The following is a 55,794-nucleotide window of genomic DNA, read 5'->3' as shown; positions in this document are numbered from 1 at the left end:
CCTCGACCAGCCTCATCCAGGTCTTCCAGGCCGACGAGCTGGCCGACATGCCGCAGAACCGGCGGACGCTGTTCGACAGCTACGAGACCCAGCGCGGCGCGATCATCGCGGGCGGCCAGGAGATCGCCACGTCGGTGCCCAGCGACGACGTGTACGCCTGGCAGCGCCAGTACGTCGACTCCCCCATGTGGTCGCACGTGACCGGTTACCTCAACCCGGTGCTGGTGTCGGCGACCGGCATCGAGCAGGTGATGGGCCAGGAGCTCTCCGGCACCGCCGGCTCGGCCTTCTTCTCGCGCATCGACCAGATCGTCACGGGCCAGCCGCCCCGCGGCTCGAACGTCATGCTGAGCCTCGACCCCGTCGCGCAGCGCGCGGCGTACGAGGCGCTGGGCGGCCTGACCGGCGCGGTGCTGGCGCTCGAGCCGGACACCGGCCGCATCCTCGCGATGGTGTCGACGCCCGGCTACGACGCGAACCAGCTGGCGTCGCACGACCCGGAGGCAACCAACGCCGCCTACGACGCGCTCATGCGCGACGAGCTCCGGCCGCTCCAGAACCGCGCGATCGCCGGCGACCTCAACCCTCCCGGTTCCACGTTCAAACTCGTGGTCGCCGCCGCGGCGCTCGCGTCGGGCGACTACGACGAGGAGTCGGAGCTGCCGAACCCCGCGACGTACCGCCTGCCCCAGTCGTCGCACGTCGTCCACAACGCCAACGGCGGCACGTGCGGCGGCGGCGAGACCGTGACGATCGCCACCGCCCTGCGCCTCAGCTGCAACGTGCCGTTCGCCGAGCTCGCGATCGAGCTCGGCGACCAGGCCATCCAGGACATGGCGGAGCAGTTCGGCTTCAACCACGAGTTCGCGACGCCCCTCGCGGCCACGGTCTCCACCTACCCGACGAACGGCCTCGACGCCCCGCAGACCGGCCTGACCGGCTACGGCCAGGGTCAGGTCGTCGCGACGCCCCTGCAGATCGCGATGGTCTCGGCGGGGATCGCGAACGGCGGCACCGTGATGAACCCGTACATGGTGGACGAGATCGTGGGCAACGACCTGTCGGTCCAGCAGAGCTTCCAGCCGAGCGAGTTCGGCGAGGCCGTCGACGGCGAGGTGGCCGATCTGCTGACGTCGATGATGGTGGCGAATGTCCAGGATGGCGTCGCGTCGGGTGCAAGAATAGACGGCGTCGATGTGGCCGGGAAGACGGGCACCGCCGAGAACGATGGCGACGAGCCGTACACGCTCTGGTTCACCGGTTTCGCGCCGGCCGACGATCCTGAGATCGCCGTTGCCGTGGTGGTCGAGGACGGCGGCGGACAGGGACAGTCGGGCAGCGGGAACACGATCGCGGCTCCGATCGCGAAACAGGTCATGGAGGCGGTGCTGAGCAGATGAGGCCAACACAGGGCGTGTCCTTCGGCGGTCGCTACGAGCTGATCTCGCGGATCGCGATCGGCGGCATGGGCGAGGTGTGGGAGGCCACCGACCACGTCATCGGCCGCACGGTCGCGATCAAGATCCTCAAAGACGAGTACATGGGCGACCCGGGCTTCCTCGAGCGCTTCCGCGCCGAGGCCCGTCACGCCGCGCTCGTGAACCACGAGGGCATCGCCAGCGTGTTCGACTACGGCGAGGAGAACGGCTCCGCGTTCCTCGTCATGGAGCTCGTCCCCGGCGAGGCGCTGTCGACCATCCTGGAGCGCGAGAACAAGCTTCCCGCCGAGCGCACGCTCGACATCGTGGCCCAGACCGCGTCGGCCCTGCAGGCCGCGCACGCGGCGGGTCTCGTGCACCGCGACATCAAGCCCGGCAACCTGCTCATCACGCCCGACGGCCGCGTCAAGATCACCGACTTCGGCATCGCGCGCATCGCCGACCAGGTGCCGCTGACCGCCACGGGCCAGGTCATGGGCACGGTCCAGTACCTGTCGCCCGAGCAGGCGTCGGGTCACCCCGCGTCGCCCGCGACCGACATCTACTCGCTCGGCATCGTCGCCTACGAGGCGCTGGCCGGCCGCCGTCCGTTCACGGGCGAGTCGCAGGTCGCGATCGCGATGGCGCAGATCAACGAGCAGCCGCCGCCGCTCTCCGACGAGATCCCCGAGCCGGTGCGCAACCTCGTGCTCGCGATGATCGCGAAGAAGCCGGACGACCGGCCCGCCTCTGCGGCCGTGGTGGCGCGCGCGGCCAACGCGCTGCGCCGCGGCGACGTCGCGGCCGCGGCCGCCGCGGTCCCGGCGATCGCGACCGGCGCGGCCCTGGCCGCCGGTGCCGGCTCGGACGCCTTCACCCAGCTGCTCTCGCCCGGCACGGGCGCCGCGACCCAGCTGCTGCCGCGCACCACGCCCGTGCCGATCGACGGGGCGCCGCTCGAGGAGGAGAAGCGGGAGCGCAAGCGCAGCCCGTGGACGTGGCCGCTCGTCGCGCTCATCCTCATCCTGCTGCTGGTGCTCGGCGGCACGATCTGGGCGCTGTTGTTCCAGAACACGGCCGCCCCGGAGGAGACGCCGACCTCGACGCCGCCGCGCACGAGCGCCGCGCCGTCGAACACGCCCACCCCGAGCCAGACCGCCACGCGCGTCGACATCGACTCGCTCGGCCTCGAGGGCATGACGTGCGACGAGGCTGAAGCCGTCATCAGGGACCTCAAGGGCGAGTTCGGCTGGGAGTGCGTGGCGGGGACCCCCGCCGAGACCGCCGACACGGTCGGGACGATCTACCAGGTCAGCCCCAGCGGCTTCGTGTCCGAGGGCACGACCATCCGCGGCACGCACTACGCGGATCAGGCCGCCGTCGGCGCGCCGTCGTCCGCGCCGAACTTCACGTCGGGCGGCGTGGTCGCCGACCGGCTCGTCGCGGGGTCGATCGCGACGGTGAACTGGGCGAGCTTCTCGTGCCCGAGCGGCACGGGCGACCTGACGGGCTACACCGTGACGCTCACGAACGGCGCGTTCCAGTCGAACGGGCAGCCGACCGCCGAGTTCCCGGCCGGGACGACGCAGGCGGACTTCCACGTGTTCGAGACGCCCGGCCAGATCGTCACCGCGGTCTACACCGCGACCTGCACGAACGCGAGCGGCGAGGCCCGCTCTTCGGACGAGTCGCCTCAGGCCCAGGCGACGATCGACGCTCCGCCGCAGCAGACTCCGGCGCCGCACGACACGGCTACGCCGCCGCCGGCGGCGGGCTCGGAGACCGAGGGCTGAGCCGAGCGGGACGGGGTTCCCGCACAGCGAGAGGCAGAGACGGATCTGTGGGGGGATCACCCGTGACCGACGACCAGCGCACCGAAGAGGAGCGCCGCCAGGACGACCGCGCGGTGGACCACCGCGTGCTCGGCGGCCGCTACCGCGTCGGCGAGCTCATCGGCCGCGGCGGCATGGCCAGCGTGTACCGGGGGTACGACCAGACCCTCGGGCGCGAGGTCGCCATCAAGATCCTGAAGCGCGACCTCGCGGGCGACCACGGCTTCCGCACCCGCTTCCGCCTCGAGGCCCAGGCCGCGTCGCGCATGGCGAACCAGGCGATCGTCCGCGTCTTCGACGCCGGCGAGGACGTCGCGGCCGACGCGAACGGCGAGCAGCCCATCCCGTACATCGTCATGGAGCTCGTGCACGGCACGCTGCTGAAGGACATCATCGCGCGCGGGCCGGTGCCCGCTGCGGACGCCGTGCGCTACGTCGACGGCATCCTCGAGGCGCTCGAGTACTCGCACCGCGCCGGGGTCGTGCACCGCGACATCAAGCCGGGCAACGTCATGATCACCGACGCCGGCCAGGTGAAGGTGATGGACTTCGGCATCGCCCGCGCGGTGTCCGACACGTCGTCCACGGTCGCCGAGACGACGACGATCCTGGGCACGGCCGCGTACTTCTCTCCCGAGCAGGCCAAGGGCGAGCCCGTCGACGCGCGCGCCGACGTGTACTCGACCGGCGTGGTGCTCTACGAGCTGCTCACCGGCCGCCCGCCGTTCCGCGGTGACTCCCCCGTGGCGGTCGCGTACCAGCACGTGAGCGAGACGCCCGTGACGCCGTCGCAGGTCAACGAGACCGCGCCCAAGGCGTTCGACCCGGTCGTGCTGCGAGCGCTCGCGAAGGACCCGTACCAGCGCTTCCCGGACGCCGCCTCGTTCCGCCGCGCGCTCGACGCCGCCTCCGACGGCAAGGCGCCGTCGAAGCGCGAGCTCGGCGCCCTGACCAGCGAGCTGTACGGCCCGAACCCCCGCGAGGCCGCCGAGACCGCGCGCTCCCTGCGCCAGCTGTCGACCGACACGACCATGGCGCGGACGCAGTCCGGCCCTCCCGTCGCGTGGATCTGGGCCGGCGTCGCGCTGATCGCCGTGCTCGTCGTGTCCGTGCTGTTCTGGGTCGTCACCATGCGCCCGGTCACGGGCGTCCCGGCCAACACCCGCATCATCCCGGACGTCTCGGGCATGACTCTCGAGCGCGCCACCGCCGAGCTGGAGGCCGAGGAGCTCGCGTCGTCCGTCACGACCGAGCCGAGCGCCACGGTCGACGAGGGCATCGTGATCGGCACGGATCCGGAGGCCGGCACGTCCGTTTCCCCCGAGACGAGCATCGAGATCATCGTGTCCGAGGGCGTGGAGCGGGCGGCCGTGCCGAAGCTCGAGGGGCTCAAGGAGGAGGACGCGCGCACCGCCATCCAGCGCGCCGGCCTCGCGATGGGCTCGATCACGCCGCAGAACGACCCCGAGCTCGAGCAGGGCACCGTGATCTCCGCCCACGCGGACGGCGAGCCGGTCGCCGAGGGCGATGAGCTGCCCGCGGGCGCGACGATCGATCTGACGGTCGCCTCGGGTCGCGTGACGATCAACGACTACACCGAGACCGTGACCGTGGAGTTCGCCAAGGCGCAGCTCGAGGCGCTCGGCCTCACGGTCGAGATCGAGGAGGACGCGGGCTGCCCGGCATCCGACTCGCAGATCGTGAGCTACCAGTCGAGCGTGGGCGACGTGCCCGTGCACTCGACCATCACGCTCCGGCACTGCACGGGCGAGCCCGCCGGCGAGTGAACCTCGGCCCCGGGATCAGCCGGCGCCAACCGTGACCTCGTCGGGCACGAACGTCATCGCGATCCACGGGTACACGTACACGAAGAGCCCGTAGAGGACCGCGGCCGCGAGCGCCAGCAGGATGATCACGCGCACCCACCACGGGCCGGGAAGCAGGCGCCAGAGGGCGGCGTACATCAGATCAGCTCCTCGGTCAGGGCCGGGGGCGTCCCGCCGGCGCCGCGCGGCAGGAACGAGTCGAACACGCCGTACGCCACGATCCGCTCCGCGAGCGAGAACCGGGGCGAGCAGCTCGTCATGGTGATGTACCGCTCCCCCGCCGGCACCTCGGGTGCCTGCGGCACGTCGGCGAGCACGTCGTATTCGTGGGGCTGCACGTACTCGAGCGTGCGGAACCGGTAGGTGTACCAGCCCGCCTCCGTCTCGATCACGATCGGATCGCCGATCCTCAGGTTCTGCAGGTCGGCGAACGGCTTGCCGAAGGTGGTCCGGTGCGCGGCGAGCCCGAAGTTGCCGACGTCGCCGGGCATCTCCGTGTCGAGATAGTGGCCGACGCCGATCGTGTCGAGCGTCCCGGCGCGCGTGACGCCCCCGGCGATGGACACCCGGTAGTCGTCTCCCCATCGCGGCACGTACAGCGCGCCGAAGACCTCGCGGTCCGCCGGCTGCGGCAGCACGACGGGCTCGTATCCGCCGTCCTCGGCCGGCTCGGGCAGCGGAGGCAGCTCTGCCGCCGGGATCTCCGCCCACTCGCGCGAGAGCTCCTCGGCCTTCGCGGCGTGCGAGGAGCCGTAGATGACGTCGCCGATCCACAGCTGCCAGACCACGTAGAGCAGGATGATCGCGCCCACCGTGATCAGGAGCTCGCCGAGCACGCTCGCGAACGTCGCGCGGCTCCTGGGCCGCTCGTCGCGACGCCGCGTCGCCCCCGTCTCCGGCACTGCCGTCACGGTCCGAGCCTATCCGGACCGATAGGATGTGTCCCATGGCACGAGCAGACAAGCGCCCCGCCGGACGCGACGACGACGCGATCGACCGCGCCCCCGGAGAGCCGGCGCCCAACCCGGTGTGGTTCAAGCCCGTGATGGTGGGCTTCATGCTGATCGGGCTCGTGTGGATCCTGGTGTTCTACCTCTCGGGCATGCAGTTCCCGATCCCGGGCATCCAGGCCTGGAACCTCGTCATCGGGTTCGGGATCGCCTTCATCGGCTTCCTGATGACCACGCGCTGGAGGTAGCCGCATCCGCTTCCCGAGACGCCCGACGGATATCCGTCGGGCGTCTCGTCGTCTCCGGCGACGGGCTCGCGGCCGCGATGCCGTGACAGGAATTACACCGGTGTGATTCATCCCCAGCGGGGGATAAACCTGTGGATAACTCGGGTCAGAGAATGAGCGCCGGGGGCAGCGCCAGCAGCGCCAGCAGCACGGCGACGATGCCGGCGAGGAGCGCGATCTGCAGCCGATGCTGGGCCGGGCGCTGGGTGGTCGCGATCACGAGGCCCACAGCGAGCCCGGCGATCAGACCGCCCACGTGGGCCTGCCACGAGATGCCGCCGAACGAGAAGCCGACCACGAGGTTGACGCCCAGGATGATGAGGATGCCCGTGACGTTGCCGCCCAGGTGACGCCCGATGACGACGAGGGCGCCGAGCATTCCGAAGAGCGCACCCGACGCCCCGACGACGGGCGTGTCGAACGCGAGCAGCGCGACCGCGACGGATCCGCCGAGGCCGGAGATCAGGTAGAGCGCGAGGTAGCGCCACCGCCCGAGCATGGGCTCGAGCAGGCGCCCGATCATCCAGATCGAGAGCAGGTTCAGCGCCACGTGCAGGAAGCCGCTGTGGACCAGCAGGACGGTCAGCAGGCGCCACGGCTCGAACCAGCCGAACTGTGGATAGATCCGCGGCGCCCAGAAGGCCAGCATGCCCTGCAGGCTGACGCCGAACGGAGAGAGCAGCAGGTCGAGCAGGAAGAACGCGCCCGTGACGCCGAGGATCCAGTTGGTCACGGGGGCGGCGCCCGCGGCCGCGACCGCGCCGCCGCGACCCCACCGGCGCTCCGCGCGCTTCTGCGCCGGAGTGCGGCTGCGCTGCTGCGCGCGCAGGCACTCGGGGCAGATCACCCCGACGGCCGCCGGCGTCTGGCACTCCGGGCAGACCGTGCGCTGGCAGCGCTGGCAGAGCGCGAAGCTCATCCGGTCGGGGTGCCGGTAGCAGAAGTCGGCGGGGTTGCGGGGGCGCGGGTCGGTGGTGGTCACGGCAACGGCCGAGAGGTCGTCAGGCCGCGGTGATCTCGACGGAGTGCAGCACGACCGGCTCGAGCGGGCGGTCCTGCGCGCCGGTCGGCACCTGTGCGATCGCGTCGACGACGGCCTTCGAGGCGTCATCCGCGACCTCGCCGAAGATGGTGTGCTTGCCCATCAGCCACGGCGTGGGGTCGGTCGTGATGAAGAACTGCGAGCCGTTGGTGCCGCTCAGCTTGCCGGTGATGGCGTTGGGGCGCTTGCCCGCGTTCGCCATCGCGAGCTTGTAGGGCGTGTTGAAGTCGAGCTCGGGGTTGATCTCGTCGTCGAACGTGTAGCCGGGGCCGCCGATGCCCTGACCGAGCGGATCGCCGCCCTGGATCATGAAGCCGGGGATGATGCGGTGGAAGATGACGTCCTTGTACAGCGGGCCGTCGCCGGGCTTGCCCGTGGCGGGGTCGGTCCACGATCCGGAGCCGTCGGCGAGGCCGACGAAGTTCTGGACCGTCTTGGGCGCGTGGTCCCCGAAGAGGTTGACGACGATGTCGCCGTGGTTGGTGTGCAGGGTGGCAACGGCAGTGTGCTGAGGCATCTACACATTCTCTCAGAGCTGGGCAACCCTCTGCCCCTGACCAGGTCATCTGGCAGGATGGGGGGACACCACATCCCCAGGGACAGGGAGGGCCACCCGTGAGCCTCAGCAAGAAGCGCAAGAAGGAGCTCCGCAAGCTCCAGGATTCCGCCGTCCAGCTGTGGGAGGCGCAGCAGGTGCTGGTCTCTGACGCGGCGCAGGTCGCCCGCGAGGCCGGCCGTCAGCTCGGCAACTACAACCGCGAGCACGTCGCCCCGGTGATCGACGAGAAGTACCACCACTATGTCGAGCCGGTCGTGGACCGCGTGTCCCCGTACGTGGACTCGAGCCGGAAGGCCTCGAAGCGCTTCCTGGACAGCAAGGTCGCCCCGGTCGTGGGCGGCGCCGTCGGCAAGGCGCTGTCGGCCCTCGACGCGGCGAACGACGCGCGCGTGAAGTACGCGAAGAAGCGCGCGGGCATCCCGCTCGTGGAGCCGAAGAAGCGCAGCGCGGGACCGATCGTCGCGATCGCTCTGGGCGTCGCGGCGGCCGCCGCGGTGCTGTACGCCGCGTGGCAGACGCTGCGCGCCGACGACGAGCTCTGGGTCGCGGACGACCCGCTGGCCTCGCCCGACGCGTAGTGTCGGTCGATCGCGTTCGAACTGCCGCGGCGGCTCGTGGTCTCGAGATCGAGATCCGCGAGTCGCCGCGGGCGTCTTCCCTCGAGGAGGCGGCCGCGCTGCGCGGCATCACACCCGCCGACATCGTCAAGACGCTCGTCGTGAAGGGCCGGGGCGACCAGTACCTGTTCGCGCTGATCCCCGGCGACCGCTCCATCTCGTGGCCGAAGCTGCGTGCGCTGCTCGGCGTGAACAGGCTGCGGCTGCCGGAGCCCGAGCTGGCTCTGGAGGCCACGGGCTACGAGCGCGGCACCATCACGCCACTCGGCAGCACCCGCGACTGGCCTGTCTACGCGGACGAGCGGATGACCGGACGCCGCGTCTCCATGGGCGCGGGCGCGCACGGCTGGACGCTGTTCGTCGACGCGGACGCCCTCATCGCGTCCTACGACGCGACGGTCGCCGACATCAGCGACCCCATCGAGACGATCCGCTAGTCACATCCCGGTCGTTGAGCGGAGCGAAGCGGAGACGAAACGGGTCGAGCGAGCGAAGCGAGTCGAAACCGCCGTCCACCCGCTCAGCCGAGCAGCGTGGCGAGGCGGCGGATGGCGAACTCGTAGCCCTGCACGCCCGCGCCGACGATCACGCAGCTCGCGACGTCCGACAGGTACGAGTGGTGGCGGAAGGGCTCGCGCGCGTGCACGTTCGAGATGTGCACCTCGGCGAACGGCAGCGCCACACCCGTGAGCGCGTCGCGCAGGGCGACCGACGTGTGGGTGAACGCACCGGGGTTGATCACGACGCCGGCGCAGTCGGCCTTCGCCTCGTGGATCGCGTCGATCAGCACGCCCTCGTGGTTGCTCTGGACCGCGCGGAGCTCGAGGCCGAGCTCCTCCGCGACCGCCATGGCGCGGTCGACGACGTCGTCGAGCGTCTCGGCGCCGTACACCTCGGGCTCGCGCGTGCCGAGCAGGTTGAGGTTCGGGCCGTTGACGAGCAGCAGGCGGGTGGTCACGGTCGTGCTCCGATCGTTCAGTGGTGGATGCCGGCCATGTCGAGGGCCTTGTCGACGAGGCTGACGCGCTCGATCCCTCGCACCTTCGACAGCGGCACCCATTCGGCCATGTCGCTCGAGCCGTCGACCTCGTGGGTGAGCGTGCCGCCCACGACGGTCGCGCGGTAGACGATGCGCAGCGCGTGCAGCGGCCCGCTCGCCTCCCGGTTGAGGCGCTTCTTCGCGGGGATGACATGCGAATCGATGCCGAGCAGCGCGTCGAGACGCACCTCGTAGCCGGTCTCCTCCCACACCTCGCGGCGCGCGGCGTCGGCCGGGTCCTCGCCCGGCTCAAGACCGCCGCCCGGCATGGACCACGCCGGGACGCGACCCTCGATCCAGCGCGACAGCAGCACCCGGTCCTCGTCGTCGACGATCACGCAGTAGGCGGCGACGCGCATGTCCATGGGCTCAGCCTAGCGATGCGCCCTCGCGCGAGATCCGTGCCGCGGCGCGAGGATGCCCCCACGCCCGGGGGCGCAGGGGCATCGCGGTCGAGCCGGGCGGCCTACTTGAAGGCGTCCTTGACGTTCTCGCCGGCCTTCTTGAGGTTGGCCTTCGTCTGGTCAGCCTCGCCCTCGGCCTGAAGGCGCTCGTTGTCGGTCGCCTTGCCGGCGGCCTCCTTCGCCTTGCCCTTGAGGTCCTCAGCGCCGTGCTCGATCTTGTCGTCGAGTCCCATGGTGGCTCCTTTCGTCGTGGTCCGGGTGGTGCCCGGGGTAGCCACGATAGGAGGGCGCGCGGGATCCATCATGGGGGTCGCGGATCGCGCGATCTTGCGCTAGTGCTCGGTCGGAACCCGCAGCACGACGTTCGCCCCGCCCGCGGTCGGCCGGGCCACGGCTCGCCGCGCGGCGGTGAAGCCGCCCAGCGTTCGGGCGAGCGGCGAGCCGATGAAGAGGCCGAGTGTGGCACCGGCCGCGAGCGCGATGCCGACCATGCCGGCCGTGATGAGCGACGACGTCGCGAACAGCAGATGCTCGGTGACGCCGCCCGCCTCCACGAGACCGAGAAGGCCGCGGAAGACCGCGGCACCCGGCACGAGCGGCAGGATGGCCGCCGTCGTGACCGCGACGGAGGGCACGTGCAGGCGGTGCGCCAACAGCGCGCCGATCACGCTCGCCACGAGGGCGCCGACGAAGCTCGCGGGCGCCTGGTCGAGACCCGTGGCGCTCACGAGGGCGAAGGCCGCCCAGGCGATGACCCCGAGCAGCGCGCTGACCACGATGATCCGCGCGCCCGCGCCGTTGAACACCGCCACCGCGATCGCGACCAGCACGGCGCCGGCGAACTGCGCGGCGAGCGGGCCGAGCGGCAGCGGGGCGCTCGGGGGCTCCATGCCCACGCCCAGAGCGCGGGCCAGCTCGAGCCCGACGAGGATGCCGAGCACGACGCCGAGCGTCTGCACGGTCAGCTCCAGGATGCGCCCGCCCGCCGTGAGCGAGAACCCGTCGATCGCGTCCTGCGCCGCCCCGACCACCGCCAGACCCGCGAGCATCAGCACGATTCCGGATGACACGACGATGGTCGGCCGCACGTCGACGAACGGCTCGATCCCGAGGCGCGCGAGAAGCGCCGTCAGCACCGTGAGCGCTGTCAGGACGAACGCCCCGGCGATCTGGCTGAAGAAGAGCGGCACCTGCAGCCGCGCAAGACCGGCCTGGGTCAGCGCGACGCCCAGTGCGGCGAGCAGCGTGACCAGCAGGATCGACCACGACGCGCCGAACATGGCGCCCACGCCGACGGCGAGCAGGGCCTGCGACAGGATGACGACCGAGGGACGGTAGCGGAACGGCGAGCGCCGGATCTCGTGGAACCGGGTGCGGGCGTCCTCCAGGTCCAGGCCGCTCTCGATGGCCCGGACGAGCGCCTGCAGCCGCTGCAGCTTGGCGTGATCGGGCACCGCCGAGCGCACCACCCGCATGATCGTCACGGGCCATTCGCCGCCGTGGCGGTGGTCGGACACGGTGATCGAGTTGAACGTGACGTCGACGTGGACGTTGCGGAGCCCGTACGCCTGCGTGATGCGCAGCGCCGCGAGCACGACCTCCTTGGCGGAGGCGCCCACAGACAGCATGACCTCGGCGACCCGCATCGCCAGGTCGATCACGCGCAGCACGGTCGCGTCATCGATGATCGGCAGCGCCTCAGTGCGTGCGCTCTGCGCCGCATCGCTGTGGATCGCCCTTCGAACGCTCTCGATCACCCGACGGCCGTGCTCGCGAACCATGCCTCCATCCTCCCCGATCGCGCCGGGGAGCTTCGTGAGACCGCATCCGACCGGCGAGACCGCAATCCGCGGTCGACACCGTCTCCGCCGACGCCGGTCTCGTCGGGATCCTGCGGTCTCATTGCGATCGCGGCGGAGCGCGGATCGAGGTCTCCCGCCCACTACGGTGATGTCAGAGACGCAGGTACCGCGACGAGGAGGTATCGCCATCACACAATTGGACGACGGCGCAGTCATCGGACCGGACGCCGGCGAGGCGCCCGCGAGCACCGCAGAGACCGCCGCGGTCTCGGGCCCCGATCCCGCCCCGCGGCGAGCGCGTCGCAGGGGCTGGATCATCACGGTCGTGCTCCTCGCCGCCGCCGTGGTCGCGCTGGCCGTCGCGTCGACCCTGCTGCTGGTGAAGCTGCAGGCGGCGGACGCGCGGCTCGATCAGCAGGACGAGCGGATCTCGGAGCTGCAGAAGACGGTGAAGGAGCAGGAGGGCCTGATCGACCGGAAGGAGACGTTCGGTGCCGCGATGGAGGGGCTCCTGGAGACGGCCCGGCAGTTCGAGGGCATGCGGGTCGGCCAGCTCGTTCCCCACGGCGGTCTTCGGTCCCTCGCGCATTCGGCGTGGCGGCATCGCCATGACGCCGAGCTTCTCGAGACGGATATCGCAGAGGCGAACGCGTTGACCGCGTCGTTGGGGGCCCAGCTCGAGGATGCGCGGGCGCTCGCCGCCGTCAACGCGACCGGGAGCGTCTACGAGCGCGTGCTCGACGAGCTCGGCGGCGGGTTCGTCACGACGTCGATCGACGCGGCCGACGAGCTGTGCCAGGCCGACGTGTGGGGTTGCGTCGCGGTCGCGGAGCCGCGTGAGGTGCACATCGATGTCGTCGACTCGACGCGGCCGTTCATGACCGATTGGCTGAAGACCGGCGTCGCGTACCACGAGTTCGCGCACGTCCTTCAGCTCACGAACCCCGAGCAGTCGGAATCCGCCCTCGCCGCGTTCGGCGGCGACAGCGAGATCATGGCGGACTGCTTCGCCCTGACGTATCTCGACGGCTGGACCCTGGACCACCGGATCTGGGTCTCGTCGACCTCGTACTGGGACGTCAGCGTCGGGTACCGTCACACGTGCGATGACACCCAGAAGCAGGTTGTGCGCGATTGGTATTCACGACTCGGCTACCGGAGCGAGCCGATCACGCAGTGAAGGAGGCGATCATCCGATCGCTCGTCGACTGTGGAGCCTAGGAGATTCGAACTCCTGACATCCTGCTTGCAAAGCAGGCGCTCTACCAACTGAGCTAAGGCCCCCGGGGGAATGTCCTCGACGAGTCTACAGGGCCGAGGATCGCGCCCCTCGCGGCCGGCTGTCAGGAACCGGCGCCCGGCGCTCCCGTTGTCCGGGACGTTGCGGGGTGGGATGATCCGCTCATGTACAGACGCCGCATCGGGGCGGTCGTGATCGCCGTCGTCGCGATGGGCTTCGCGACGCGAACCGTCGGCGCGAGCGCGGAGGCCGACGACGGGGGCGACCTCATGCCGTTCCTCGCGCGGTGGGGTGGCGGCTGGGGCACCCCGCATCTGACCATCTCGGGCGGCGGGAGCGTGAGCGGCTCAGACGGCTGCAACGGCATCTGGACCGACGTGACCCGGCTCGAGGGCGATCGGCTGATGACGGATCGCGCCTGGGGGCAGACCCTGAGAGCCTGCGTGAACGACCCGGACGTCCTGCGTTCGATCCCCTCGTCGCTCGCCGTGGAGGACGGGGAGCTCGTCCTCTATGACGAGGACGACGTCGTGATCGCCCGCCTGAGCCGCTCCGTCCCGCCGCTCCGCGTCAGCGTGCTCGGCGAGTGGCGCGCGGACGGGGACGGACCGTGGATCAGGTTGCACGCCGACGGCTCGGTGGAGGGGTACGACGGCTGCAGCTGGTTCGCCGGGACGGACGGACCCGCCAAAGGCGACGTGTACCGCTTCCCCGCCGAGCTGTCGTACACCGAGGCGGCCTGTCCCCCCGAGGCCAGGGAGTGGACCCGCGTCCCCTACGAGGCGCGCGTCTGGGACGGCGTGCTCGAGGTGTTCGACGCGGTCGGCGTCCACCTGACAACCCTGCCGCGCGGCCGCTGACACCCGGGAACGAGAAGAGCCTCCGCGTCTGCGAAGGCTCTCGATGGTGGGGGTACCAGGACTTGAACCTGGGACCTCTTCATTATCAGTGAAGCGCTCTAACCGCCTGAGCTATACCCCCAGTTGGACGTCGGACTCGCGTCCTCAGCCTCAGAGAGGTTACCCGATCCGCGCGGCGAGCGCCAATCGGGGCCGGTCCCGCGCGTGTCAGTTCGAGGTGAACCCGACGAGCAGCCCGCCCGTGACCTTCACGGCCAGGTTGTAGATGCCGGCGATCACGGCGCCGAGCACCGTGACGACGACCAGGTTCAGGATCGCGACGATCGTCGCGAACGCCATCACCTGCGGCAGGCCGATGAACTGGGTGATCGACAGGCTGCCGTCCGTGAAGCTCTGGAAGAACTCGTCCATCTGGGCGATGAGGCCCGTCGTCTGCACGACCATGTAGATCAGGAAGAACGACACGATCGTCACGATCGCGAGGGCCACGGCCGCCAGGAACGACAGCTTCACGGCCGACCAGAAGTCGACGTAGACCAGCCGCAGGCGCACCTGCTTGGCGTTCGTCTTGTGCGTGGACTTCTTGGCGAGCTTGTCGGCTACCGTGCTCATGCGTCTGTGTCGTCTCCGGTCGTCTGGGCTGCGGACGAGTCCTCGATCTCGGTCTCGTCCTCGGCCGCCACGCCGCGCTCGCTGTTGCGGGCGATGGCGAGGATGCGGTCGTCCTTGTCCGGACGCGCGAACAGCACGCCCATGGTGTCGCGGCCCTTGGCGGGGACCTCGGCAACGGCCGAGCGTACCACCTTGCCCTTGGCGAGGACCACGAGCACCTCGTCGTCCTCCGAAACGATCAGGCCGCCGGCCAGACCGCCCCGCTCGTCCGACAGCTTCGCGACCTTGATGCCGAGGCCGCCGCGGCCCTGGACACGGTACTCGCCGACGTGCGTGCGCTTGGCGTAGCCGCCCTCGGTCACGACGAACACGAAGCCCTCGTCGCGGACGACCGACGCCGACAGCAGCGAGTCGTCCCCGCGGAACGACATGCCCTTCACGCCGCTGGTCGAGCGGCCCATGGGGCGCAGCGCGTCGTCCGTCGCCGAGAACCGCAGCGACATTCCGCGACGGCTGATCATCAGGATGTCGTCGGTCGAGTCCACCAGCAGCGCACTGACCAGCTCGTCGTCCTCGCGCAGCTTGATCGCGATGATGCCGCCCTGGCGGTTGGTGTCGTACTCGGTCAGGCGCGTCTTCTTGACGAGGCCGCTGCGCGTGGCGAGCACGAGGTACTCGGCGGCCGCGTAGTCCTTGAGCTCGATGATCTGCGCGATCTGCTCGTCCGGCTGCAGCGCAAGCAGGTTCGCGACGTGCATGCCCTTCGCGTCGCGGCCGGCCTCGGGCAGCTCGTACGTCTTGGTGCGGTAGACGCGACCCTTGGTCGTGAAGAACAGCAGCCAGTGGTGGGTCGTGGTGACGAAGAAGTGCTCGACCACGTCGTCGGCGCGCAGCTGCGCACCCCGCACGCCCTTGCCGCCGCGGCGCTGGGAGCGGTAGTTGTCGCTGCGCGTGCGCTTGACATAGCCCTCGCGCGTGACCGTGACGACCATGTCCTCTTCGGCGATGAGGTCCTCCATGGACACGTCGCCGTCGAAGCCGTGCAGGATGTGCGTGCGACGCTCGTCGCCGAAGCGGTCGACGATCTCGGTCAGCTCCGCGCGGATCAGCTCGCGCTGGCGCATCTCGTCGGCGATGATCGCCTTGAAGTCGGCGATCTTCGCCTCGAGCTCCGCGGCCTCGTCGATGATCTTCTGCCGCTCGAGGGCCGCGAGGCGGCGCAGCTGCATCGACAGGATCGCGTCGGCCTGGATCTCGTCGATGCTGAGCAGGTCCATCAGGCCCGCGCGCGCCTCGTCTACGGTGGGCGAACGGCGGATGAGCGCGATGACCTCGTCGAGCGCGTCGAGCGCCGCGAGGTAGCCGCGCAGGATGTGCATGCGCTTCTCGGCCTCGCGCAGGCGGTACTGCGTGCGCCGGACGATGACGTCGAGCTGGTGCGCGATCCAGTACTGGATGAAGCCGTCGAGCGACAGCGTGCGCGGCACGCCGTCGACGATCGCCAGCATGTTCGCGCCGAAGTTGGTCTGCAGCTCGGTGTGCTTGTAGAGGTTGTTGAGCACGACCTTCGCGACCGCGTCGCGCTTGAGCACGACCACGAGGCGCTGGCCGGTGCGGCCCGACGTCTCGTCGCGGATGTCCGCGATGCCGGTGACCTTGCCCTCGCGCGCGAGCTCGCCGATCTTGACCGCGAGGTTGTCGGGGTTGACCTGATACGGCAGCTCGGTGATCACGAGGCACGTGCGGCCCTGGATCTCCTCGATCTCCACGACGGCGCGCATCGTGATCGAGCCGCGGCCGGTCCGGTACGCCTCGTGGATGCCCTTGGTGCCCAGGATCTGCGCGCCGGTCGGGAAGTCGGGGCCCGGGATGCGCTGCATCAGGCCCTCGAGCAGCTCCTCGCGCGGCAGCTCCGGGTTGGCGAGCGCGAACAGCGCGCCGTCGGCGACCTCGCGGAGGTTGTGCGGCGGGATGTTCGTGGCCATGCCGACCGCGATGCCGACCGAGCCGTTGACCAGCAGGTTGGGGAAGCGCGCCGGCAGGACCGCCGGCTCCTGCGTCTCGCCGTCGTAGTTGTCGTGGAAGTCGACCGTGTCCTGCTCGATGTCGCGCACCATCTCGAGCGCGAGCGCGGCCATCTTGGTCTCGGTGTACCGCGGGGCGGCGGCGCCCTGGTTGCCGGGCGAGCCGAAGTTGCCCTGGCCCTGCGCGAGCGGGTAGCGCAGCGACCACGGCTGCACGAGGCGGACGAGGGCGTCGTAGATCGCCGAGTCGCCGTGCGGGTGGTACTGACCCATGACCTCGCCGACGACGCGGGCGCACTTGGAGAACTTCTTGTCGGGGCGGTAGCCGCCGTCGTACATCGCGTACACGACGCGGCGGTGCACGGGCTTCAGGCCGTCGCGCACGTCGGGCAGCGCGCGCCCGACGATGACGCTCATCGCGTAGTCGAGGTAGCTGCGCTGCATCTCCGACTGGAGGTCGACCTGGTCGATGCGGCCGTGGTTGTGCGCGGCGGTGATGTCGGGGCGCTCTTCGTTGTCTGCCATGTGTCTTTCGATTCAGCTCTCGATGATCCGGATGCGCGGGGCGCGGATCAGATGTCGAGGAAGCGGACGTCCTTCGCGTTGCGCTGGATGAACGAGCGGCGGGACTCGACGTCCTCGCCCATGAGCACGGAGAAGATCTCGTCGGCCGCGGCGGCGTCGTCGATCGTCACCTGGCGCAGCGTGCGCGTCTCGGGGTTCATCGTGGTGTCCCACAGCTCGTGGTCGTTCATCTCGCCGAGACCCTTGTAGCGCTGGATGCCGGCCTCCTTGGGGATGCGCTTGCCGGCGGCCGCGCCCTCCTTCAGGAGCGCGTCGCGCTCGCGGTCGCTGTAGACGTACTCGTGCGGCGCGTTCGACCACTTCAGGCGGTACAGCGGCGGCATCGCGAGGTACACGAAACCGGCCTCGACCAGGCCGCGCATGTAGCGGAACAGCAGCGTCAGCAGCAGCGTCGTGATGTGCTGGCCGTCGACGTCGGCATCGGTCATCAGCACGATCTTGTGGTAGCGCGCCTTCTCGATGTCGAACTCCGGCCCGATGCCCGTGCCGAAGGCCTGGATCATCGCCTGGACTTCCTTGTTGCCCAGCGCCTTGTCGATGCGCGCGCGCTCGACGTTCAGGATCTTGCCGCGCAGCGCGAGGATCGCCTGCGTGTGCGGGTCGCGGCCGCCGACGGCGGAGCCGCCGGCCGAGTCGCCCTCGACGAGGAAGATCTCGCTGATCGACGGGTCCTTGGACGTGCAGTCCTTGAGCTTGTCGGGCATTGCGGCCGACTCGAACACGCTCTTGCGGCGCGCGGTCTCGCGCGCCTTGCGCGCGGCGAGGCGCGCGGTCGCGGCGTCGATCGCCTTGCGCACGATGTTCTTCGCCTGCGCGGGGTTGCGCTCGAACCAGTCGCCCAGCTGATCGCCCACGACCTTCTGCACGAACGCCTTGGCCTCCGTGTTGCCGAGCTTGGTCTTCGTCTGACCCTCGAACTGCGGCTCCGACAGCTTCACGGAGATGACGGCGGTCAGGCCCTCGCGCACGTCGTCGCCCGTGAGGTTGTCCTCCTTCTCCTTGAGGAGGTTGTTGGCGCGCGCGTACTTGTTGACGAGCGTCGTCAGCGCCGCGCGGAAGCCCTCCTCGTGCGTGCCGCCCTCGTGGGTGTTGATCATGTTCGCGTACGTGAACACGTTCTCGCTGTACGAGGTGGTCCACTGCATCGCGACCTCGACCGACATCCGGCCGTCGGCCTGCTCCTGCTCGAGGACGATGATGTCCTCGTTCACGCGCTCGGCCTTGCGCACCTTGTTGAGGTACTCGACGTAGTCGACCAGGCCGCGCTCGTAGTGGAAGACGTTGTGGCGCTTGACCATCTCGGTCGAGCCGTCCTCGCGCGCGACCTCCTCCTCGGAGTCTGCGCGCTCGTCGTACAGCTCGATGCGCAGGCCCTTGTTGAGGAACGCGGTCTGCTGGAAGCGCGTGCGCAGCGTCTCGTAGTCGAAGTCGACGGTCTCGGTGAAGATCGCGGGGTCCGGCCAGAAGGTGATCGTGGTGCCGGTCTCGTCGGTCGCCTCGCCCTTGTCGATCGGGGCGAGCGGCACGCCGCCGTTCTGGAACGACTGGCGCCACACGTGACCCTGGCGCTTCACGACCGCGTCGAGGCGCGTGGACAGCGCGTTCACGACGGACGAGCCGACGCCGTGCAGACCGCCCGAGACGGCGTAGCCGCCGCCGCCGAACTTGCCGCCGGCGTGCAGCACCGTGAGCACGACCTCGAGCGTGGACTTGCCCTCGGTCTTGTGCATGTCGACGGGGATGCCGCGGCCGTTGTCGACGACGCGCAGGCCGCCGTCCTCCAGCAGCGTGACGATGATCGTGTCGCAGTGTCCGGCGAGGTGCTCGTCGACCGAGTTGTCGACGATCTCGTACACCAGGTGGTGCAGACCGCGCGGCCCGGTCGAGCCGATGTACATGCCGGGGCGCTTGCGCACGGCCTCGAGACCCTCGAGGACCTGGATGGCGTCTGCGCCGTACTCCCCTCCGACCTTCTTGCCGTCGATCTGGGCGGAGCCGGTCGATCCTGCGGGATCCGTCGGTGCGCCCGTCTCGTTCTGAGGCGTCTCGTCCTGAGGGTTGTCGGTCGTCATCTAGGTGGCGCTCCACATCTGTTCCGGGTGCCCTGCCATCCTACCAAGCGGGACCCCTCCGACCGGCCTTGACGGGCCCTCAGACGCGAGAAAAACCACCCGGACACCCCGGGAGGTGTCTCACCCGTAGGTATCGCGCGGACCACGCCCTGGAATCGATCTGCGACCCCATTTCCAGGTGGGGACGTCGGGCCCCACGAAACGCACGGAGTCGACACCGGCCTCCGGATACCTCGTGACGATCTGGGTCAGGATGTGCGCCCGCATGTACGACAGGTTCTTGGCCCAGGCCGTCGAGTCGCACTGGATGGTGAGCATGCCCCCCTCCAGCGAGACCGGGCTGGAGTGCTGCGCGGTCTCCGCGCCGGCGACGTCCTCCCACTGGCGCACCAAGTCCTCGCGGGCCAGCTGCGGGGCCCATCCGTTCGCTTTGGTGAGCCCGTCGAGCGCGTCGCCGATGGATCCGGGATCCCGCCCGGGCGTGAACGGCTGGTTCTCGTCGTCCTCGGAGCCGCGGCGCCGGCGCTTGCGCCACTGCGCCCGCTTGCTCGGCTCCATCCCGCGCAGCCGCAGGTAGGTCGCGAGGGTCTCGGGCAGTTCGTCGCTCATCGTCCCTCCACGGGAGCCTCGAGCGGATGCTCGCTGAGCGGGCCCAGGACGCGGCCGGCCTCGATGCGGACCGCGTTGGCGCGCAGCGCCTCGGGCACATCGCCCGCGACGGCCGCCGTGACGACGACCTGCTCGTACCCTGCGACGACGCCGGCGAGGCGCGCGCGGCGATCGGCGTCGAGCTCGGCGAACACGTCGTCGAGGATCAGCACGGGGTCGCCGCCGGGCGACTCGGCCCGCAGCAGCTCGGCGGACGCCAGCCGGAGCGCGAGGGCGACCGACCACGACTCCCCATGCGACGCGTACCCCTTCACGGGCAGCCCGCGCACCCGCAGGATGAGGTCGTCCCGGTGCGGGCCCACGAGCGTGAGACCGCGGTCGAGCTCGGCGGCGCGCTTCGCCTGCAGCGCCGCGCGGAACAGCTCGGCGGTCGCGCCGGCGGTCGGCTCGTCGACGGACTCTCCCTCCTCGGGGTCCCCGCCCCGCACCGACAGCGCCCATTCCAGCTGCGGGCGGTGATCCTCTCCCGCGATCGCCGCGTACGCCTCCGCGACGGGAGCCGCGAGGTCCTGCGCGAGCCGGATGCGCGCGTCGATGATCTCCGAGCCGAGGGCGACGAGCTTGTCGTCCCACACGTCGAGCGTCGGCAGCTGCGCGCTGCGCAGCCCGCGGGCCCGGGCGGACTTCAGCAGCGCGGTGCGCTGCCGCAGGGTCCGGTCGTAGTCGGCGAGCACGGCCGACATCCGCGGGGTGCGCTGCACGAGCAGCTGGTCCGCGAAGCGCCGGCGCGACGACGGGTCGCCGCGCACGATCTGGAGGTCCTCGGGCGCGAACAGCACGACCTGCGCGTAGCGCGGCAGCTCGTTCGTCCGCACGGGCGATCCGCCGATCCGCGCCTTGTTCGAGCCCTGCTTGTTGAGCTGGAGCTCGAGCGTCACACGGCGCTCGCCGTGCGCGAGCCGAGCCCGCACGAACGCGGCGTCGAAACCCTCCCGCACGAGCGGCGCGTCGGCGGACACCCGGTGCGAGCCGAGCGTCGCGAGGTACGCGATCGCCTCGGCCAGGTTCGTCTTCCCCTGCCCGTTGCGCCCGACGAGCACATTCGCCCCGGGCCGGAGCTCGAGCTCGGCTTCCGCATAGTTGCGGAAGTCCTTCAGGCTCAAGTGCTCCACGTGCATTGTTCGACCCTAACGACGTGATCCGACAGAGGTCTGGGGAGGCCGCTGCCCGATTTCGACTCGCTTCGCTCGCTCAATCCGTTTCGACTCGGCTTCGCCTCGCTCAACGACCGGGAATGCGCCCCGCCCACGGGCTCTACCGTCGTGCGAGCGAAGCGAGCGTGGAGCGAAGCGACTGCCGACCACCTCCAGAACGCGACGTCCGCCCCGGATGGAGCGAAGCGACAGCCCGCGATCGCGAGTCCCGGCGCGGAGCGTCGGGCGAGCGATCGCGCAGTCTCCGTGCACTACCCCGCGAAGCGGGAAGAAGATCAGCGCAGAAGAAGGTTCGGCTGGAGGAGGTACTTGAAGCTGTCGCTGCCGGCCTGGTCGACCGAGGTCTGGCTCGTGATCAGCACGGGGCTGAGCTTGTTGGCGTTGTCGCTCGACGTGAACGTGATGCGCACGAACTCGCTGCGCACGGCGGCGAGCGACTCGAGCAGGTACTGGGGGTTGAGGCCGAGCGTGACGTCCTCGCCCTGCAGGTGCGCGTCGACCGACTCCGAGGCTCGCGCCTGGTCGCCGCCGGACGCGTCCATCGTGACGGACGACGTGGTGAACGTGAAGCGCAGCGGCGCCGAGCGGTCGAGCACGAGCGCGACGCGGCGCACGGCCTCGGTCAGCTCGCTCGTGCTGACGACCGCGTAGTGCTCGGTCTGCTCGGGGAACAGGCGGCGGACCGGCGGGAAGTTGCCCTTGATGAGCAGCGACGTCACGGTCTTGTTGCCGGCCGTGAACGCGATGATCTCGCGGTCGCCCGATCCCGAGAACGCGATCGAGATGTTGCCGCCATGCGAGAAGGTTTTGCCGACCTCCTGGAGCGTGCGGGCCGGGACGAGCGCGTGGGCCTCCTGCTGCCCGCCGTCCCAGTCGATGTCGCGCAGCGCCACGCGGTAGCGGTCGGTGGCGACGAGGCTGAGCTGCTGGCCGCTGACCTCGAGCTGCACGCCGGTGAGGACCGGGGTGACGTCGTCGCGCGAGGCGGCGAACGCGACCTGCGAGATCGCGGTGGCGAAGTCGTCGGCCGGCACGAGCCCGGACTCGCCCGTGACCTCGGGGATCGCGGGGTATTCCTCGACGGGCATCGAGGCGAGTGCGAAGCGCGCCGAGCCGCAGGTGAGGGCGATGTTGCCGTCGTCCTCGGTGGTCATCTGGATGGGCGCGTTCGGCAGGCGGCTCGCGATGTCGGACAGCAGCCGGCCGTGCACGAGGATCGTGCCGGGCTCGTCGACCGTCGCCTCGATCGTGGTGCGCGCCGAGGCCTCGTAGTCGAAGGCCGACAGCGCGAGGGCGCCGTCCTCGGTCGCCTCGATCAGCACACCGGCCAGGATCGGCTGGGGATTGCGCTGAGGAAGCAGCTTGACGACGAACGACACTGCCTCACTGAAGACGTCACGGTTGACGTGGAACTTCACTTAGCGCTCCCTCGATGACTGCACACCCCACGGACCGTGGGCCTCCCATGCTAGTGCCCACGCCGGATCCTTGTGTTTTCCCCGTTCCGGCCCGAGAAGGTCATCGCATGACCCCGGAGAGAAGAGATCTCTGTAGTCGTGTTAACAGCTGTGGAAAATGTGGATAAGTCTGTGGATCCCGCTCGCGCGTAGGGAACTACACGCATGTGAGATGTGGATCGGCTGCGGACGGGCGGGGGACGACGTCGCCGGCCGGACGATCACCGCACACCGCGATTCCACATCCGGTCCGCGTGTCGTTCACATGGCTCAGGGCGTGTCTGAACAGTTATCCACAAGTTTTCCACACTGGGGAGAACCCTTATAGAGGGTGCCCGGAACGGCTGTCAAGGACGGATCGGGGCATACGTCGTCATACGGGGAGCGTGCCCGAAGCGGTATGCCGGACGGCCGGCGCGGGCCGTCCGGATGCTGTCCGGTTGGCGGCGCCGGGTCAGCCGGCGGGTGCGGCGATCACCCGGATGGGAGCGCTCCGCTCCCAGGCCCGCACGTCCTCGAGCGCATCCGAGTAATAGAGGGCGTACTGCTCTCGCGTCACATAGCCGATGTGCGGCGTCAGGAGCGTGCGCGGGGCCCTCAGGAGCGGGTGCCCGGGCGGGAGCGGCTCGTCGTCGAACACGTCGAGCGCCGCTCCCCCGAGTGCTCCGGACGCGAGGGCCGCGATCAGGGCATCGGTGTCGACCAGCCCGGCACGTGCCGTGTTGACCAGCAGCCCGTCCGGTCCGAGCGCGGCCAGCTCGGGCTCGCCGACGATGTGCCGCGTGCGGTCGGACATCCGCAGATGCAGCGTGGCGATGTCGGACCGCTCGAACAGGTCGGCCTTCGAGACGAGCTCGGCGCCGGCCTCCGCCGCGCGCTCATGCGTGAGGTTCTCGCTCCAGGCCAGCACCCGCATGTCGAACGCGCGGGCGTACCGTGCCATCCGCGTGCCGATCTTCCCCAGCCCGACGATGCCGAGGGTGCGCCCCGCCAGCTCGGACCCCACGCCGGTCTGCCAGCGGCCGTCGCGCAGGGCCCGCTGCTGGCCGGGGATGTCGCGGACGGCGCTCATCAGCAGGGCCCAGGAGAGCTCAGGGGCGGCCGCCGCCGACGCCCGCGTGCCGCACACCGTGATGCCGAGCCGGGCCGCCGCCGCGGTGTCGATCGACGCGTTCGCGGGGCCCGTCGTGATCAGCAGCCTCAGGCCTGGGAGGCGCTCCAGCACGCGCGCCGGGAAGGCCGTCCGCTCGCGCATCGCGACCACGGCCGTGTCGTGCGCGAGCGCCGCGACCAGCGCATCCTCATCCGGATGCGGATCGCGCAGCGCCCGCACGTCCCACCCGTCCAGCTCATGCCAGGGCGCGCAGCCGAGCGCGACCCCCTGATAGTCGTCGAGCAGCGTCAGGGAGGGCATGCGTGGGAGCGGGTCAGCGGCGGCCGAGCTGCGTGGTGATCTCGGTGACCTGGTTGTAGATCGAGCGGCGCTCCTTCATGAGCTCGCTGATCTTCTTGTAGGCGTACATGACCGTGGTGTGGTCGCGGCCGCCGAAGAGCTGCCCGATCTTCGGCAGCGACAGGCTGGTGCGCTCGCGGCACAGGTACATCGCGATCTGCCGGGCCTGCGCGACGGCCTGCGACCGGCTCGAGCCGTACAGGTCGTCGACGGTGAGCTTGAAGTAGGCCGCGGTCGCCGTGATGATGTCGCTCTCGGACACCACGTTGTCCTCGGTCTGCTCCACGATGTCGCGCAGCACGTTCTGGGCGAGCTGGATGTCGACGTCCGACCGGTTCAGGCTCGCGAACGCCGAGACGCGGATGAGGGCGCCCTCGAGCTCCCGGATGTTGGTGGACACCACGGTCGCGATGTACTCCACGACGTCGTCGGGGATGTACAGCCGCTCGGACTGTGCCTTCTTGCGCAGGATCGCGATGCGGGTCTCGAGGTCGGGCGCCTGCACGTCGGTGATCAGACCCCACTCGAAGCGGCTGCGCATCCGGTCCTCGAAGCCCGTGAGGTGCTTCGGTGCCACGTCGCTCGTGATCACGACCTGCTTGTCGTGGTCGTGCAGCGTGTTGAACGTGTGGAAGAAGGCCTCCTGCGTCTCGGCCTTCCCCTGCAGGAACTGGATGTCGTCGATCAGCAGGATGTCGACGTCGCGGTACCGCGCGTTGAAGGCCGCGCCGCGGTTGTTCGCGATCGAGTTGATGAAGTCGTTCGTGAACTCCTCGCTCGACACGTACCGCACGCGCACGCCGGCGAACAGGCTCTGCGCGTAGTCGCCGATGGCGTGCAGGAGGTGCGTCTTGCCGAGCCCCGAGTCGCCGTAGATGAAGAGCGGGTTGTACGCCTTGGCCGGCGCCTCGGCCACCGCGACCGCGGCCGCGTGCGCGAAGCGGTTGGACTGGCCGATGACGAAGTTGTCGAACGTGTACTTCGGGTTCAGGCGCGTGTCGTTGCGGCTGGGCGTCTGGGACTCGGTCGGGTTCTCGGCGACGGGCCGCTGCGGCTGCGCGGGCTCGGGAGCGCCCAGCGTGGTCGAACCGAGCGCGGGCGGGAACTGCGCCTCCGAGAGCTCGGGGTTCACCGTGACGCGGAAGCTCTGGGCGTCGTCGCCGAGGCGGGCGAGCGCCTCCATGATCGGGTCGCGCAGGCGCTTGGTGATCTGGGCGGCCGTCAGGTCGTTCGGAACGGCGAGGTAGAGCGTTCCCCCCATCACTCCCTCGGGCACGACCAGGCTCAGGAAGCCCTTCATCTGCGGCGTGACGCGATCGTCGCCCTCGAGCTCGACGAGCACGGCACGCCAGACCGGGACATCCGGGATCCGCTGTCCGGGCGGAACGTCTTGCATGGACATGGCCCCCCTCATGAGTCCTGCACGATCCACAGGGGCATCCTTCCGGGCGGGATGTCGCGGCGCGACGGTGTGCGCGCAGCCTGTGGATAACTTCTGCAACGCTAGTCACCGGACGGCCCGACGGCAAATGTGTCGGCCGGCTGCGCGGAGCGGGGAGCGCGTGTCCCTGCCGGGCGCGGAGGGGCGCTGTGGAGATACTGTCAGGTTGTCGCCTGGTTTGCGCGAATCACAGGACCGGACGTACTCTAGGTCGGTTGACTTATGCCCTCGCGGCATTCCCGTACACATCCACGTCTCCGGCAGCATTCATCCGGTGACACCTTCTCCGGAGTGATTCCATGAGCAAGCGCACGTTCCAGCCCAACAACCGCCGCCGCGCCAAGAAGCACGGCTTCCGCGCCCGCATGCGCACCCGCGCCGGCCGCGCCATCCTGGCTGCGCGCCGCGGCAAGGGCCGCGCCGAGCTGTCGGCGTAACACCACCGCCACCTCGATCCTGGCCGTGCTCGCGAGGCCGAGACGCCTGACCCGCGGGGACGACTACCGGTTCGTCGTCCGTCGGGGGGCTCGGTGCGCGGGCGCCCACACGGTGACGCACGTCGTGCTGACGGCCGAGCCGCGCCCCGCGCGATTCGGCTTCATCGTGAGCAAGGCCGTGGGCAACGCCGTGACGCGCAACACCGTGCGGCGGCGCCTCAAGGCCGTGTGCGCCGAGGCGCTGCCCGACGTCCGCGAGGGCGCCGACGTGGTCATCCGCGCCCTGCCCTCCTCGGCCACGGCCTCGTACCAGGATCTCCGCAGCGAAGTGACGCGCTGTCTCGCCCGCAGGGGCGCACGTTGAGCGTGCTGCCTGCATCGGCGCGCGGGACTGCGCGTCTTCGCGTATCCGGGCTGGACGCCTCGGGCGCGGTGGCGGCGGTCGCGCTGCTCCCCCGGAACGCCGGGATCGCGCTGCTCCACGGCTACCGCGCGGTCATCTCGCCGATCTACGGCGACGTGTGCCGCTACTACCCCTCGTGCTCGGCGTACGCGGTGACCGCCGTGCAGCAGCACGGACTCGTGAAAGGATCGGTGCTCGCGGGAGCGCGCATCGTCCGCTGCCATCCCTGGGCGGCCGGCGGACAGGATGACGTGCGCCCGCACCCGGCCTTCCGCTTTGACCTGACTCCACACGGCTTCGTCGTGCCCCGTCGAAAGGACTGATCCCTCGTGGATTTCTTCGGAATCATCCTCTTCCCGCTCAAGTGGGTGGTCGAGCTCATCCTGGTCGCCTGGCACTGGCTGTTCACCGCGATCGGCCTGCCTGCCGCCGGCGGCATCACCTGGATGCTGTCGATCCTCGGCGTGGTGCTGGTCGTCCGTGCGGCCCTGATCCCGCTGTTCGTGCGGCAGATCAAGAGCCAGCGGGCGATGATGGAGCTCGCTCCGGAGATCCGGAAGATCCAGGACCGGTACCGCGGAAAGCGCGACCAGCTGTCTCGTGAGGCGATGAGCCGAGAGACGATGGATCTGTACAAGAAGCACGGCTCCAGCCCGCTCAGCGGCTGCTGGCCGCTGCTCGTGCAGATGCCGATCTTCTTCTCGCTGTACTACACGCTGTCCGACGTCAAGCTGCACGCCCAGGCGGGCACGGGCGGCGTGGGCCTGCTCAACGCCGAGCTGACGCGCCAGTTCAACGACGCCAAGCTGTTCGAGCTCGCCCCGTTCCACCAGACGCTCGGCGAGGCGTGGGACCAGGGCGCGGTCGCGACGATCGTCATCCTGCTCGTCCTCGTGGTCCTGATGATCGCGACGCAGTTCATCACGCAGCTGCAGATCATCTCGAAGAACCTGTCCCCCGAGGCCAAGACCGGCCAGGCGTACCAGATGCAGAAGATCATGCTCTGGGTCATTCCGTTCGCGATGATCTTCTCGGGCGTCTTCTTCCCCCTCGGCCTGGTGCTCTACTGGTTCTTCAGCAACCTGTGGACGATGGGCCAGCAGTTCGTCGTCATCCGCGAGCTCCCCACGCCCGGCTCGGAGGCCGCGAAGGCCCGCGAGGAGCGCCTGGCGCGCCGCGGCAAGGCGCTCAACTCCAAGGGCAAGGTCGTCTCGATGGCCGAGTACGAGGAGGAGCAGCGCCGCCTGCTCGAGGAGGCGGAGCAGCGCAAGGCGCAGCAGCACAAGCGTCAGCAGCCCATGGGCAAGCAGCGCGCGAAGAAGAAGCAGGCGCCGAAGCCGGGGGGTTCGAGCAACCCGGGTGACGCCGCATCGCCGGAGGACCCGGATGAGGGCGCCGCTGGCCTTCCCGCCAAGTCGTAATCCCCTTCTGATCAGGCAATTTCCTTCCCGACCATCGAGGATGACCACATGAGCAGCACTTCCGTGACCGGCGACGCGCCCAGCAACGCCGAGCTCGAGGCCGAGGGCGACATCGCCGCAGACTACGTCGAGGGCCTGCTGGACATCGCCGACATCGACGGCGATCTCACGCTCGATGTGAAGCAGGGTCGTGCGTACGTCTCGGTCGAGTCGGATGACGAGTCGCTGTCCGTGCTGTCTCACCCCGACACGGTGCAGGCGCTCCAGGAGCTGACCCGGCTCGCCGTGCAGGCGAAGACCGGTCGGTTCTCGCGGCTCATCCTCGACATCGGCGGCTCGCGGGATGCCCGTCGCCGACAGCTCGAGAAGCTGGTCGACGCCGCGGTCGCGCGCCTGGACGAGGGTGCCTCGCAGGCGTCGCTCCCGGCGATGTCGAGCTACGAGCGCAAGCTCGTGCACGACATCGTGTCAGAGCGCGGCCTGACGTCGGAGTCGTACGGCGAGGGCGCCGACCGTCACACGGTCATCCGCCGCGGCTGATGACCGGCGTGCTCGAGCCCGAACCCGCGGTCGCCGCGGAGCTCTTCGGCGACCGCGTCGAGCTCGCGCGCGCCTACACCGCTGCGCTCGCGCAGCACGGTGAGAAGCGCGGCCTGATCGGCCCGCTCGAGCTGCCGCGGTTGTGGACGCGGCACATCCTGAACAGTGCGATCGCCGCTCCCCTGTTCCCCGCCGGCGGCATCGCCGGCGATGTGGGGTCGGGCGCCGGGCTCCCGGGCCTGGTGCTGGCGATCGCGCGGCCCGACGTGCGCTGGGTGCTGATCGAGCCCATGGAGCGCCGCGTGGCCTGGCTCGAGGAGCAGGTCGGGGCCCTGGGGCTGGAGAACGTGGATGTCGAGCGTGCCCGCGCCGAGGAGGCCGGTCGCTACGAGGGCGTGCTGGACGCCGTGACCGCCCGTGCGGTGAGCGCCCTGCGGACGCTCATCCCCTGGACCGCTCCCCTGGCCCGCGACGGCGGCGAGCTCATCCTGCTCAAGGGCCACAACGCGCCGGCCGAGATCGAGGCGGCTCAGAAGCAGATCCGGAAGTTCAAGCTGTCGGACGTCCGCGTGGAGGTGCTCGGCGAGGGAGTTCTCGCCGAGGAGACCCGCGTCGTACGGGCTCTCGTCCGCGCCTGATCCCTCGCCGTTTCACGTGAAACACACGTGAGGCTGCGGCGTGCTCACGTCCCGCCGCTCGTTGAGCGGAGAGAAGCGGAGTCGAAACGTCGCCTCCTTCGAACTAAGCGCACGTTTCACGTGAAACATCCCCGTGCCTCGGCGATAGATGCAGACTGTGAGGGGAGTTTGAGGGCGTTTCGACTCCTCGCTGGCGCTCGTCGCTCAACGACCATGAGTACGCCAGACCCCGAGCTCCAAGACTGTGGGGTGGGTGGAGCACTTTTCGTCTCCGCTCCTTCGTCGCTCCGCTCAACGACCTCACAATGCTGCGCGGGTGCCGTTTCACGTGAAACATCCGGGCTCGGGCGGTGGGGTGTCGACCGTGAGGGAGCTTCAGGGCGTTTCGTCTCCTCGCTGGCGCTCGTCGCTCAACGACCATGAGTGCGCCGAACCTCGGTCGCAACGCCGTGGGGTGAGTACGTGCTCTCTCCTCGCTCTGCTCAAGGAACTCACGGGGCTGCCTCGGTGCCGCTTGCTTGGTCCTTGAGCGAAGCGAAGCGGAGTTGAGACGCCAGCAATCGCCTTCTGATGCTGTATCGTCCCCCTCCCTTGGGTTCACCCCCGGTCGTTGAGCGGAGCGAAGCGGAGGCGAAACGGGTCCAAGCTTGCGCCGGCGGTGTTTCATGTGAAACCTGCGCTTCCGCGAGGGGAGCTGACCGCGAGGACGGCTTCCGAGCAGTACGACGCAGTGGCGACGCCGGGGGGCGGGACAGGTGCGTTTCGTCTCCGCTCCTTCGTCGCTCCGCTCAACGACCTGACAAGGCAGCTGCGGTGACGCTTCCTTGGCTGTTGAGCGGAGCCGAAACGCGTCCAAACTCGCTTCGGTGGCGTTTCGCGTGAAACATCAGGCTCGGCGAGGTTCGCCGACCGCGAGGACGGCTTCCGAGCAGCACGACTCAGTGGCGGGGCTGTGGGGCGGGATAGATGCGTTTCGTCTCCGCTCCTTGGTCGCTCCGCTCAACGACCCGGCGAGGTTGGCGGTGTTTCACGTGAAACATCCCGGGACGGTAGCGTGAGGATCATGATCCGGCGGGTCGGGCTCGTGGTGAACCCCACGGCGGGGAGCGGGCGGGGACGCCGGGTCGGATCCGCAGCAGCCAGGGCGCTCATGGACGCGGGCGCGGAGGCCGTCTCGCTCTCGGCCCTCGATGCAGTCGAGGCGCTGGCGAGCGTGCGCCGCGCGGTCGCCGAGGGCCAGATCGACGCGCTCGTGGTCGTCGGGGGCGACGGCATGGTGCATCTGGGCATCCAAGCGCTGGCGGAGACCGCTCTCCCCCTCGGTATCGTCCCCGTGGGGTCGGGAAACGACTTCGCGGCGTCTGCCGGCCTCCCCCGATCCACCGACAGTGCGATCGAGGCCGTGCGCGCGGGGGTGCTCGCGGGGACGTCGACGAGAGCTGTCGATCTGCTGCGGGTGAGCGGCCCAGGCGTGACCGGGGGCGAGCGCTGGGTCGCTGGTGCGGTGTCGGCAGGGCTGGACGGCGCTGTGAACGCCCGTGCCAACCGTCTGCGGTGGCCTCGCGGCTCGTCGCGCTATGTGTTCGCCGCTGTCGCGGAGATCCTGGTGTACCGCGCCTGGGGCTACGACGTGACGGTGTTCGACGAGCGCGGCGCGGTGCAGCTGGAGTGGCGGAGCGACGGGGCGCTCGTCACCGTGGCGAACGCACCGCGAATCGGCGGAGGAATCGCGGTGGCTCCGTCCGCCCGCGTCGACGACGGAATCCTCGACGTCATCCTCGCGGCCGACGTCGGTCGGCTCACTGCCGCGCGCATCTTCCCCGCCATGCTGATGGGCCAGCACCTGCGGTCGGCGCACCTCACGGCGACGCCGGGCCGCACGGTCGAGATCGCGGCAACCGGCGCTCGGGACTCGTGGCCGGCGGTCTTCCGTGACGGTGAGCTGATCGGCACGCTTCCCGTGCGTGTGGAGCTGTGCCCCGGCGTCCTGCGTCTGCTGGGGTGATGTTTCACGTGAAACTCTCTCCATCGAGGCGTGCGTCATGACCGGCCGGGCTCATCTGTTCCCGGTCTGGAAACATCGGGCGACACGCCGAGACGTGTCCGTCGGAGAGGTTAGGGTGGAGAGACCGGCCGGCTCGCGAAGGGAAGAGTGTTTCACGTGAAACAGTCCGAGAAGGCGGCGTCGTTCGCACTCCCCGACGACACTCCCCTGGCTCGCGAACTGGCCGATCTCTCGGCTCGTCGGCGCGCGCTGGCGGACGTCCAGGTCGAGTTCCCGGGGCGCACCCGGATCATGACGATCTCGAACCAGAAGGGCGGAGTCGGCAAGACGACGACCACGGTCAACATCGCCGCGGCCCTGGCGTCGCTCGGTGGGCGTGTGCTCGTCATCGACCTGGACCCGCAGGGCAACGCCTCCACGGCGCTCGGCATCCCCCACAGCGCGGACATCCCGAGCATCTATGACGTCCTGATCGACGGGTTCCCCATCTCGGACGTGGTGCAGAAGAGCCCGGAGTCCGACACCCTGTTCTGCGCCCCCAGCAACATCCACCTGGCCGGCGCCGAGATCGAGCTCGTGACACAGGTCGCACGCGAGCAGAGGCTGAAGACCGCGATCGACGAGTACCTCCGAGATCTGGACACCCCGCTGGACTTCATCCTGATCGATTGCCCGCCTTCGCTGGGTCTGCTGACGATCAACGCGTTCACCGCGGCCGAAGAGGTCTTCCTGCCGATCCAGTGTGAGTACTACGCGCTGGAGGGCCTGAGCCAGCTGCTGGGCAACATCACCATGATCCAGAAGCACCTCAACCGCGGCCTGCGACTCTCGACGATCCTGCTGACCATGTACGACGCGCGCACCAAGCTGTCGCAGCAGGTCGCCGACGAGGTGCGCTCCCACTTCCCCGACGAGGTTCTGGGGACACTAATTCCCAGGTCAGTGCGGATTTCCGAGGCTCCGAGCTTCGGTCAGACAGTGATCGCCTATGACGGCAACTCGGCGGGCGCGATCGCGTACCGCGAGGCCGCCGTGGAGATCGTGCGACGCGGCGACGGTATCGCCGAGAAGAAGGAGTCCTGATGGCGAAGCGGACAGGTCTGGGACGCGGGATCGGCGCCCTGATCCCCACGGCCGAGTCGAGCGAGGCGCGCCCCGTCGACGTGTTCTTCCCCGGGGGGTCGCTCAAGAAGGCCGACGAGGCGGCGGAGCAGGTCGCCGCGCAGGCCGCGACGGCCACGGCGGTCGCCGAGCGCGAGCCGGAAGAGGACCTCGTGGCGGTGCCCGGCGCCCGCCTGGTGCACATCGACCCTCACAGCATCGTTCCCAACCCGCGTCAGCCGCGTACGCACTTCGACCCCGAGGACCTCGCCGAGCTGGTGCACAGCGTGCGCGAGTTCGGAGTGCTGCAGCCGGTCGTGGTGCGCGACAAGGGCGACGGGACCTACGAGCTCATCATGGGCGAGCGGCGCACGCGGGCCTCTCGCGAGGCGGGGCTCACGGAGATCCCCGCGATCATCCGCGACACGTCCGACGACGCGCTGCTGCGCGACGCGCTGCTCGAGAACCTGCACCGCTCGCAGCTGAACCCCCTGGAGGAGGCCTCGGCCTACCAGCAGCTGCTCGAGGACTTCGGCATCACGCAGGACGAGCTGGCCAAGCGGATCGGGCGCTCGCGTCCGCAGATCAGCAACACGATCCGACTGCTGCGGCTGCCGGTTCCCGTGCAGCAGCGCGTGGCGGCGGGCGTGCTGAGCGCGGGGCACGCGCGGGCCATCCTGTCGCTCGAGGACGCCGAGGCGATGCAGCGACTGTCCGAGAAGATCGTGAACGAGGATCTCTCGGTGCGTGGCGCGGAGGCCGCCGCGAAGACGATCGCCGCCGAGGAGCCGGGTTCGCGAGCACCCAAACCGCAGCCGGGCGCGCGGCGGGCGTTCCTAAACGACGTGGCGGAGCGCCTGGGAGACCGCCTCAACACCAAGGTCAAGATCGACCTGACCTCGCGCAAGGGTCAGATCAAGATCGACTTCGCGACGATCCAGGACCTGAACCGCATCCTCGCCGAGCTTGGCGAGGAGGGGTACGGAAACTGACGCGCCGGTTCACCCGGTAGGCCACTCCCCCGCGGACGTCAAGTCCCTGGGGCGGTCGGCCGCATCTCCGTAGCGTGGCACGCGACATCGACCACGCGAAGGAGGCTGCCTTGACCGACACCCTGAACCAGTCCGACCCGCGCGAGCCCTCGGGCGAGTTCCCCGAGCAGGAGCAGCCCACCCAGCCGGGGCTCACGAGCGAGATGGACCCGCAGCCCGACCACGGCGAGACCAGCTGGCAGGGCCGGGAGCGCCTCGTCGGCCGGAAAGCCCTGATCACGGGAGGCGACTCCGGGATCGGCCGTGCGGTCGCGATCGCCTTCGCCCGGGAGGGCGCCGACGTCGCGATCGTGTACCTGCCCGAGGAGGAGGAAGACGCGCAGGTCACCGAGCGCCATGTGCGCGAAGCCGGCCGCAAGGCCGTGCTGCTGCCGGCCGACCTGACCGAGGAGCAGGCCTGCATCGAGGTCGTGTCGGCCGCGCGCGACGAGCTCGGCGGCCTCGACATCCTCATTCCGAACGCGGCATATCAGCGTCAGCGTGAGGGTGTGGACACGCTCCAGGTGTCCGAGATCGAGCGGACGTTCCACACGAACCTGATCTCGGCGATGGTGCTCGCGCGCGAGGCCGTGCCTCACATGTCGCCTGGGGCATCCATCATCGTGACGACGTCCATCCAGGCGTCGCAGCCGTCCTCGGTCCTGCTGGACTACGCGATGACCAAGGCCGCGCAGGTCGCGTTCATCCAGGCGCTCGCCACCGAGCTCGGGCCCAAGGGCATCCGCGTGAACGGCGTCGCCCCCGGGCCGATCTGGACGCCGCTCATCCCGGCCACGGGATTCCCGGCCGACAAGGTCAAGGAGTTCGGGGCCGATACGCCGCTCGGCCGGGCGGGCCAGCCGGTCGAGCTCGCCGGGGCATACGTCTACCTGGCCAGTGACGAGGCGTCGTACACGTCCGGCGCCGTGCTGCCCGTGACGGGCGGGAAGGGGTTCTGACATGCCGAACCGCAGCATCAAGGACGAGGAGCTCTACGAGAAGCTCCGCGAGGAGGGCAACTCCAAGGAGAAGGCCGCGCGCATCGCGAACGCCGCCGCCCGCGACGGGCGCGAGGACGTGGGCGAGCGCGGCGGCAGCGCCGAGAACTACGAGGATCGCACGGTCGACGAGCTTCGCGATCGGGCGAAGGAGCTCGGCATCGAGGGCGTCTCCAAGCTCAAGAAGGACGAGCTGATCGACAAGCTCCGCAACCACTGACGGGGGACGGGTGAGAGAAGAGGGCGCTGGGGCGGATCGACCGCTCCAGCGCCCTCCTTCGCGGGATCGTCAGTCGCGACCCAGCTGCCTCGCGATCTCCGCGTCCACCGCGCGGATCGTCGTCGTGTCGACATCCGGGATCGCGGCCTCGAAGCGAGCCTGGCGGCGGCGCAGCCAGAATCCGCCGATCAGGAGCAGCGCCAGCGCGACGTAGATGACGATCGAGACAGGGCTGCGGACCAGGATCGACGGGTCGCCCTGACTGATCGCCATCGCCTTGCGCAGCTGCTCCTCGGCCATCGGCCCCAGGATGCCGCCGACGACCATCGGTGCGACGGGATATCCGTGGCGGCGCATGAAGAAGCCGATCACACCGAGCAGCAGCAGCACGGCGATGTCGAAGACCTGGAAGTTGGCGGCGTAGGCCCCGAGGCCGGCGAAGACCAGGATCCCCGCGTAGAGATACGGCCGCGGGATCTGCAGCACCTTCGCCCACAGGCCCACCAGCGGCAGGTTCAGGACCACGAGCACCACATTGCCGATGTAGAGGCTCGCGATGAGCGCCCACACGAGCGCGGACTGGTTCTCGAACAGCAGCGGGCCGGGCTGGATGCCGTAGGTCGTGAACGCCGAGATGATGACTGCCGCGGTCGCGGTGGTCGGGATGCCGAGCGTGAGCAGCGGCACGAGAACGCCCGCCGCCGCGGCGTTGTTCGCGGCCTCCGGGCCCGCGACGCCCTCGATCGCTCCCTTGCCGAACTGCTGCCGATAGGGCTCGCGCGTGAGCTTCTTCTCGGTGGCGTACGACAGGAAGGTCGCGACGTCGGCGCCGCCCGCCGGGATCGACCCGATCGGGAACCCGATCGCGGTGCCGCGCAGCCACGGCTTCCACGACCGCTTCCAGTCGCTCTTGGACATCCACGATCGCCAGCTGCCTGACACCGGGCGCACGGGCGGCGTGCTGTGCCGCAGGCGGGAGCCGATGTGCAGCGCCTCGCCGACCGCGAACAGGCCCACGGCGATGATCACGACGTCGATGCCGTCGCCCAGGTTGGGAATGCCGAACGTGAAACGCGCCTGACCCGTCAGGGTGTCGGTGCCGACCAGCCCGAGGAAGAGGCCGACGGCGAGCGACACCATGCCCCGCACGGGGCTGCCGCCCAGCAGGGCGCCGATCGTGAGGAACGCGACGATCATGAGCGCGAAGTAGTCGGCCGGCCCGAAGGTCTTCGCGAACTGGGCGATCCCGGGCGCGAAGAAGGTGAGGCCGACCGTCGCGAGCGTGCCGGCGACGAACGACCCGATCGCGGCGGTGGCGAGCGCGGCGGCCGCGCGACCCGCGCGCGCCATCTTGTTGCCCTCCATCGCCGTGACGATCGAGGACGACTCCCCCGGTGTGTTGAGCAGAATCGACGTCGTCGACCCGCCGTACATGCCGCCGTAGTAGATGCCGGCGAACATGATGATCGCCGACGTCACGTCCAGCGTGTAGGTGAGCGGAAGCAGCAGCGCCACCGCCATGGCGGGCCCGATGCCGGGCAGCACGCCGACCGCCGTGCCGAGCAGCACGCCGAGGAACGCGTACAGCAGGTATGCGGGCTGGATCGCGGTCGCGAAGCCCTCGAGCAGCAGATTCAGACTGTCCATGGGGAACCCCTCACCAGGCCGATCCGAACAGGGGCAGCGAGAGACCCAGCAGCTCGCCGAACACGACGTAGGTCACGACGCCGAGCACGGCGCCGATGATCAGGGCCTTCCACCAGGACCGTGCGCCCAGCGCGAGCGACGCGCCCGCGAACAGGATCGTCACCGCGACGGGCCAGCCCGCATACGGGATCGTGACGATCAGGGACGCGAACGACAGCACCACCAGCAGCACGGTGCGCCAGGACGTCGGCGCGTCGTGGTCGAGATCCTCGCTGTCCTCGGGGGCGCCGACGTCGCCGCGCAGCACCGCGATGGCCGCCGCGACCGAGGTGATCAGCATGAGGGCGTTGATCACGTAGGGCAGCACGCGCGCGCCCAGCACGTTCGACGAGCCGACCGGCTCCCGGATGGTCCCCGTCATGACGAGGGCGACGATCGAGAACACGAGGATGACGCCGATGAAGCCGAGCTCACCCCACCTGCGTGCGCGGGGCACCGCGGCCGAAGCGGCCGCGGTGCCCGTCGTGATCGGAGGCTCGATCATCACTCGATGATCCCCAGTGTGCGCAGCGTGTCCTGCGTCGTGGCGATGTCCTCCTCGAGGAACGACGAGAAGTCGTCGCCCGTGAGGAAGGCGTCGGTCCATCCGTTCGTCTCGAGGGTCTCGGTCCACTCCTCGGTCTCGTGGAGGTCGGTGACGAGGCCGACGAGCGCCTCCTTCTGCGCGTCCTCGATGCCGCCGGGCGCGATCAGGCCGCGCCAGTTCGTCAGCGTGATGTCCACGCCCTGCTCCTGCAGGGTCGGGACGTCCGGGAGCAGCGCCGCGGGCTCCGCCGACGAGACGGCCAGCGCCTTCAGCTCCCCCGCCTTGATCTGCTCGGCGAACTCGCCGACGCCCGAGATGCCGGCCGCGACCTGGCCGCTCAGGAGCAGGGTCACGGCCTCGCCGCCACCCGCGTTCGCGATGTAGTTGAGCGAGCCGACGACGTCCTCGACGCCGGCGTCCTCGAGCAGCTGCGCCGCGAGGATGTTGTCGATGCCGCCCGAGGAGCCGCCCGTGATGGGCAGTGACGCGCCCTGCTCGGCCCAGTCGGACAGGAAGTCGTCGAGCGTGTCGTACTCGCTGTCACCGGGGACGACCAGCACGAGCGGCTCCTCCGTGAGGCGCGCGATCGGCGTCATGTCCTCGATGCGGTTCTCGGACTGGTTGGTCTCGACCGCGCCGACCATGACGCTGCCGGTGATCATCAGGGTGTTCGGGTCGGTCTCGGTCGCGAGCGACGCGAGGCCGATGGTGCCGCCGGCGCCGCCGATGTTCGTGACCGGCGCGGACGACACCAGCCCGGCAGAGGTGAGGGCCTCGGCGGCCGCGCGCGCGGTCTGGTCCCAGCCGCCGCCCGGGTCGGCGGGGGCGATGACCGACACGCTCTGGATGGCGGCCGGCTCCTCGCCGCCGCCTCCCGCGGTGCCGCCGCCGGCACCGGAGCACGCGGTCAGGGCGAGCGCCGCGGCGCCGAGGAACGCGCCGGCGATGAGGCGGGCGGGCGTACGGGTGTGCTGTGTCATGGGCTCCTCCTCGAGTCCAGTCCTGTGTCGCGCGGCGTCGACGCCGCGAGCGGGATGTCCGGAGCCTAGGGCGGTCGCCGGGGCCTGCGCGGCTTGCGTTCGCAACGGGGACTTTCGGTCGTTTCGGTCCCCCGGCCGCCCGGGTCCGGTCGTGGCGCGCTCGCCTACGATGGACCGCGTGATGAAGGCGATGACGCTCCGCACGCAGCTCGTGCTGCTGCAGGTCGTCATCGTGCTCGCGGTCGTGCTCACCGTCGGACTCGCCGCCCTCTGGACGCAGGAGCGGCAGATCCGCGAGGCATCCCAGGAGCGCATGATCGCGGTCGCCCAGTCGGTCGCTCAGCTTCCCACGATCCTGGAGGCGTACGACGATCCGGATCCCTCCGCCGTGATCCAGCCGATCGCCGAGCTGATCCGCGACGCCTCGGACGTCGCGTACGTCGTCGTCACGGACGACGAGGGCATCCGGTACTCGCACCCGAACCCCGACCTGATCGGCGAGGTCGTGTCGACGGATCCGAGCGTCGCGCTGTCGGGCGAGATGTACGTGGGAACGCAGACCGGCACCCTCGGCGAGTCCTGGCGCGTCAAGGTCCCGGTGTTCGACGGCGACGGCGAGGTCATGGGCCAGGTGTCGGTCGGCATCCTGGAGTCGGACCTCCGCGCGGACTTCCTGGCCGACATGACCGGCTTCCTGCTGGCGCTCGGCGCGGCCACCGTGATCGGCGTCGTCGCCGCGACGGGCGTGGCGCGCATGGTGCGGCGGCGCATCTACGGTCTGGAGCCGGACGAGATCCGCGGGCTGCTGGAGACCCGCGAGGCGACGCTGCACGGCATCCGGGAGGGCCTCGTGGCTTTCGACGACGACGGGCGGGTGTCGCTGTGCAACGATGCCGCGGCGCGCCTGCTCGGGCTGGAATCGCCGGCGGACGCGATCGGAGTGGCGGCCGCCGACCTGCTCGAGGACGACCTCGCCGGGCTGCTGGACGAGGTGAGGGCGGGCGAGGCGCCGCAGCGGCTCGTGCTGTCGGGCGAGCGGGTGCTCGTCGCCCGGGCCGCGCCCGTGCGGGTGCACGGCCGCGACGTGGGCACCGTGGTGATCCTGCTCGACCGCACGGAGCTGGATCGCGCGCTGCAGGAGCTCGCGGGCGCGCAGAGCCTCACCGAGGGCCTCCGGGCGCAGCAGCACGAGTTCGCCAACACGCTGCACACGCTCGGCGGGCTGATCGAGCTCGGCGAGACCGACGCCGCCATGCGGGTGATCGAGCGCAGCGGCGACGGCGGGGCCATCACGCGAGTGGATGCCCACGACGGCATACACGACATCGAGCTCGCCGCCCTGCTGCTCGCGAAGCGGGCACGCGCACGCGAGCTCGGCGTCGCGCTGGCCGTCACGAGCGACTCGTACCTCTCGCACGGCTGCGGCGACGGCGGAGATCTCGTGACGGTGGTGGGCAACCTCCTCGACAACGCCATGGACGCCGCCGGCCGCGGCGGCACCGTGACGCTCCGGATCCGAGGCGGGGACGAGCGGATCGACATCGTGGTGGACGACGACGGGCCGGGCGTGCCGGAGGACCGGCGACGCGACGTATTCTCTCTCGGGTATTCGACCAAGGACCGCGGCGGACGTCGCGGATACGGGCTCACGCTCGTCGCGCGCATCGTGGAGCGGCTGGGCGGCACGGTGGAGGTGGGCGGCTCCCCCGCGGGCGGCGCGCGCTTCGTCGTGGCGCTGCCGGCGAGCGGATCTCCCGCGCCCGCCCGTCGCGAGGAGGCGCTGTCGTGACGCGGCTGCGGGCGCTCATCGTCGAGGACGACTTCGCGGTGGCGCACGTCACGCGGGGCTTCGTCGAGCGCCATCCGCGGTACGAGGTCGTGGGCGTCGCGTCGACAGGCACGGAGGCGCTGCGCGCGCTCGCCGAGCTCGAGCCCGACGTCATGCTGCTCGACGTGTACCTGCCGGACATCTCCGGCGTCACGGTGCTGGGGCGGGCGCGCGCGGCCGGGTCGCGCGTCGAGGTGATCGCTGTGACCGCGGCACGCGACCTCGAGACGGTCCGGCTCGCCCGCGCCCACGGCGTGCACCACTACCTCGTGAAGCCCTTCCCCATGCAGGCCCTGCACGAGCGGCTCGACGACGTCTGGAGGGCGCACGAGCGCGATGCCGCGCTGGTCGCCGGCGCTCCGCTGGACCAGTCCGCGGTCGATGCGCTGCTGCGCCGGGACGCGCTCGCGTCCGCAGGTCAGCGCAAGGGCGTCTCCCCGCTCACGCTGGAGCGCGTCGCCGAGGCTCTCGAGGCGCAGACCGAACCCGTCTCGGCCGCCGAGCTGGGCGAGAGCCTGGGGATGGCGCGGGTCAGCGCCCGCCGCTATCTCGAGCGGCTGGTCGAGGCCGGGCTCGCCGCCCGGGAGCCGCGCTACGGCCACGCCGGCCGGCCCGAGCTCCTCTACTCCGCTCGCCGCTGAGCGCGGGCATCCCGCTGCTCGAGATCACATCCGCTCCGTCCACGTCACATCGGGCGCGCGAGATCACACGCGGATGGATGTCCTCTCGCCGGATGGATGTGATCTCGCCGGATGGATGTGATCTCGGTGCCGAGATCGCGGGCTCTCCACAGAGTGGGGCATCCGGATCCCGTCCAGGCGTGCGCGCGTAGCCTTGTATGGTGAGCGAGCCCGCCGAACTCCCCCGCCGACGCGCGAGCGTCGAGGTGCTGCGCGCCGAGGCCGCGGACGAGCTCGCGACGCTCATCCACGAGCGGCTGCGCGGCGGCGAGGACCCCTGGGAGTTCATGGAGGACCTGCCGACGGTCGACGAGCTCGTCGTCTTCACCCTCCGCGCGGAGCACATCGAGGCGGATGGCGGCCTGCGCCCCACGGCGGCCCGCAATCAGCGCCTGCTGCGCCTGATCGCGGCCGAGTACCCGGAGCTGACCCGCGCGGTCTGGCGCCTGATCGGCCAGGAGAACACGCACCGCCGCTGGGATGCGGTCGTCCGCGTCGTCGACGGGCGCTGATCCGTCGCACGGGGAACGACGAAGCCCCGGCGCGGGGCCGGGGCTTCGTGGGGTGCGGGTCCTTACTTGAGGAACTCCGCGAGGTCCTGCTCGAGCGCGAACTTCGGCTTGGCGCCGATGATCGTGGTGGCGACCTCGCCGTTCTTGAAGACCTTCATGGCCGGGATCGACGTGATCTGGTACTTCATGGCCAGATCCGGGTTCTCGTCGACGTTGAGCTTGAGGATCGTGATCTTGTCGGGGTTCTCGGCCTGGATTTCGTCGAGCACCGGCGCGACCATGCGGCACGGGCCGCACCACGCGGCCCAGAAGTCGACGAGCACGGGGCCGTCGGCCTGCAGGACGTCCTGCTCGAACGTGGCCGAGGTGGTGGCCTTGGCGGTCATGTGGATCTCCTTCGGTGGGAAGTGCGTCTTCACCCGCAACGCGGGAGGGGCTGTGGTTGTTCCGCGGCCTCTCAGGCCTCGACGAGCTGGTCCTCGGCGGGGGCCGGCTCGTCGGCGTCGCCCAGCGACGCCAGGAAGTGCTCGGCGTCCAGCGCGGCGACCGTCCCGCTCGCCGCGGCCGTGACGGCCTGGCGGTAGGTCGGGTCGATGACGTCGCCCGCCGCGAACACGCCCGGGGCCGACGTGCGCGAGGTGCGGCCGATCACGGCGATCGTGCCCTCGGGCGTCAGCTCGAGCTGGTCGTGCACGAGGTGCGTGCGCGGGTCGTTGCCGATCGCGACGAACAGACCCTCGAGCGCCAGGTCGCGCGTCTCGCCCGTGACGGTGTCGCGCAGCGTGACGCCCTCGACGGCCGACTCGCCCAGGATGTCGGCGACCTCGGCGTTCCAGATGAACTCGATCTTCTCGTTCGCCAGGGCGCGCTGCTGCATGATCTTGGAGGCCTTGAGCGTGTCGCGGCGGTGGATCACGTAGACCTTCGAGGCGAACTTGGTGAGGAAGGTCGCCTCCTCCATGGCCGAGTCGCCGCCGCCGACGACCGCGATGGTCTTCTCGCGGAAGAAGAAGCCGTCGCACGTGGCGCACCACGAGACGCCGTGGCCGGACAGGCGCTCCTCGCCCGGGAGGCCCAGCTTGCGGTAGGCCGAGCCGGTCGCGAAGATCACGGCCTGCGCCTCCTCGACGGCGCCGCTGCCGAGCGTGACCTTCTTGACGTCGCCCGACAGGTCGAGCTCCGTCACGTCGTCGTAGCGGATCTCGGCGCCGAACTTCTCGGCCTGCTCCTGCATCTTCTGCATGAGCTCGGGGCCCATGATGCCCTCGGGGAACCCTGGGAAGTTCTCGACCTCGGTGGTGTTCATCAGCTCACCGCCCACCTCGACCGAGCTGGCCACGACGAGGGGGCTCAGGTTCGCCCGGGCCGCATAGATCGCGGCGGTGAATCCGGCCGGACCCGATCCGATGATGATGAGCTGTCGCACGAGGCCTCCAGGGTGTGATGTCGGGCGGGGTTCCGACTGCCACAACACATGGTACGCGCGGGCTATTCCATAGACCAAAATCTATCGATACGAGTCGCAGCCCCCGGTCGTGTGCGGGCGACCGGGGGCTGCGGGTGTGTGCGGATCAGCGGCGATCGTGGGTCGCGTGCGCCGCGCGGCGACCCAGCAGGACGCCCAGCGCGATCATCGCGGCGGCCAGCACGAAGTGCAGCCAGTCGTCGGCGGCGTTCAGCGGCACGAAGTTGGCCGCGTGCTCGTCCGGCACCACCAGTCCGTACAGCCACAGCAGCGCGTAGACGGCGCCGCCCCAGATGAGGAACTGCTTGGCTCCGCCGAACGTGCGGGCGGCCAGGACGCCGACCACTCCGTAGAGCAGGTGCACGATGTTGTGCAGGATCGACACCTGGAAGACGCCCATCAGCATCGCGTGCGACTCGTGGCCCGCGAACTGGAGGCTCTCGACGTCCTGCGTCAGCCCGGGGATGAACCCGCCGAGCCCGACGATGAAGAAGACGATCCCGAAGACCAAGGCCGCCTTCTGCACGGGCGTCTCCGCGAAGCGCCGCGTGGTGTGGTGGGTGGTGCTCATGTCCGACCTCGCTCTCTGCTGTGTCCCCCGGCCCTCTCGCCGGGGGACACAGCAGAGAACCACGAGCCCTGAGTGCACTAATAGAGGCTTGACGCGGTGCCCGTCGGGGTGCGATGTGCGCGGTTCAGCCCGCGAACAGCGGCATCACCGAGGAGATCGTCTGGACGAGCGCGTACGCGAGCGGGATGCCCACGATCAGCCACGAGAGCACCAGTCGCATCGTCTGTCCGCGCTGCTCCGGCGCGTCGGCCGGGATCTCGGTCCTGGTCATCGGCCCTCCTCCTCGTCGTCGATCGTCGTCGCCGCGCTCCGTGCGGCGGCTCCCGCATGGGCCACGGCGGGCGGCTCGGCCGTCGCGGCGGGCGCCGGCTCGTGGAACCGGGCCGCCACAGGGCGCACCAGCAGATTCGCGACGAAGCCGACCGCGAGCACGCCGACCATGGTCAGGAGGGCCGGACGGTAGTCCGCCGCGACGAGCTGACCCGGCTCGCCCTGCGCGTCCAGGAATCCGTTGATGATCAGCGGCCCCGCGATGCCGGCCGCTGACCAGGCCGTGAGCAGGCGCCCGTGGATCGCGCCCACCTGGAACGTGCCGAACAGGTCGCGCAGGTACGCCGGGATGGTCGCGAACCCGCCGCCGTAGAACGACAGGATGACCGCCGCCAGCGCGACGAACAGCAGCGTGCTGCTCGCCCCCGCGAGCGCGAGCAGCGTGTACAGCACGACGCCCACGCCGAGGTAGACCATGTAGATCGGCTTGCGTCCGATGAAGTCGCTGGTCGACGACCACACGAAGCGCCCGGCCATGTTGAACAGCGACAGCAGGGCCACGAAGCCCGCCGCCGTGGTCGCCGTCACGAGCGACGCCTCGCCGGTGCGGAAGAAGTCCTGGATCATCGGGCTCGCCTGCTCGAGGATCCCGATCCCCGCCGTCACGTTGCAGAACAGCACGATCCACAGCAGCCAGAACTGCGGCGTCCGGATCGCGTTGCGCGCCGAGACGTGCGCGGTGGTGACGAGAGGCTTGCTCTTGATGCTGGCGGGATCCCATCCGGCCGGCCTCCAGTCGGGGGCGGGCGTGCGCACGTTGAAGACGCCGATCATCATGACGAGGAAGTACACGATGCCGAGCGTCAGGAACAGCATCGCGACGGCCGATCCGGAGGCGACCGACGTCGAATCGGCCGGGTCGTACGCCGGGTCGTACAGCGACATCAGCTGCCGCGAGACCGGGGAGGCGACCAGCGCGCCGCCGCCGAAGCCCATGATGGCCATGCCGGTCGCGAGCCCCGGCCGGTCGGGGAACCACTTGATCAGCGTCGACACCGGCGAGATGTAGCCGATGCCGAGGCCGATGCCCCCGATCACGCCGTAGCCCAGGTACACGAGCCACAGCTGCGACGTCGCGATGCCGAGCGCCCCGATCAGGAACCCCGATGCCCAGAAGCACGCCGACGTGAACATCGCCTTGCGCGGGCCGACCCTCTCGACCCAGGTGCCGAGCAGGGCCGCCGAGACCCCCAGCATGACGATGGCGATCGAGAAGATGATCCCGATCGCCGTGAGCGAGGTGTCGAAGTGCGCGACCAGCGCGTTCTTGTAGACGCTCGTCGCGTAGGCCTGCCCTATGCAGAGGTGGATGGCCAGCGCCGCCGGGGGGATGAGCCATCGGCTGTATCCGGGCGGGGCGATGGTGTGCTGCCTGTCCAGGAACGACACGTGACGGTACCCCCTCGTACTCGTGGTCATGCTCCGGCGCGGTGCGCACGGTGTCTCGCACGCTAACGAGGGGCCGGGTGCCTCACAAGGGCATGGATGCCCGCGCCATCCCGGTCAGTGGGAGCGCTCCCGGGCTGTGCGGGTCAGCGGCCGAGGAGGCGGCCGAAGAGGCCCGCGGCGGTGCGCAGCTCCGGCGTGCGGAACACCGCCAGGACCGCGACGTAGATCACGAGGGCGACCAGCCCGACCACCCCGGTCCCGACCGCTCCGAGCAGCTTGCCCGGCATCCCGTCCACGCCGTCGGCTGCCATCCATCCCGCGTGCCCACCGGCGAGCAGGTACACACCGAACGCCGCGGCGCCGGCGGGGATCGCCGCCAGAGTGAAACGGGTGAGCGCCCAGAGGGACCGGCCCATGCCGAGCGGTCCGAGCCGGCGGCGCAGCAGCCAGACCGCGAGCACGGCCTGCGCGATGCTCGAGATCGACTGGCCCAGCGCGACGGCCGCGGTCAGGAGATCCTCGGCGACGACGAGCGGCATCAGCAGCGCGAGGCCGATGGCGATCGCGGCCTGGAACACCGTGAAGAAGAACGGCGTGCGGGTGTCGCCGTACGCGTAGAACGTCCGCTGCACCACGAACTGCACGGCCAGCGGCACCAGGCACACGAGGAATCCGATGAGCACGGGAGCGGCGGCCAGCGCCTCTCCCGCGCTGCCTGTGAAGATGCGCGACGCGGGCACCGCCGCGACGATCAGCGCCACCGCCGCGATCACGACCAGGAGGCCCAGCGAGCGGACGCTGCGCTGGATGTCGCCGCGCACCTCGTCGTCTCGCCCGGCGGACGCGTGCTCCGACAGCTGCGTGAAGTACGGGGTGCCGATCGACATCACGATGATCGAGTACGGGAGCATGAAGACGAGCCAGGCGTTGAACCAGACCGTCGCCGAGGCCTCGTCTCCCGAGGCCGCCGAGATCACCTGCTGCTGCACGGTCGAGACCACGAGTCCCACGAGCAGCATCGCGAAGCTCCAGCCGGCGAGCGAGCGGATCTCGCCGAGCCCCATGCCGCGCCAGTCGAAGTCGGGCCGGAGGTGCAGGCCCGTCCGGCGCCAGAACACCGCGAGGACGACCGTCTGCGCCACGATGCCGGCGGTGGCCACGCCGCCGAGGACCGCGATCATCGTCGGGTCCCACTCGCCGACCTCGCTGCGCTCGCCGCCGAAGACGGCGATGAAGACCGCGAAGCCCACGATCGACACGATGTTGTTGACGATCGGCGCCCACGCGTACGGGCCGAAGACGCGGCGTGCGTTCAGGGTCTCGCCGATGAGCGCGAACATGCCGTAGAAGAACACCTGCGGCAGGCACCAGTACGCGAACGCCGTGCCGAGCGCGATCTGGTCGGGCGTGTAGTCGGCGCCGAAGAGCCGGATGAGCCATGGCGCCGCCAGCATCGCGAGCGCCGTCACCACGAGGAGCACGACCGTGCCGAGCGTGAACAGCTTGGAGAGGTGCTCGCGACCGCCGTCCTCGCGGCCGCTCCACTTCACCACCTGGGGGACCAGCACGGCCGTGATGAGGCCGGCCGAGATCACCTGGAACACGTAGTTCGGGAGCTGGTTGGCGATCGTGAACGCGTCGGACGCGTGCCCGAAGGCGCCGATCGCGGCGACGAGCACGGTGGTGCGGATCAGGCCGGTCACGCGCGAGACGAGCGTGCCGGCCGCGATCATGGCGCTGGCGCGGCCGAGGCTATGCATCCGGTCCCTTCGAGGGCTCGTCGTCGGTCCCGGAGGATCCGGTCGGCTCGGCCGCCGCGGCGCGGCGCCGGCGCAGCACGGTGCGCACGATGCCGGTGCCGATCAGGCCGACGACGAGGGCGACGAGCACGATGATGCCGATGCGCTCCCAGTCGGCGCGCACCGTGACCTCCACGGTCTGCACGGGGCCGATCAGCTCGCCCTCGGGGCTCAGCAGGCTGAGCTCGATGTCGACGTCGCCGTTTCCGACCCGGGCCTCGACCGGGACCTCGATCGTCGTGCTGCTGCTCGGCTGCGCCACCACCTGCGTGAACTCGACCACGTCGAGACGCGGATCGTCCGGGCGGGCGACGAGCGTGACCGTCACCTCGTACGGGAGGTCGTTCCGGATCCAGACGGGCAGGTTCGCACCCGCGCTGATCAGCTGGACCGTGGCGGGCGGCTCGATGCCCACGGCGTTCGCGCGCTCTCCGGTGCGCTCGCGGAAGGCCGTGACCGCGTCCTCCCACGCCGAGCGCTCGCCGTCCCAGCCGACCGAGAGCACGTGCAGCGCCTCGGCGCGCACCTGGCCCGTGAGCAGGGTCGGGTCCTCGAGCACCGTGGCCGTGCGGGCGATGCGCTTCTCGGACTCGATGGTCTCGGTGACGAAGGCCGCCCGGCTCTCGTCCGCGGACGGCTCGGCCGGCGTCACGGCCGCCGGCGCGGCGTCGAGCAGCTGCGGCAGGCGCTGCGCGTCGATCGCGGCGCTGCCCGTCACGACGTCCACGGCCGCGCTGAGCCGATCGACGAGGTCGGCCGCGGCGTCGTCCGCGCCGTCCTCGTCGGTCAGCCCGGCCCCGCGGTCGAGCGCGACGAGGAGCGGTGCGTCGCCCGTCTGCTCGGCCGCGAACCACAGCTCCGCGCTCGCCGCGACCGCGGCGGCGTCCCGCGCGGGCTCGCCGGTCGCCCGGGCCACGTCGTCGAGCGCCGCGGTGACGCCCGCGTCGTAGATCAGCAGGCCGTCGCCGCGGGCGGGCACAGCGGATCCGTCGGCACCCTGCGTCGTCGCGTCGGACGGGACGAGCGCGATCGCGTCGGGATCCGGCGTCCGCAGCGCGTCGAGGACGCCGGGACCCACGGCCCCTGGCATGGGCCAGTGGATCGAGGGCTCGGCGTCGCCGATGTCGAGCAGCGCGTCGAGGTCGAGCTCCTCCTCCGGCTCGGACGCCCCGGCGACCGTCTCGGTCGGCGTGGGCGTCGGATCCGGCTGCGGGGGCGCCGCGAGGTACGCCTCGAGCGAGATCGGCGACAGCGGCGTCTCGAGACCGGCCTGCAGCTGGGCCGCGACGTCGGCGTCCGCGAACTGCAGCGCGAAGCGGTCGTTCGGCATGACCATGAGGCGGTCGAGCCACTCCACGGCGCTCTCGGGTGCCGTGTCCCGTAGCGCCCGGATCGCCGCCGGGATCGCGGGATCGATCGCGAGGATCGCCTCGGTGCCCGCGACCGCGTCGAGCTGGGCGGTGAGCGCGCCCTCGGGCGCGGTGAGCTCCGCGAGCTGCTCGGCCCCGAGCAGACCCGACGACTGCGGCGCGGCCGTGATGGGGACGACCAGGCCGACCGGCTCGGTCTCGTCCTCGATCACGACCACGCTCTCGGCCGTCGCGTCGCCGAGCTGGGCCCGGATCGGGTACACGCCGGGCCGCAGCCCCTCGAGCGCCTCGTGGTCGGCGGGAACGGCGATCCCGACCGTGTCCTGCGCCCCGGGGGCGAGGTCCTCGGCCGGCGCCGTGCCCGCGGGCGTCAGCGTGACGCCCTGGGTCGTCCCGTCGAGCCACGCGCGCAGCTGCGTGCGGTCCGCGAGGGGCGTGCGGCCGATCGAGAGGGTCGCGGTCGCGCCCTCGATCGGCTCCGTCGAGGCGTTCTCGATCGTGAGCGTCGTGGTCAGCGAGGCACCGGGCCGCAGGAATCCCTGCGCGGCGGGCGCGAGCGTGAGATCGGCCGTCGGCTCGTCCGGCTCGACCGCCGCGTGGGCGGGCGCCGCGCAGGCCAGCCCGAGGAGCACGGCGAACGCCGCCGCGGGGAGAGGGGCGAGCGGCCGTCTGCGGGGTGCGGCCTGGCGCCGGGGGAGGTCCGTCGTCATATGCGTGTGGATCGCATCCCGGATGTCGCCGGCGGGTCTCGCCGCCGGACCGGGTCGCGGATCCTCTCGATTCTACGGAGGCGCCTGTGTGCATCCCGGATGCGCCGCGACTCGGCGAGGCGGTCGGGCCTCAGCCGCTCGCGCGCGCCACCAGGCGGGTCGGGATGACGGTGCGCTCGGGCACGGGACGGCCCTCGAGCCGGTCGATCAGCAGGGCGACGGCGGCGTCGCCGAGTGCGTCGAAGTCCTGCGCGACCGTGGTGAGCGGCGGCTGGTAGTCGGCCGCGTCGACCACGTCGTCGAAGCCGATCACCGCGACATCCGGGCGGCCGGCCTCGCGCAGCGCCCGCAGCAGGCCCAGCGCCATCTGGTCGTTCCCGGCGAACACGGCGGTGACCTCGGGGTCGGCGGCCAGCGCGACACCGCGCTCGTAGCCGGAGCGCGCCGACCAGTCGCCGCGGAGCGGCTCGGGTGCCGGGGCGCCGAGCGCCTCGCGCCAGCCGCGTTCTCGCTCGTCCGCGGCATACGAGCCCGCGGGGCCCGCGAGGTGGTGCACCGTGGCGTGACCCGCATCCCGGAGGCGGGCGACGGCGGCGGCCGCTCCCCCGGCGTGGTCCGACTCGATCGCGATCAGGCCGGGCGCCGGGGCCGAGTCGACGGCGACCAGCGGGAAGGCGGCGGCACCGGCGGCCCGCACGGTCGGCGTCGCCTCGTTGAGCGCGATCGCGCCGTCGACGCGGTGATCCGACAGCGCGGCGAACGCCGCCTGCGCCGATCCGGGTGTGTCGTCCGCGAGGGTCAGGACCAGCACGGCGTGGTCGCGCGCCGCGCCCGCCGCGACCACGGCCTCGAGCACGCGGGCGTTGCCGACCGTGGCGAGGGTGCGGACGAGCACGCCGATCGTGCGCGTGCGGCCGGTGCGCAGCGCGCGGGCGGCCCGGTTGGGGCGGTAGCCGAGCTCGGCCATGGCGGCCTCGACCCGCGCGCGGGTGGTGGGGTCCACGTTGGCGGCGCCGTTGGCCACGCGGGACACCGTCTGCCCCGAGACGCCCGCGAGCCGCGCGACGTCGGCGGCCGACACGCTGCGCGCCATCCTGCTCTCCTTCGATCGAAACCGCGGGTACCGCCTCGCGGCGTTCTGCCTCTATCATGCATGTTGACGTCAACATGCGCCGCATCTCCCGAAGGATCCCCATGACGCACACCCCCGACCTGCCCGTGACGGAGCTGGGCGCCGGCGTCGTGCGCCGCCCGGCCCGCCTGGCCGACGGCCGGGAGCTGATCTACTACGACGACCCGGGCACGACGCTGCCGCCCGAGCGCCGCGTCGACGAGCGCGAGCTCGACCCGCGCCCCGCGACGGCGACCATGCGCCGGGACGTGCTGACCGGCGACTGGATCTCGGTGGCGGCCGCGCGCCAGAACCGCGCGCACCTGCCCCCGGCCGACCTGGACCCGCTGGCGCCCCAGACGCCGACGAACCCGTCGGAGCTGCCGTCGTCGTACGACGTCGCGGTGTTCGAGAACCGCTCGCCCTCCTTCGGCCCCGCGCTGGACGAGGCGTTCGGCGACGCTCCCGCGGCGGAGGACGCTCCGCGCGGCCTGGACGACCTGAACGCCCCCGGCCTCGGCCGTTCGCGCACCTCGGTCGGCCGCTGCGAGGTCGTGTGCTTCAGCCCGGAGCGCACCGGCTCGTTCGGCACGCAGTCGGTCACGCGCGCGCGCACCGTGATCGAGGCCTGGGCCGACCGCACGGCCGCGCTGTCGGCGCTGCCCGGCGTGCGACAGGTGTTCGTGTTCGAGAACCGCGGCGAGGAGATCGGCGTCACGCTGCAGCACCCGCACGGCCAGATCTACGCCTACCCCTACGTCACGCCGCGCACGCAGCTGCTGCTGGCGTCGATCGAGCGCGAGGGCGCGGACCTGTTCGACCGCATCATCGAGTTCGAGTCGGCGGGACCCCGCGTCGTCCTCGAGGGCGAGCACTGGATCGGCTACGTGCCGTTCGCCGCGCGCTGGCCCGTCGAGGTGCACCTCGCGCCGCGCCGCCACGCGGCCGACTTCGCCGAGCTCACGGCCGAGGAGCGCGACGAGCTCGCGCCGCTCTACCTGCGCCTGCTGCGCGGTGTCGACGCCCTGTACACGACGCCGACCCCGTACATCGCGGCGTGGCACCAGGCACCGGTCGAGGTCGGCCGCGACAGCGCCCGCCTGCACCTGCAGCTCACGTCGCCGCGTCGCGCGGCCGACAAGCTCAAGTTCCTCGCGGGCTCGGAGGCCGCGATGGGCGCGTGGATCGGCGACGTGCCGCCCGAGCAGTCCGCGGAGCGCCTGCGCATCGCGATCGCCGAGGCCGACCAGGCCGCGGGGGTCGAGGCGTGACCGCCCTCGTCCAGGCTCAGGAGCTCTTCGCCCGGGTCGCCGGATCCCCCGCCGCCGGCGTGTGGTCGTCGGCCGGCCGCGCGAACCTGATCGGCGAGCACACCGACTACAACGAGGGCTTCGTGCTGCCCTTCGCGATCCAGCACCGCACCTACGCCGCCGCGGCCACGCGCGGCGACGGCGTGGTGCGCGTGGTGTCGACGTTCGCCGAGCAGCCGGTCGAGCTGCCCGTCGCCGAGCTCGCCGCGACGTTCGACGGCCCCGCCGGTCACGCGGTGACGGGCGGCGTCGTGCCCGAGTGGGCCGCGTACGCGCTGGGCGTGGCCTGGGCCGCGCTCGCCGCATCCGGGCGCGCCGCGGCGGACGTGCCGGGCGTCGACATCGCGATCGCGTCGGATGTCCCGATCGGCGCCGGACTGTCGTCGTCGGCGGCGATCGAGGGCGCCGTGGCCTCGGCGCTCGACGAGCTGTGGGGCCTCGGCCTCGCGCCCCTCGACATGGCGCGCGTCGGGCGCCGCGCCGAGAACGAGGCGGTCGGCGCCCCCACCGGGATCATGGACCAGGTCTCGTCGATCATGGGCCGCGCGGACGCCGCGACGTTCCTCGACTGCCGCAGCCTCGAGACCCAGTCGGTCGACCTCGGCTTCGCGCGCGAGGGGCTCTCGCTCCTCGTGATCGACACGCGCGTCAAGCACTCGCACTCGACCGGCGGCTACCGCGAGCGCCGCGAGGCGTGCGAGCGGGGCGCGGCCGCCATGGGCGTGCCCGCGCTGCGCGACGTGACCGTCGCGGAGCTGGATCGCGCGCGCGAACTCCTCGACGACGTGACGTTCCGCCGCATCCGGCACATCGTCACCGAGAACCAGCGCGTGCTCGACACGGTCGAGACGCTGCGCGCTCAGGGGCCGCGCGCCATCGGCGACCTGCTGGTCGCCTCGCACGTCTCGATGCGGGACGACTTCGAGATCTCGGTGCCCGAGCTCGACACGGCCGTGGAGACCGCGCTCGCCGAGGGCGCGGTCGGCGCCCGCATGACGGGCGGCGGCTTCGGCGGAGCGGCGATCGCGCTCGTGGACGAGGCGCGCGTCGACGCCGTGGCCGAGGCCGCGGCAGCCGCGTTCGCGGACCGCGGCTTCGCCGCTCCCCATGCCTTCACGGTCGTGCCCTCGGAGGGTGCACGCCGCGACGTCTGACGCCCCCGGCACGCGAGGAGGGACCCGGCCGCCGGCCGGGTCCCTCCTCGTCTGCGCGGGCTACGCCGTCAGCTCGGGCGTGACGTCCTGCGACGCGGTCATGGAGCGCTGGACCTCGATCTTGCGCGGCTTGGCCTTCTCGCTGATCGGGATGAGCACGCTCAGCACGCCGTTGTCGTAGGTCGCCGAGATGCCGGCCGTGTCGATGCCCTGCCCCAGGTTGAGCTGGCGCAGGTACGAGCCCGTGGCGCGCTCGCGGGTGATCCACTTCACGCCCTCGGCGCTGCGGGCGGTGCGCTCGGCGCGGATGGTGAGCAGCTGGCCGTCCACGTCGATGTCGACGCTGCCCGGGTCGATGCCCGGCAGGTCGGCGCTCAGGACGTAGTGGTCGCCGTCGCGGTACAGGTCCATCGGCATCAGCCGCGGACCCTGCCGGTCGAACAGCTGCTCGGCCACGCGGTCGAACTCACGGAACGGGTCGAAGAACATCGCCATCGTGATTCCTCCTCCTGTCTGCTCGTGGCGATTCAGACCTGAGTCATGAGGACTCAATTCCGTTTTAGCACTCTCGGGGTGAGAGTGCAAGATCCGTTTTCTGCCCCTTCCATGTCTCAGTTCGGCGCGGAATCCGGGGGCGATTCCGCGCGGAAGTGAGACACGGCACGGGGTTGAATGGGACCGTGACCCCGAACCCCGATGCCGCCCTGTGCTCCGCGCTCGCCAGCGACCTGGCGGCCGCGCGCTTCCGCTCGGAGGCGCTGCGCGCCGCGTGGGGCGTCGAGGCCGACGACGCGATCGGGCGCGGCTTGAGGGTCCCGGCGCTGCGCGCGCTCGGCGGCAGGTCGGATGCGCTCGCGACGCTCGGACGGCTGCTGGTGCTCGGCATCGCGCAGCCCTTGCCGGCGGTGGATGCGGGGCTGCCGCGCCTCGGCGCCCGCGGCCTCCAGTCGCTCGGCCTGGCCGAGGTCGCGGGCGATGCGGTCGAGCCGCGCGCGATCGTCCGGCCCCAGTCGTACCTCGACAGCGAGGGAGCGGGCGAGTGGTGGTTCGCGAGCGACCTGGACGAGCTCGCGATCGGCGGCGGGGCGCTCGCCGAGGACCACGTGCTCGGCGTCGGCGGGGCCTCGCTCACGCTGGCCGGCCTGCAGCTGCCGACGCCCGCGCGGCGCGTGCTCGACCTCGGCACCGGGTGCGGCGTGCAGGCGCTGCGCGCCCTGCGGTACGCCGACTCCGCGGTCGCGACGGACCTCTCCGAGCGCGCGCTCGCGTTCGCGCGCCTGAACGCGCTGCTCAACGCCGAGGGCGGTCGGGTGGAGACCCGGCACGGCAGCCTCATCGATCCGGTCGCGGGCGAGACGTTCGACCGGGTCGTCTCCAATCCGCCGTTCGTGATCACGCCGCGCGCCCTGGGCGTGCCGGACTACGAGTACCGCGACGGCGGGATGGTCGGGGATGCGCTGGTTGAGAAGGTGATCGCCGGCGTCGGCGCCGTCCTCGAGCCCGGCGGCGTCGCCCAGCTGCTGGGCAACTGGGAGACCCGCGGCGGCGTCGACGGGCTCGACCGCGTGCGCGCGTGGATCGAGTCGTCGGATGTCCCGCTGGACGCCTGGGTCGTCGAGCGCGAGCAGCTCGATCCCATCCAGTACGCGGAGATGTGGATCCGCGACGGCGGGACGGTGCCGGGCTCCGCGCGGCACGACGCGCTGCTGGGCGCCTGGCTGGACGACTTCGCCGAGCGCGGCGTGAGCGCGATCGGCTTCGGGTACGTGCTGCTGCGACGGGCGGCGGATGAGCCGACCCTCGCGCGATACGAGCGCGTGCCCCAGCCGATCCCGTCGGAGGGCGGCCTCGGCATCCACCTCGCGGAGGCCCTCGCCGCGCACGACCGGCTCGTCGCGATGGACGACGACGCGCTCGCCGAGGCCACGCTCCGCACCGCCCCGGACGTCACCGAGGCGCGGCATCACCTGCCGGGCGTCGCGGATCCGCAGGTGATCGAGCTGCGGCAGGGCGGCGGGTTCGGCCGTGCGCTGCAGGCCGACCCGGGGCTCGCCGCCCTGGTGGGCGCGTGCGACGGCGACCTGCCGGTGGGCCCGCTGATCGCGGCGATCGCGGACCTGCTCGAGGTCGACGGCGCGGCGCTGCGGGCCGAGCTGCTGCCGCGCGTGCGGGAGCTGATCGTGGACGGGTTCCTGCGGCTGTCCTGAGGCGGATCAGCCGGCGGCGACAAGCGCGACGGCGACCGCGCACGCCGCGAGGCCGACCGCCTGGCCGCGGTGGATGCGCTCGCGCAGGACGAGCGCGGCGAGGATCACGGTCGCGGCCGGGTAGAGCGCCGAGATGACCGAGACCACGGTCAGCAGGCCGTGCTGGGTCGCGAACAGGAAGAAGGTCAGCGCCGTGGCGCCGAGCACTCCGGGGAGCAGCGCGAGCCCCGCGCGGCGCGAAGGCAGCGCGATCCCCGCCCGCACGAGAAGGACGCCGGCCGCGAGCACGACGACCGCGACGAGCATCGCGAGCGCGTTGGGCCAGAGTCCCGCCTCCTCCCGGAACTGGCCGATCGCCGCGAAGGCCGTGCCGAATCCGAGGCCGGCGAGGACGCCGTCCCGGATCGACGCGGCGGTGCCGGTCCGAGACGCAGCGTGCGCCGGGGGCACCCGCGCGACGAGCCAGATCGCGACGAGCCCGACCGCGATGCCGCCCCACACGAGCGGCGCGGGCCGCTCGCCGCCGGCGACGCCGGCCACCACGGGCACGGCCGCGCTGACGACGGCCGAGATCGGCGCGACCACGCTCATCCGGCCCGCCGCGAGCCCGCGGTAGAGGAACGCGGTGCCGAGGGCGGATCCGGTGCCGGCCAGCGCGGCCCACGCGAGGTCGACCGGAGCCGGGGCGCCGCCGATCGCGAGCGCAGCGGCGCCCGCCGCGAGGAGCGCTCCGATCTGCCCCCACAGCGCGATGGTCCAGGGGCTGTCGCGCTTGGAGAGCACGCCGCCCAGGAAGTCGGACAGCCCGTACGCGGCCGCGCTCGCCAGGGCGAGCAGGATGGCCGTCACGGCCGCAGCAGCGACTTGATCGCGCGGCGCTCGTCCATGGCGGCGTAGGCCTCGGCGACCTCCGCCATCGGCAGGGTCAGGTCGAACACGCGGCCGGGGTCGATCGCGCCCGACAGCACCTCGGGCAGCAGCTCGTCGACGTAGTTCCGGACGGGGGCCACTCCCCCGCGCACGCCCACGTTGCTGCTGAACATCGTGCGGACGGGCAGCTCCGGGCCGCCGTGAGGAACGCCCACGAACCCGACCTGGCCGCCCGGACGCGCCGAGCGCAGGGCCTGGTCCATCGACTCCTTCGTGCCGACGCACTCGAGCACCGCGTCGGGCCCGATGCCGTCGAACAGGTCCTTGACCGCCGCGATGCCCTCGTCGCCGCGCTGCTCCAGCACGTCGGTCGCCCCGAACGCCCGCGCGAGCGCCTGCCGCGGCTCGTGCCGCGACATCGCGACGATCCGCTCGGCGCCGAGCCGCGCCGCCGCGAGCACGCCGCTCAGGCCCACGGCGCCGTCGCCGACGACCGCGACCGTGGATCCCGGCCGCACCCCGGCCGAGACGGCGGCGTGATGCCCCGTGAGCATGACGTCGGAGAGCGACAGCAGACCGGGGACGAGCGCGTCGTCGGGCATGCCGCCCGGCACCACCGTGAGGGAGCCGTCGGCGTGCGGCACGCGCACGTACTCGCCCTGGCCGCCGTCGGTCGGGTGGCCCGCGTGGTCCGAGCCGCCCCACCATCCGATCTCGAGGCATGACGTGCTGAAGCCGTTGCGGCAGTTGGCGCACGTCATGTCGCAGTCGTAGAACGGCGCGATCACGAAGTCCCCGGGCGAGACGCGGGTGACGTCGGCGCCGACCTCCTCGACAACGCCGACGAACTCGTGGCCGATGCGCACGGGACGGGCCGGCGCCTCGGTCACGCCGCGGTAGCGCCACAGGTCCGAGCCGCACACGCAGGCCGCGACGACGCGGACGATCGCGTTGCCGGGGTCCACGATGACGGGGTCGGGCACCTCCTCGAAGCGGACGTCGCCGGGCCCGTGGAAGACAGTCGCGCGCATGGCATCAGGCTAGGGCGTGTCTGGCAAATAGATCGGCGGTGTGCTGAGAGCCTGTGATCGTGTCGCGGTTTCAGATGCTCTCGGATGCTCAGTGGTCGTTGATCGAG

55 protein-coding genes and 2 tRNA genes (1 of these 57 only partly in view) are annotated in these 55,794 nt (G+C 71.0%); 25 read left to right on the top strand and 32 right to left on the bottom strand.

Annotated features, from left to right (window positions below; genetic code table 11):
• From ASD19_RS03615 to pknB, 3 genes are all read left to right on the top strand, one after another.
• A protein-coding gene (locus ASD19_RS03615; protein ID WP_055988787.1) for a peptidoglycan D,D-transpeptidase FtsI family protein crosses the window boundary here: on the top strand, positions 1–1,400 show its 3' portion. The gene continues 61 nt to the left of window position 1, outside the view; 1,400 of the gene's 1,461 nt are visible here — the last part of the coding sequence; its start codon lies beyond the left edge, outside the window; the stop codon is at positions 1,398–1,400.
• A complete protein-coding gene (locus ASD19_RS03610; protein WP_055988786.1) occupies positions 1,397–3,211 on the top strand; it encodes a serine/threonine-protein kinase in 1,815 nt (604 codons plus the stop codon). Before ASD19_RS03615 ends, ASD19_RS03610 begins: the two co-directional genes overlap by 4 nt.
• A gap of 125 nt (positions 3,212–3,336) precedes the next feature.
• Positions 3,337–5,037 carry a Stk1 family PASTA domain-containing Ser/Thr kinase gene (gene pknB, locus ASD19_RS03605; RefSeq protein WP_082542953.1) on the top strand — a complete coding sequence of 567 codons (1,701 nt, stop codon included), beginning with the start codon at positions 3,337–3,339 and terminating at the stop codon, positions 5,035–5,037.
• A 15-nt stretch (positions 5,038–5,052) separates the two neighbouring features.
• On the opposite strand, the gene ASD19_RS14590 is transcribed toward pknB, so the two are convergent.
• Both ASD19_RS14590 and ASD19_RS03600 read right to left on the bottom strand, forming a co-directional pair.
• Positions 5,053–5,214 (bottom strand): hypothetical protein, encoded by a 162-nt coding sequence (locus ASD19_RS14590; RefSeq protein ID WP_167626828.1) that lies wholly within the window; start codon positions 5,212–5,214, stop codon positions 5,053–5,055.
• Entirely contained in the window at positions 5,214–5,987 is a 774-nt protein-coding gene (locus ASD19_RS03600) for a class E sortase (protein WP_055988785.1), read from the bottom strand. The genes ASD19_RS14590 and ASD19_RS03600 overlap by 1 nt, the downstream gene beginning before the upstream one ends.
• 35 nt (positions 5,988–6,022) lie before the next feature.
• On the opposite strand from ASD19_RS03600, the gene ASD19_RS03595 reads away from it, so the two are divergent.
• Positions 6,023–6,274: a cell division protein CrgA gene (locus ASD19_RS03595; protein WP_055988784.1), complete on the top strand. Its 252-nt coding sequence runs from the start codon at positions 6,023–6,025 to the stop codon at positions 6,272–6,274.
• 145 nt (positions 6,275–6,419) lie between these two features.
• On the opposite strand, the gene ASD19_RS03590 is transcribed toward ASD19_RS03595, so the two are convergent.
• Both ASD19_RS03590 and ASD19_RS03585 read right to left on the bottom strand, forming a co-directional pair.
• Positions 6,420–7,295 carry a rhomboid family intramembrane serine protease gene (locus ASD19_RS03590; protein WP_055988783.1) on the bottom strand — a complete coding sequence of 292 codons (876 nt, stop codon included), beginning with the start codon at positions 7,293–7,295 and terminating at the stop codon, positions 6,420–6,422.
• Positions 7,296–7,314: 19 nt separating this feature from the next.
• On the bottom strand, positions 7,315–7,872 hold the full coding sequence (locus tag ASD19_RS03585; protein WP_055988782.1) for a peptidylprolyl isomerase: 558 nt from the start codon (positions 7,870–7,872) through the stop codon (positions 7,315–7,317).
• 98 nt (positions 7,873–7,970) lie between these two features.
• Here ASD19_RS03585 and ASD19_RS03580 point away from each other — a divergent pair, with 98 nt between their 5' ends.
• Together ASD19_RS03580 and ASD19_RS03575 are read left to right on the top strand one after the other, a co-directional pair.
• Positions 7,971–8,492: a hypothetical protein gene (locus ASD19_RS03580; protein WP_055988781.1), complete on the top strand. Its 522-nt coding sequence runs from the start codon at positions 7,971–7,973 to the stop codon at positions 8,490–8,492.
• Positions 8,492–8,968: an aminoacyl-tRNA deacylase gene (locus ASD19_RS03575; protein WP_055988780.1), complete on the top strand. Its 477-nt coding sequence runs from the start codon at positions 8,492–8,494 to the stop codon at positions 8,966–8,968. The genes ASD19_RS03580 and ASD19_RS03575 overlap by 1 nt, the downstream gene beginning before the upstream one ends.
• A gap of 83 nt (positions 8,969–9,051) precedes the next feature.
• Here the strand turns inward: ASD19_RS03575 and aroQ are convergent, their stop codons facing one another.
• The 4 genes from aroQ to ASD19_RS03560 form a co-directional block, all read right to left on the bottom strand.
• Complete coding sequence (gene aroQ / locus ASD19_RS03570) at positions 9,052–9,489, bottom strand: type II 3-dehydroquinate dehydratase (RefSeq protein WP_235562957.1); 438 nt, start codon at positions 9,487–9,489, stop codon at positions 9,052–9,054.
• Between the two features lie 17 nt (positions 9,490–9,506).
• Positions 9,507–9,935 carry an NUDIX hydrolase gene (locus ASD19_RS03565; protein WP_055988779.1) on the bottom strand — a complete coding sequence of 143 codons (429 nt, stop codon included), beginning with the start codon at positions 9,933–9,935 and terminating at the stop codon, positions 9,507–9,509.
• Between the two features lie 101 nt (positions 9,936–10,036).
• Positions 10,037–10,207: a CsbD family protein gene (locus ASD19_RS13905; RefSeq protein ID WP_082542950.1), complete on the bottom strand. Its 171-nt coding sequence runs from the start codon at positions 10,205–10,207 to the stop codon at positions 10,037–10,039.
• A 99-nt stretch (positions 10,208–10,306) separates the two neighbouring features.
• The gene (locus ASD19_RS03560) at positions 10,307–11,755 is read right to left on the bottom strand and encodes a threonine/serine ThrE exporter family protein (RefSeq protein WP_082542949.1); all 1,449 of its coding nucleotides are present in this window, start codon (positions 11,753–11,755) and stop codon (positions 10,307–10,309) included.
• Between the two features lie 217 nt (positions 11,756–11,972).
• On the opposite strand from ASD19_RS03560, the gene ASD19_RS03555 reads away from it, so the two are divergent.
• Positions 11,973–12,956: a hypothetical protein gene (locus tag ASD19_RS03555; RefSeq protein WP_055988778.1), complete on the top strand. Its 984-nt coding sequence runs from the start codon at positions 11,973–11,975 to the stop codon at positions 12,954–12,956.
• Between the two features lie 31 nt (positions 12,957–12,987).
• Here ASD19_RS03555 and ASD19_RS03550 read toward each other — a convergent pair.
• Positions 12,988–13,060, bottom strand: a tRNA-Ala gene (locus ASD19_RS03550).
• A gap of 120 nt (positions 13,061–13,180) precedes the next feature.
• Here ASD19_RS03550 and ASD19_RS03545 point away from each other — a divergent pair.
• Positions 13,181–13,876, top strand: coding sequence for a hypothetical protein (locus ASD19_RS03545; protein WP_055988777.1), 696 nt, complete (start codon positions 13,181–13,183; stop codon positions 13,874–13,876).
• Positions 13,877–13,920: 44 nt separating this feature from the next.
• On the opposite strand, the gene ASD19_RS03540 is transcribed toward ASD19_RS03545, so the two are convergent.
• The 9 genes from ASD19_RS03540 to dnaA form a co-directional block, all read right to left on the bottom strand.
• Positions 13,921–13,997 (bottom strand) — tRNA-Ile (locus ASD19_RS03540).
• Between the two features lie 86 nt (positions 13,998–14,083).
• Positions 14,084–14,488, bottom strand: a complete 405-nt coding sequence (locus ASD19_RS03535; RefSeq protein WP_055988776.1) for a DUF3566 domain-containing protein — start codon at positions 14,486–14,488, stop codon at positions 14,084–14,086.
• Complete coding sequence (gene gyrA / locus ASD19_RS03530; RefSeq protein WP_055988775.1) at positions 14,485–17,037, bottom strand: DNA gyrase subunit A; 2,553 nt, start codon at positions 17,035–17,037, stop codon at positions 14,485–14,487. The genes ASD19_RS03535 and gyrA overlap by 4 nt, the downstream gene beginning before the upstream one ends.
• Positions 17,038–17,084: 47 nt before the next feature.
• Positions 17,085–19,169 carry a DNA topoisomerase (ATP-hydrolyzing) subunit B gene (gene gyrB, locus ASD19_RS03525; RefSeq protein WP_082542948.1) on the bottom strand — a complete coding sequence of 695 codons (2,085 nt, stop codon included), beginning with the start codon at positions 19,167–19,169 and terminating at the stop codon, positions 17,085–17,087.
• Positions 19,170–19,289: 120 nt separating this feature from the next.
• Positions 19,290–19,778 carry a DUF721 domain-containing protein gene (locus ASD19_RS03520; protein ID WP_055988774.1) on the bottom strand — a complete coding sequence of 163 codons (489 nt, stop codon included), beginning with the start codon at positions 19,776–19,778 and terminating at the stop codon, positions 19,290–19,292.
• Positions 19,775–20,956, bottom strand: coding sequence for a DNA replication/repair protein RecF (recF, locus tag ASD19_RS03515; RefSeq protein WP_055988773.1), 1,182 nt, complete (start codon positions 20,954–20,956; stop codon positions 19,775–19,777). The genes ASD19_RS03520 and recF overlap by 4 nt, the downstream gene beginning before the upstream one ends.
• A 311-nt stretch (positions 20,957–21,267) precedes the next feature.
• Entirely contained in the window at positions 21,268–22,410 is a 1,143-nt protein-coding gene (gene dnaN / locus ASD19_RS03510) for a DNA polymerase III subunit beta (RefSeq protein ID WP_055988772.1), read from the bottom strand.
• A gap of 493 nt (positions 22,411–22,903) precedes the next feature.
• Complete coding sequence (locus ASD19_RS03505; RefSeq protein ID WP_055988771.1) at positions 22,904–23,863, bottom strand: D-2-hydroxyacid dehydrogenase family protein; 960 nt, start codon at positions 23,861–23,863, stop codon at positions 22,904–22,906.
• 13 nt (positions 23,864–23,876) lie between these two features.
• Positions 23,877–25,298 (bottom strand): chromosomal replication initiator protein DnaA, encoded by a 1,422-nt coding sequence (gene dnaA / locus ASD19_RS03500; RefSeq protein WP_055988799.1) that lies wholly within the window; start codon positions 25,296–25,298, stop codon positions 23,877–23,879.
• Between the two features lie 344 nt (positions 25,299–25,642).
• On the opposite strand from dnaA, the gene rpmH reads away from it, so the two are divergent.
• From rpmH to ASD19_RS03445, 11 genes are all read left to right on the top strand, one after another.
• Positions 25,643–25,780: a 50S ribosomal protein L34 gene (gene rpmH, locus ASD19_RS03495; RefSeq protein WP_055988770.1), complete on the top strand. Its 138-nt coding sequence runs from the start codon at positions 25,643–25,645 to the stop codon at positions 25,778–25,780.
• Positions 25,781–25,805: 25 nt separating this feature from the next.
• On the top strand, positions 25,806–26,144 hold the full coding sequence (gene rnpA, locus ASD19_RS03490; protein ID WP_055988769.1) for a ribonuclease P protein component: 339 nt from the start codon (positions 25,806–25,808) through the stop codon (positions 26,142–26,144).
• Positions 26,145–26,194: 50 nt separating this feature from the next.
• Positions 26,195–26,506, top strand: a complete 312-nt coding sequence (gene yidD / locus ASD19_RS03485; protein WP_230668011.1) for a membrane protein insertion efficiency factor YidD — start codon at positions 26,195–26,197, stop codon at positions 26,504–26,506.
• A 6-nt stretch (positions 26,507–26,512) separates the two neighbouring features.
• Positions 26,513–27,604: a membrane protein insertase YidC gene (gene yidC / locus ASD19_RS03480; RefSeq protein ID WP_055988768.1), complete on the top strand. Its 1,092-nt coding sequence runs from the start codon at positions 26,513–26,515 to the stop codon at positions 27,602–27,604.
• Between the two features lie 48 nt (positions 27,605–27,652).
• Positions 27,653–28,144, top strand: coding sequence for a Jag family protein (locus ASD19_RS03475; protein WP_055988767.1), 492 nt, complete (start codon positions 27,653–27,655; stop codon positions 28,142–28,144).
• Positions 28,144–28,782 carry a 16S rRNA (guanine(527)-N(7))-methyltransferase RsmG gene (gene rsmG, locus ASD19_RS03470; protein ID WP_055988766.1) on the top strand — a complete coding sequence of 213 codons (639 nt, stop codon included), beginning with the start codon at positions 28,144–28,146 and terminating at the stop codon, positions 28,780–28,782. Before ASD19_RS03475 ends, rsmG begins: the two co-directional genes overlap by 1 nt.
• A gap of 1,063 nt (positions 28,783–29,845) precedes the next feature.
• Positions 29,846–30,787, top strand: a complete 942-nt coding sequence (locus ASD19_RS03465) for a diacylglycerol/lipid kinase family protein (RefSeq protein ID WP_055988765.1) — start codon at positions 29,846–29,848, stop codon at positions 30,785–30,787.
• Between the two features lie 156 nt (positions 30,788–30,943).
• Positions 30,944–31,870: a ParA family protein gene (locus ASD19_RS03460; RefSeq protein WP_055988797.1), complete on the top strand. Its 927-nt coding sequence runs from the start codon at positions 30,944–30,946 to the stop codon at positions 31,868–31,870.
• The gene (locus tag ASD19_RS03455; protein ID WP_055988764.1) at positions 31,870–32,880 is read left to right on the top strand and encodes a ParB/RepB/Spo0J family partition protein; all 1,011 of its coding nucleotides are present in this window, start codon (positions 31,870–31,872) and stop codon (positions 32,878–32,880) included. The genes ASD19_RS03460 and ASD19_RS03455 overlap by 1 nt, the downstream gene beginning before the upstream one ends.
• Before the next feature lie 110 nt (positions 32,881–32,990).
• Positions 32,991–33,878 (top strand): SDR family oxidoreductase, encoded by an 888-nt coding sequence (locus ASD19_RS03450; protein WP_055988763.1) that lies wholly within the window; start codon positions 32,991–32,993, stop codon positions 33,876–33,878.
• Position 33,879: 1 nt separating this feature from the next.
• Positions 33,880–34,137 (top strand): DUF7218 family protein, encoded by a 258-nt coding sequence (locus ASD19_RS03445; protein WP_055988762.1) that lies wholly within the window; start codon positions 33,880–33,882, stop codon positions 34,135–34,137.
• A gap of 69 nt (positions 34,138–34,206) precedes the next feature.
• On the opposite strand, the gene ASD19_RS03440 is transcribed toward ASD19_RS03445, so the two are convergent.
• From ASD19_RS03440 to ASD19_RS03430, 3 genes are read right to left on the bottom strand one after another with little or no spacing between them, the layout of a single operon-like run.
• Positions 34,207–35,784 carry a tripartite tricarboxylate transporter permease gene (locus ASD19_RS03440; protein WP_055988761.1) on the bottom strand — a complete coding sequence of 526 codons (1,578 nt, stop codon included), beginning with the start codon at positions 35,782–35,784 and terminating at the stop codon, positions 34,207–34,209.
• Between the two features lie 10 nt (positions 35,785–35,794).
• Positions 35,795–36,328 (bottom strand): tripartite tricarboxylate transporter TctB family protein, encoded by a 534-nt coding sequence (locus ASD19_RS03435; protein WP_055988796.1) that lies wholly within the window; start codon positions 36,326–36,328, stop codon positions 35,795–35,797.
• Complete coding sequence (locus ASD19_RS03430) at positions 36,328–37,350, bottom strand: Bug family tripartite tricarboxylate transporter substrate binding protein (protein ID WP_055988760.1); 1,023 nt, start codon at positions 37,348–37,350, stop codon at positions 36,328–36,330. Before ASD19_RS03430 ends, ASD19_RS03435 begins: the two co-directional genes overlap by 1 nt.
• 181 nt (positions 37,351–37,531) lie before the next feature.
• Between ASD19_RS03430 and ASD19_RS03425 the strand changes: the two genes are divergently transcribed.
• The 3 genes from ASD19_RS03425 (at position 37,532) to ASD19_RS03415 (ending at position 40,370) form a co-directional block, all read left to right on the top strand.
• Positions 37,532–39,139, top strand: coding sequence for an ATP-binding protein (locus ASD19_RS03425; protein WP_055988795.1), 1,608 nt, complete (start codon positions 37,532–37,534; stop codon positions 39,137–39,139).
• Positions 39,136–39,819 (top strand): response regulator, encoded by a 684-nt coding sequence (locus tag ASD19_RS03420; protein ID WP_055988759.1) that lies wholly within the window; start codon positions 39,136–39,138, stop codon positions 39,817–39,819. The genes ASD19_RS03425 and ASD19_RS03420 overlap by 4 nt, the downstream gene beginning before the upstream one ends.
• A gap of 200 nt (positions 39,820–40,019) precedes the next feature.
• Positions 40,020–40,370 carry a tryptophan synthase subunit alpha gene (locus ASD19_RS03415; RefSeq protein WP_374198166.1) on the top strand — a complete coding sequence of 117 codons (351 nt, stop codon included), beginning with the start codon at positions 40,020–40,022 and terminating at the stop codon, positions 40,368–40,370.
• Positions 40,371–40,432: 62 nt separating this feature from the next.
• Here ASD19_RS03415 and trxA read toward each other — a convergent pair whose 3' ends face one another.
• The 8 genes from trxA to ASD19_RS03380 form a co-directional block, all read right to left on the bottom strand.
• On the bottom strand, positions 40,433–40,756 hold the full coding sequence (trxA, locus tag ASD19_RS03410) for a thioredoxin (RefSeq protein WP_055988757.1): 324 nt from the start codon (positions 40,754–40,756) through the stop codon (positions 40,433–40,435).
• A 71-nt stretch (positions 40,757–40,827) separates the two neighbouring features.
• Positions 40,828–41,796 carry a thioredoxin-disulfide reductase gene (gene trxB, locus ASD19_RS03405; RefSeq protein ID WP_055988756.1) on the bottom strand — a complete coding sequence of 323 codons (969 nt, stop codon included), beginning with the start codon at positions 41,794–41,796 and terminating at the stop codon, positions 40,828–40,830.
• A gap of 145 nt (positions 41,797–41,941) precedes the next feature.
• On the bottom strand, positions 41,942–42,406 hold the full coding sequence (locus ASD19_RS03400; RefSeq protein ID WP_055988755.1) for a DUF4383 domain-containing protein: 465 nt from the start codon (positions 42,404–42,406) through the stop codon (positions 41,942–41,944).
• Positions 42,407–42,530: 124 nt separating this feature from the next.
• On the bottom strand, positions 42,531–42,677 hold the full coding sequence (locus ASD19_RS14585) for an MFS transporter small subunit (protein ID WP_156377092.1): 147 nt from the start codon (positions 42,675–42,677) through the stop codon (positions 42,531–42,533).
• Entirely contained in the window at positions 42,674–44,125 is a 1,452-nt protein-coding gene (locus ASD19_RS03395; RefSeq protein ID WP_200941054.1) for an OFA family MFS transporter, read from the bottom strand. The genes ASD19_RS14585 and ASD19_RS03395 overlap by 4 nt, the downstream gene beginning before the upstream one ends.
• 143 nt (positions 44,126–44,268) lie before the next feature.
• A complete protein-coding gene (murJ, locus tag ASD19_RS03390; protein ID WP_055988754.1) occupies positions 44,269–45,885 on the bottom strand; it encodes a murein biosynthesis integral membrane protein MurJ in 1,617 nt (538 codons plus the stop codon).
• Positions 45,878–48,004 carry a DUF6049 family protein gene (locus ASD19_RS03385; protein ID WP_156377091.1) on the bottom strand — a complete coding sequence of 709 codons (2,127 nt, stop codon included), beginning with the start codon at positions 48,002–48,004 and terminating at the stop codon, positions 45,878–45,880. Before ASD19_RS03385 ends, murJ begins: the two co-directional genes overlap by 8 nt.
• A 130-nt stretch (positions 48,005–48,134) precedes the next feature.
• Positions 48,135–49,097, bottom strand: a complete 963-nt coding sequence (locus ASD19_RS03380; protein ID WP_055988752.1) for a LacI family DNA-binding transcriptional regulator — start codon at positions 49,095–49,097, stop codon at positions 48,135–48,137.
• A 101-nt stretch (positions 49,098–49,198) separates the two neighbouring features.
• Between ASD19_RS03380 and galT the strand changes: the two genes are divergently transcribed.
• Positions 49,199–50,386, top strand: a complete 1,188-nt coding sequence (galT, locus tag ASD19_RS03375; protein WP_055988751.1) for a galactose-1-phosphate uridylyltransferase — start codon at positions 49,199–49,201, stop codon at positions 50,384–50,386.
• Entirely contained in the window at positions 50,383–51,579 is a 1,197-nt protein-coding gene (gene galK / locus ASD19_RS03370; RefSeq protein ID WP_055988750.1) for a galactokinase, read from the top strand. Before galT ends, galK begins: the two co-directional genes overlap by 4 nt.
• A gap of 60 nt (positions 51,580–51,639) precedes the next feature.
• On the opposite strand, the gene ASD19_RS03365 is transcribed toward galK, so the two are convergent.
• Positions 51,640–52,074 (bottom strand): Hsp20/alpha crystallin family protein, encoded by a 435-nt coding sequence (locus tag ASD19_RS03365; RefSeq protein ID WP_055988749.1) that lies wholly within the window; start codon positions 52,072–52,074, stop codon positions 51,640–51,642.
• A gap of 185 nt (positions 52,075–52,259) precedes the next feature.
• On the opposite strand from ASD19_RS03365, the gene ASD19_RS03360 reads away from it, so the two are divergent.
• A complete protein-coding gene (locus tag ASD19_RS03360; protein WP_082542943.1) occupies positions 52,260–53,786 on the top strand; it encodes a DUF7059 domain-containing protein in 1,527 nt (508 codons plus the stop codon).
• 6 nt (positions 53,787–53,792) lie between these two features.
• Here the strand turns inward: ASD19_RS03360 and ASD19_RS03355 are convergent, their stop codons facing one another.
• Positions 53,793–54,635 carry an EamA family transporter gene (locus ASD19_RS03355; protein WP_200941053.1) on the bottom strand — a complete coding sequence of 281 codons (843 nt, stop codon included), beginning with the start codon at positions 54,633–54,635 and terminating at the stop codon, positions 53,793–53,795.
• Positions 54,632–55,687, bottom strand: coding sequence for a zinc-dependent alcohol dehydrogenase family protein (locus ASD19_RS03350; RefSeq protein ID WP_055988747.1), 1,056 nt, complete (start codon positions 55,685–55,687; stop codon positions 54,632–54,634). The genes ASD19_RS03355 and ASD19_RS03350 overlap by 4 nt, the downstream gene beginning before the upstream one ends.
• Positions 55,688–55,794 lie beyond the last annotated feature (107 nt).

It is taken from the genome of Microbacterium sp. Root53, assembly GCF_001426925.1.
In the GTDB taxonomy this organism is placed as follows: domain Bacteria; phylum Actinomycetota; class Actinomycetes; order Actinomycetales; family Microbacteriaceae; genus Microbacterium.
The sequence above is the reverse complement of the archived record's forward strand: the minus strand, read 5'-3'. Positions and strand labels throughout refer to the sequence as shown.

What these genes read in the sequence shown, in the direction of transcription:
- ASD19_RS03610 (WP_055988786.1), top strand. Translation starts at nt 1,397, where the DNA reads ATGAGGCCAACACAGGGCGTGTCCTTCGGCGGTCGCTACGAGCTGATC.
- ASD19_RS14590 (WP_167626828.1), bottom strand. Translation starts at nt 5,214, where the DNA reads ATGTACGCCGCCCTCTGGCGCCTGCTTCCCGGCCCGTGGTGGGTGCGC.
- ASD19_RS03595 (WP_055988784.1), top strand. Translation starts at nt 6,023, where the DNA reads ATGGCACGAGCAGACAAGCGCCCCGCCGGACGCGACGACGACGCGATC.
- ASD19_RS03585 (WP_055988782.1), bottom strand. Translation starts at nt 7,872, where the DNA reads ATGCCTCAGCACACTGCCGTTGCCACCCTGCACACCAACCACGGCGAC.
- ASD19_RS03565 (WP_055988779.1), bottom strand. Translation starts at nt 9,935, where the DNA reads ATGGACATGCGCGTCGCCGCCTACTGCGTGATCGTCGACGACGAGGAC.
- ASD19_RS13905 (WP_082542950.1), bottom strand. Translation starts at nt 10,207, where the DNA reads ATGGGACTCGACGACAAGATCGAGCACGGCGCTGAGGACCTCAAGGGC.
- ASD19_RS03560 (WP_082542949.1), bottom strand. Translation starts at nt 11,755, where the DNA reads ATGGTTCGCGAGCACGGCCGTCGGGTGATCGAGAGCGTTCGAAGGGCG.
- ASD19_RS03545 (WP_055988777.1), top strand. Translation starts at nt 13,181, where the DNA reads ATGTACAGACGCCGCATCGGGGCGGTCGTGATCGCCGTCGTCGCGATG.
- ASD19_RS03535 (WP_055988776.1), bottom strand. Translation starts at nt 14,488, where the DNA reads ATGAGCACGGTAGCCGACAAGCTCGCCAAGAAGTCCACGCACAAGACG.
- gyrA (WP_055988775.1), bottom strand. Translation starts at nt 17,037, where the DNA reads ATGGCAGACAACGAAGAGCGCCCCGACATCACCGCCGCGCACAACCAC.
- gyrB (WP_082542948.1), bottom strand. Translation starts at nt 19,169, where the DNA reads ATGACGACCGACAACCCTCAGGACGAGACGCCTCAGAACGAGACGGGC.
- ASD19_RS03520 (WP_055988774.1), bottom strand. Translation starts at nt 19,778, where the DNA reads ATGAGCGACGAACTGCCCGAGACCCTCGCGACCTACCTGCGGCTGCGC.
- recF (WP_055988773.1), bottom strand. Translation starts at nt 20,956, where the DNA reads ATGCACGTGGAGCACTTGAGCCTGAAGGACTTCCGCAACTATGCGGAA.
- ASD19_RS03505 (WP_055988771.1), bottom strand. Translation starts at nt 23,863, where the DNA reads ATGCCCTCCCTGACGCTGCTCGACGACTATCAGGGGGTCGCGCTCGGC.
- dnaA (WP_055988799.1), bottom strand. Translation starts at nt 25,298, where the DNA reads ATGCAAGACGTTCCGCCCGGACAGCGGATCCCGGATGTCCCGGTCTGG.
- rpmH (WP_055988770.1), top strand. Translation starts at nt 25,643, where the DNA reads ATGAGCAAGCGCACGTTCCAGCCCAACAACCGCCGCCGCGCCAAGAAG.
- ASD19_RS03475 (WP_055988767.1), top strand. Translation starts at nt 27,653, where the DNA reads ATGAGCAGCACTTCCGTGACCGGCGACGCGCCCAGCAACGCCGAGCTC.
- rsmG (WP_055988766.1), top strand. Translation starts at nt 28,144, where the DNA reads ATGACCGGCGTGCTCGAGCCCGAACCCGCGGTCGCCGCGGAGCTCTTC.
- ASD19_RS03465 (WP_055988765.1), top strand. Translation starts at nt 29,846, where the DNA reads ATGATCCGGCGGGTCGGGCTCGTGGTGAACCCCACGGCGGGGAGCGGG.
- ASD19_RS03455 (WP_055988764.1), top strand. Translation starts at nt 31,870, where the DNA reads ATGGCGAAGCGGACAGGTCTGGGACGCGGGATCGGCGCCCTGATCCCC.
- ASD19_RS03445 (WP_055988762.1), top strand. Translation starts at nt 33,880, where the DNA reads ATGCCGAACCGCAGCATCAAGGACGAGGAGCTCTACGAGAAGCTCCGC.
- ASD19_RS03440 (WP_055988761.1), bottom strand. Translation starts at nt 35,784, where the DNA reads ATGGACAGTCTGAATCTGCTGCTCGAGGGCTTCGCGACCGCGATCCAG.
- ASD19_RS03435 (WP_055988796.1), bottom strand. Translation starts at nt 36,328, where the DNA reads ATGATCGAGCCTCCGATCACGACGGGCACCGCGGCCGCTTCGGCCGCG.
- ASD19_RS03430 (WP_055988760.1), bottom strand. Translation starts at nt 37,350, where the DNA reads ATGACACAGCACACCCGTACGCCCGCCCGCCTCATCGCCGGCGCGTTC.
- ASD19_RS03425 (WP_055988795.1), top strand. Translation starts at nt 37,532, where the DNA reads ATGAAGGCGATGACGCTCCGCACGCAGCTCGTGCTGCTGCAGGTCGTC.
- trxA (WP_055988757.1), bottom strand. Translation starts at nt 40,756, where the DNA reads ATGACCGCCAAGGCCACCACCTCGGCCACGTTCGAGCAGGACGTCCTG.
- ASD19_RS03400 (WP_055988755.1), bottom strand. Translation starts at nt 42,406, where the DNA reads ATGAGCACCACCCACCACACCACGCGGCGCTTCGCGGAGACGCCCGTG.
- ASD19_RS14585 (WP_156377092.1), bottom strand. Translation starts at nt 42,677, where the DNA reads ATGACCAGGACCGAGATCCCGGCCGACGCGCCGGAGCAGCGCGGACAG.
- murJ (WP_055988754.1), bottom strand. Translation starts at nt 45,885, where the DNA reads ATGCATAGCCTCGGCCGCGCCAGCGCCATGATCGCGGCCGGCACGCTC.
- ASD19_RS03385 (WP_156377091.1), bottom strand. Translation starts at nt 48,004, where the DNA reads ATGACGACGGACCTCCCCCGGCGCCAGGCCGCACCCCGCAGACGGCCG.
- ASD19_RS03380 (WP_055988752.1), bottom strand. Translation starts at nt 49,097, where the DNA reads ATGGCGCGCAGCGTGTCGGCCGCCGACGTCGCGCGGCTCGCGGGCGTC.
- galT (WP_055988751.1), top strand. Translation starts at nt 49,199, where the DNA reads ATGACGCACACCCCCGACCTGCCCGTGACGGAGCTGGGCGCCGGCGTC.
- ASD19_RS03365 (WP_055988749.1), bottom strand. Translation starts at nt 52,074, where the DNA reads ATGGCGATGTTCTTCGACCCGTTCCGTGAGTTCGACCGCGTGGCCGAG.
- ASD19_RS03350 (WP_055988747.1), bottom strand. Translation starts at nt 55,687, where the DNA reads ATGCGCGCGACTGTCTTCCACGGGCCCGGCGACGTCCGCTTCGAGGAG.